This window comes from Rhizomicrobium sp. (assembly GCA_037200045.1).
GTDB lineage: Bacteria > Pseudomonadota > Alphaproteobacteria > Micropepsales > Micropepsaceae > Rhizomicrobium.
This window is the reverse complement of sequence record JBBCHM010000002.1, coordinates 398,003-455,673: the sequence shown is the minus strand read 5'-3', so window position 1 is coordinate 455,673 and position 57,671 is coordinate 398,003. Positions and strand designations below refer to the sequence as shown.

At 65.0% G+C, this 57,671-nt stretch carries 49 protein-coding genes, 1 tRNA gene and 1 pseudogene (1 of these 51 cut by a window edge); 31 read left to right on the top strand and 20 right to left on the bottom strand.

The features are described from left to right. From WDM86_17295 to WDM86_17275, 5 genes are all read left to right on the top strand, one after another. Window positions 1-596, top strand: partial view of a 2-hydroxychromene-2-carboxylate isomerase gene (locus WDM86_17295; GenBank protein MEI9991781.1) — the 3' portion only. Its footprint begins 7 nt before the window's first position; the window shows 596 of its 603 coding nt (coding positions 8-603); its start codon lies off the left edge, out of view; it ends in the stop codon at window positions 594-596. Window positions 597-610: 14 nt separating this feature from the next. Beyond that, window positions 611-1,342 carry a rhomboid family intramembrane serine protease gene (locus WDM86_17290; GenBank protein MEI9991780.1) on the top strand — a complete coding sequence of 244 codons (732 nt, stop codon included), beginning with the start codon at window positions 611-613 and terminating at the stop codon, window positions 1,340-1,342. 79 nt (window positions 1,343-1,421) lie between these two features. Then, the gene (locus tag WDM86_17285; protein MEI9991779.1) at window positions 1,422-1,736 is read left to right on the top strand and encodes a DUF4389 domain-containing protein; all 315 of its coding nucleotides are present in this window, start codon (window positions 1,422-1,424) and stop codon (window positions 1,734-1,736) included. A 295-nt stretch (window positions 1,737-2,031) separates the two neighbouring features. After that, on the top strand, window positions 2,032-5,100 hold the full coding sequence (locus WDM86_17280) for a TonB-dependent receptor (protein MEI9991778.1): 3,069 nt from the start codon (window positions 2,032-2,034) through the stop codon (window positions 5,098-5,100). Window positions 5,101-5,234: 134 nt separating this feature from the next. Further along, on the top strand, window positions 5,235-6,176 hold the full coding sequence (locus tag WDM86_17275; GenBank protein MEI9991777.1) for an aldo/keto reductase: 942 nt from the start codon (window positions 5,235-5,237) through the stop codon (window positions 6,174-6,176). 3 nt (window positions 6,177-6,179) lie between these two features. On the opposite strand, the gene WDM86_17270 is transcribed toward WDM86_17275, so the two are convergent. After that, a complete protein-coding gene (locus WDM86_17270) occupies window positions 6,180-9,335 on the bottom strand; it encodes an efflux RND transporter permease subunit (GenBank protein MEI9991776.1) in 3,156 nt (1,051 codons plus the stop codon). 7 nt (window positions 9,336-9,342) lie between these two features. Next, window positions 9,343-10,551, bottom strand: coding sequence for an efflux RND transporter periplasmic adaptor subunit (locus WDM86_17265; GenBank protein ID MEI9991775.1), 1,209 nt, complete (start codon window positions 10,549-10,551; stop codon window positions 9,343-9,345). A 301-nt stretch (window positions 10,552-10,852) separates the two neighbouring features. Between WDM86_17265 and typA the strand changes: the two genes are divergently transcribed. After that, entirely contained in the window at window positions 10,853-12,679 is a 1,827-nt protein-coding gene (gene typA, locus WDM86_17260; GenBank protein ID MEI9991774.1) for a translational GTPase TypA, read from the top strand. Here typA and WDM86_17255 read toward each other — a convergent pair. The 3 genes from WDM86_17255 to WDM86_17245 are packed head-to-tail and all read right to left on the bottom strand — an operon-like array spanning window position 12,676 to window position 14,139. Then, window positions 12,676-12,993 carry a BrnA antitoxin family protein gene (locus WDM86_17255; protein MEI9991773.1) on the bottom strand — a complete coding sequence of 106 codons (318 nt, stop codon included), beginning with the start codon at window positions 12,991-12,993 and terminating at the stop codon, window positions 12,676-12,678. The two genes, typA and WDM86_17255, sit on opposite strands and share 4 nt — an antisense overlap. Further along, the gene (locus WDM86_17250) at window positions 12,962-13,246 is read right to left on the bottom strand and encodes a BrnT family toxin (protein ID MEI9991772.1); all 285 of its coding nucleotides are present in this window, start codon (window positions 13,244-13,246) and stop codon (window positions 12,962-12,964) included. Before WDM86_17250 ends, WDM86_17255 begins: the two co-directional genes overlap by 32 nt. Window positions 13,247-13,287: 41 nt before the next feature. Next, the gene (locus WDM86_17245; GenBank protein ID MEI9991771.1) at window positions 13,288-14,139 is read right to left on the bottom strand and encodes an SDR family oxidoreductase; all 852 of its coding nucleotides are present in this window, start codon (window positions 14,137-14,139) and stop codon (window positions 13,288-13,290) included. Between the two features lie 54 nt (window positions 14,140-14,193). Between WDM86_17245 and hisN the strand changes: the two genes are divergently transcribed. Next, on the top strand, window positions 14,194-14,994 hold the full coding sequence (hisN, locus tag WDM86_17240; GenBank protein ID MEI9991770.1) for a histidinol-phosphatase: 801 nt from the start codon (window positions 14,194-14,196) through the stop codon (window positions 14,992-14,994). A 182-nt stretch (window positions 14,995-15,176) separates the two neighbouring features. On the opposite strand, the gene WDM86_17235 is transcribed toward hisN, so the two are convergent. Beyond that, window positions 15,177-16,100, bottom strand: a complete 924-nt coding sequence (locus WDM86_17235; protein MEI9991769.1) for an alpha/beta hydrolase — start codon at window positions 16,098-16,100, stop codon at window positions 15,177-15,179. A gap of 41 nt (window positions 16,101-16,141) precedes the next feature. Continuing rightward, window positions 16,142-16,465, bottom strand: coding sequence for an SCP2 sterol-binding domain-containing protein (locus WDM86_17230; protein ID MEI9991768.1), 324 nt, complete (start codon window positions 16,463-16,465; stop codon window positions 16,142-16,144). 247 nt (window positions 16,466-16,712) lie between these two features. Between WDM86_17230 and WDM86_17225 the strand changes: the two genes are divergently transcribed. The 5 genes and pseudogenes from WDM86_17225 to WDM86_17205 all read left to right on the top strand — a co-directional run bounded on the left by WDM86_17225 (window position 16,713) and on the right by WDM86_17205 (window position 20,779). Beyond that, entirely contained in the window at window positions 16,713-17,141 is a 429-nt protein-coding gene (locus tag WDM86_17225) for a hypothetical protein (GenBank protein ID MEI9991767.1), read from the top strand. A 71-nt stretch (window positions 17,142-17,212) separates the two neighbouring features. Further along, the gene (locus WDM86_17220; GenBank protein ID MEI9991766.1) at window positions 17,213-17,785 is read left to right on the top strand and encodes a hypothetical protein; all 573 of its coding nucleotides are present in this window, start codon (window positions 17,213-17,215) and stop codon (window positions 17,783-17,785) included. A 125-nt stretch (window positions 17,786-17,910) separates the two neighbouring features. After that, window positions 17,911-18,354, top strand: coding sequence for an Hsp20 family protein (locus WDM86_17215; GenBank protein MEI9991765.1), 444 nt, complete (start codon window positions 17,911-17,913; stop codon window positions 18,352-18,354). A gap of 151 nt (window positions 18,355-18,505) precedes the next feature. Continuing rightward, complete coding sequence (locus WDM86_17210) at window positions 18,506-19,465, top strand: hypothetical protein (protein MEI9991764.1); 960 nt, start codon at window positions 18,506-18,508, stop codon at window positions 19,463-19,465. Window positions 19,466-20,320: 855 nt separating this feature from the next. Then, window positions 20,321-20,779 (top strand): annotated as a pseudogene (locus WDM86_17205) (alpha/beta hydrolase fold domain-containing protein). Between the two features lie 55 nt (window positions 20,780-20,834). Here WDM86_17205 and WDM86_17200 read toward each other — a convergent pair. After that, window positions 20,835-22,121, bottom strand: a complete 1,287-nt coding sequence (locus WDM86_17200) for a pentapeptide repeat-containing protein (GenBank protein MEI9991763.1) — start codon at window positions 22,119-22,121, stop codon at window positions 20,835-20,837. Between the two features lie 262 nt (window positions 22,122-22,383). Here WDM86_17200 and WDM86_17195 point away from each other — a divergent pair, with 262 nt between their 5' ends. Beyond that, window positions 22,384-25,887 (top strand): autotransporter domain-containing protein, encoded by a 3,504-nt coding sequence (locus WDM86_17195; GenBank protein MEI9991762.1) that lies wholly within the window; start codon window positions 22,384-22,386, stop codon window positions 25,885-25,887. A 156-nt stretch (window positions 25,888-26,043) separates the two neighbouring features. Here the strand turns inward: WDM86_17195 and WDM86_17190 are convergent, their stop codons facing one another. Further along, complete coding sequence (locus WDM86_17190) at window positions 26,044-27,072, bottom strand: low specificity L-threonine aldolase (protein ID MEI9991761.1); 1,029 nt, start codon at window positions 27,070-27,072, stop codon at window positions 26,044-26,046. 4 nt (window positions 27,073-27,076) lie between these two features. After that, complete coding sequence (locus WDM86_17185) at window positions 27,077-27,517, bottom strand: VOC family protein (protein ID MEI9991760.1); 441 nt, start codon at window positions 27,515-27,517, stop codon at window positions 27,077-27,079. Window positions 27,518-28,101: 584 nt separating this feature from the next. Between WDM86_17185 and WDM86_17180 the strand changes: the two genes are divergently transcribed. From WDM86_17180 to WDM86_17160, 5 genes are all read left to right on the top strand, one after another. Then, window positions 28,102-28,749, top strand: a complete 648-nt coding sequence (locus WDM86_17180; GenBank protein ID MEI9991759.1) for a TonB family protein — start codon at window positions 28,102-28,104, stop codon at window positions 28,747-28,749. 43 nt (window positions 28,750-28,792) lie between these two features. Next, window positions 28,793-29,623 (top strand): MotA/TolQ/ExbB proton channel family protein, encoded by an 831-nt coding sequence (locus tag WDM86_17175; protein ID MEI9991758.1) that lies wholly within the window; start codon window positions 28,793-28,795, stop codon window positions 29,621-29,623. 36 nt (window positions 29,624-29,659) lie between these two features. Then, window positions 29,660-30,109: a biopolymer transporter ExbD gene (locus tag WDM86_17170; protein ID MEI9991757.1), complete on the top strand. Its 450-nt coding sequence runs from the start codon at window positions 29,660-29,662 to the stop codon at window positions 30,107-30,109. Between the two features lie 69 nt (window positions 30,110-30,178). After that, on the top strand, window positions 30,179-30,598 hold the full coding sequence (locus tag WDM86_17165) for a biopolymer transporter ExbD (protein ID MEI9991756.1): 420 nt from the start codon (window positions 30,179-30,181) through the stop codon (window positions 30,596-30,598). Window positions 30,599-30,675: 77 nt separating this feature from the next. After that, window positions 30,676-31,776: a hypothetical protein gene (locus WDM86_17160; protein MEI9991755.1), complete on the top strand. Its 1,101-nt coding sequence runs from the start codon at window positions 30,676-30,678 to the stop codon at window positions 31,774-31,776. Between the two features lie 33 nt (window positions 31,777-31,809). Here WDM86_17160 and WDM86_17155 read toward each other — a convergent pair whose 3' ends face one another. Then, window positions 31,810-33,486, bottom strand: coding sequence for a hypothetical protein (locus WDM86_17155; protein ID MEI9991754.1), 1,677 nt, complete (start codon window positions 33,484-33,486; stop codon window positions 31,810-31,812). A 106-nt stretch (window positions 33,487-33,592) separates the two neighbouring features. Here WDM86_17155 and modB point away from each other — a divergent pair, with 106 nt between their 5' ends. Beyond that, the gene (gene modB / locus WDM86_17150) at window positions 33,593-34,285 is read left to right on the top strand and encodes a molybdate ABC transporter permease subunit (GenBank protein MEI9991753.1); all 693 of its coding nucleotides are present in this window, start codon (window positions 33,593-33,595) and stop codon (window positions 34,283-34,285) included. Next, on the top strand, window positions 34,282-35,382 hold the full coding sequence (modC, locus tag WDM86_17145; protein MEI9991752.1) for a molybdenum ABC transporter ATP-binding protein: 1,101 nt from the start codon (window positions 34,282-34,284) through the stop codon (window positions 35,380-35,382). The genes modB and modC overlap by 4 nt, the downstream gene beginning before the upstream one ends. Here the strand turns inward: modC and WDM86_17140 are convergent. The 6 genes from WDM86_17140 to WDM86_17115 form a co-directional block, all read right to left on the bottom strand. Continuing rightward, complete coding sequence (locus tag WDM86_17140; GenBank protein ID MEI9991751.1) at window positions 35,379-35,810, bottom strand: GtrA family protein; 432 nt, start codon at window positions 35,808-35,810, stop codon at window positions 35,379-35,381. The genes modC and WDM86_17140 overlap by 4 nt on opposite strands. Then, window positions 35,807-36,760, bottom strand: coding sequence for a glycosyltransferase family 2 protein (locus tag WDM86_17135; GenBank protein ID MEI9991750.1), 954 nt, complete (start codon window positions 36,758-36,760; stop codon window positions 35,807-35,809). Before WDM86_17135 ends, WDM86_17140 begins: the two co-directional genes overlap by 4 nt. Beyond that, the gene (locus tag WDM86_17130) at window positions 36,757-38,367 is read right to left on the bottom strand and encodes a hypothetical protein (GenBank protein ID MEI9991749.1); all 1,611 of its coding nucleotides are present in this window, start codon (window positions 38,365-38,367) and stop codon (window positions 36,757-36,759) included. The genes WDM86_17135 and WDM86_17130 overlap by 4 nt, the downstream gene beginning before the upstream one ends. Before the next feature lie 71 nt (window positions 38,368-38,438). After that, window positions 38,439-39,503, bottom strand: coding sequence for a glycosyltransferase family 1 protein (locus WDM86_17125; protein ID MEI9991748.1), 1,065 nt, complete (start codon window positions 39,501-39,503; stop codon window positions 38,439-38,441). Between the two features lie 25 nt (window positions 39,504-39,528). Next, window positions 39,529-40,404 carry a UDP-2,3-diacylglucosamine diphosphatase gene (locus WDM86_17120; GenBank protein ID MEI9991747.1) on the bottom strand — a complete coding sequence of 292 codons (876 nt, stop codon included), beginning with the start codon at window positions 40,402-40,404 and terminating at the stop codon, window positions 39,529-39,531. Window positions 40,405-40,822: 418 nt separating this feature from the next. Then, complete coding sequence (locus WDM86_17115) at window positions 40,823-41,725, bottom strand: N-formylglutamate amidohydrolase (GenBank protein MEI9991746.1); 903 nt, start codon at window positions 41,723-41,725, stop codon at window positions 40,823-40,825. A 137-nt stretch (window positions 41,726-41,862) separates the two neighbouring features. Here WDM86_17115 and WDM86_17110 point away from each other — a divergent pair, with 137 nt between their 5' ends. From WDM86_17110 to WDM86_17100, 3 genes are all read left to right on the top strand, one after another. Beyond that, window positions 41,863-42,222, top strand: a complete 360-nt coding sequence (locus WDM86_17110; GenBank protein ID MEI9991745.1) for a response regulator — start codon at window positions 41,863-41,865, stop codon at window positions 42,220-42,222. Window positions 42,223-42,466: 244 nt separating this feature from the next. Beyond that, complete coding sequence (locus WDM86_17105; protein MEI9991744.1) at window positions 42,467-43,042, top strand: energy transducer TonB; 576 nt, start codon at window positions 42,467-42,469, stop codon at window positions 43,040-43,042. A 304-nt stretch (window positions 43,043-43,346) separates the two neighbouring features. Next, window positions 43,347-43,421 (top strand) — tRNA-Val (locus tag WDM86_17100). 533 nt (window positions 43,422-43,954) lie between these two features. Here WDM86_17100 and WDM86_17095 read toward each other — a convergent pair. Then, a protein-coding gene (locus tag WDM86_17095; protein MEI9991743.1) for an IS5 family transposase occupies window positions 43,955-44,796 on the bottom strand; the annotation gives its coding sequence in 2 pieces (ribosomal slippage) (window positions 43,955-44,409 and window positions 44,409-44,796; 843 coding nt in all). A 210-nt stretch (window positions 44,797-45,006) separates the two neighbouring features. On the opposite strand from WDM86_17095, the gene WDM86_17090 reads away from it, so the two are divergent. From WDM86_17090 to WDM86_17065, 6 genes are all read left to right on the top strand, one after another. Beyond that, complete coding sequence (locus WDM86_17090; protein ID MEI9991742.1) at window positions 45,007-48,651, top strand: hypothetical protein; 3,645 nt, start codon at window positions 45,007-45,009, stop codon at window positions 48,649-48,651. 175 nt (window positions 48,652-48,826) lie between these two features. Further along, the gene (locus WDM86_17085) at window positions 48,827-49,615 is read left to right on the top strand and encodes a hypothetical protein (protein ID MEI9991741.1); all 789 of its coding nucleotides are present in this window, start codon (window positions 48,827-48,829) and stop codon (window positions 49,613-49,615) included. A 47-nt stretch (window positions 49,616-49,662) separates the two neighbouring features. Next, window positions 49,663-50,277, top strand: a complete 615-nt coding sequence (locus tag WDM86_17080; GenBank protein ID MEI9991740.1) for a 2OG-Fe(II) oxygenase — start codon at window positions 49,663-49,665, stop codon at window positions 50,275-50,277. Between the two features lie 62 nt (window positions 50,278-50,339). Beyond that, complete coding sequence (locus WDM86_17075) at window positions 50,340-50,645, top strand: PqqD family protein (GenBank protein MEI9991739.1); 306 nt, start codon at window positions 50,340-50,342, stop codon at window positions 50,643-50,645. A gap of 4 nt (window positions 50,646-50,649) precedes the next feature. Further along, entirely contained in the window at window positions 50,650-51,570 is a 921-nt protein-coding gene (locus WDM86_17070) for a hypothetical protein (GenBank protein MEI9991738.1), read from the top strand. Then, on the top strand, window positions 51,567-52,412 hold the full coding sequence (locus WDM86_17065; GenBank protein MEI9991737.1) for a sulfotransferase domain-containing protein: 846 nt from the start codon (window positions 51,567-51,569) through the stop codon (window positions 52,410-52,412). Before WDM86_17070 ends, WDM86_17065 begins: the two co-directional genes overlap by 4 nt. 11 nt (window positions 52,413-52,423) lie before the next feature. On the opposite strand, the gene WDM86_17060 is transcribed toward WDM86_17065, so the two are convergent. Then, window positions 52,424-54,202 (bottom strand): asparagine synthase-related protein, encoded by a 1,779-nt coding sequence (locus WDM86_17060; protein ID MEI9991736.1) that lies wholly within the window; start codon window positions 54,200-54,202, stop codon window positions 52,424-52,426. 495 nt (window positions 54,203-54,697) lie between these two features. Here WDM86_17060 and WDM86_17055 point away from each other — a divergent pair, with 495 nt between their 5' ends. Further along, window positions 54,698-55,894 (top strand): putative 2OG-Fe(II) oxygenase, encoded by a 1,197-nt coding sequence (locus WDM86_17055; GenBank protein MEI9991735.1) that lies wholly within the window; start codon window positions 54,698-54,700, stop codon window positions 55,892-55,894. 53 nt (window positions 55,895-55,947) lie between these two features. On the opposite strand, the gene WDM86_17050 is transcribed toward WDM86_17055, so the two are convergent. After that, window positions 55,948-57,057: a TetR family transcriptional regulator gene (locus WDM86_17050; protein ID MEI9991734.1), complete on the bottom strand. Its 1,110-nt coding sequence runs from the start codon at window positions 57,055-57,057 to the stop codon at window positions 55,948-55,950. Here WDM86_17050 and WDM86_17045 point away from each other — a divergent pair. Then, the gene (locus WDM86_17045) at window positions 57,047-57,466 is read left to right on the top strand and encodes a hypothetical protein (protein ID MEI9991733.1); all 420 of its coding nucleotides are present in this window, start codon (window positions 57,047-57,049) and stop codon (window positions 57,464-57,466) included. The genes WDM86_17050 and WDM86_17045 overlap by 11 nt on opposite strands. Window positions 57,467-57,671 lie beyond the last annotated feature (205 nt).

Here is a 57,671-nt window from a genome sequence, read left to right as displayed (position 1 = left end):
CGCTGGAATTCTTCTTCGACTGCTCCTCGCCCTGGAGCTATCTGGCCTTCACGCGCGTTCAGCCCATCGCGGCGCGCACCGGCGCCGACATCGTCTGGAAGCCGGTCCTGGTGGGCGGGGTGTTCAACGCGGTTAACCGCGAGGTCTATGAGCGCCGGGCCCATCCCGATCCGCGCAAGGCGGCGTACGAGGCCAAGGACCTGCAGGACTGGGCGCGGCTCCTGGGCCTTACCATCGTCATGCCGCCGCCGGTCTTTCCGGTGAAGGCGACGGCCGCGATGCGTTGCGCCCTGGTGGCGCAGGACGAGGGCAAGCTGGTTCCCTTCGCCCGCTGCTGCTTCGAGGCCTATTGGTCGGAGGGCCAGGACATCAGCCTGCCGCATGTCCTGCTCAAGGTCTGCGCGGCGGCGGACCTGGACGGCGAGCACGTGCTGGCGCGCAGCCAGGAGGCCGACATCAAGGATCGCCTCCGGACCAACACCGACGAGCTCATCGCCCGCGGCGGTTTCGGCGCGCCGACCCTATATGTCGGGGGGGCGGACATGTATTTCGGCAACGACCGGATGGAACTGGTGGAAGCGGCGCTGCGCCGCTGAAGGAATAGAGCATCATGGCGTTTTTCCAGGAAACCCGCCCCACGCGCGAGCCCTTTCTGCGCGTGCCGGCCTCCGTCTTGGTCCTGATCGGCGTGCTCGTCCTCGCCCATGTGGCGCGGGTGCTGGCGCCCGCCGCGGTGTCGGATGCCGTCCTGAACCTGTTCGCGCTCGATCCGGTGATCTATTCGGCCAGCGCCTTGAAAGCGCTCGGCGCGCAGATGCCGAGCCTGATCGAGCTTCTGGTCCCGCCCCTCGGCCACGTGTTCCTGCATGCGAACTTCACCCACCTCGCTTTCAACTGCGTGTGGCTGCTGGTGTTCGGGCCGGTGGTGGCGCGGCGCTACGGCCTCGTGATGTTCTACGTCTTCTTCTTCCTGTGCGGCCTGGCCGGTGCCGCCGCCTTTGTCGGCATCGAATGGGGCCAGAATGTCGGCGCCATCGGCGCCTCGGGCGCGATCTCCGGGCTGATGGGCGCCAGCATCCGCATGCTGCGGGTGCGCGAGCCCTGGCTGTTGGGCGCCACCTTGCCGCTGATGCCGCTGCGCTCGAGCCAGGTTCTGGTGTTCAGCGCGGTCTGGCTCGTGGTCAATCTCGTCACCGGGATCATCGGCATCGGCCCGACCGGCACGCTCCAGGCGATCGCCTGGCAGGACCATCTCGGCGGCTACCTCGCCGGACTGCTGCTGGCCGGGCCGTTCGACGTTTATTTCGGCCCTTTGCGGCGTCTTCGCGGCCGCGGTGCTTGAAGCCGGCGCGCGCCATCCTACGTAAAGAGTAGGGTCTTGGCCGTGCCGGTCGGCGCGGCGGCCTCCAGGAGGTTTTGCGATGTCCGATGCGCCCAACAGCACTGGCAATCCGTCGCCCGGCCCGGCGCCGCTGGCACCGGCCCACCCGCCGTTTCCCATCGTCCGGCTGCTCTACGCGTTCGGATATGGGCTGATCGCGTGGTTCGTGCTGCACGTCATCTTCGTTCTCGCCGCCGTGCAGTTCGTGATGATCGCGATCAACGGACGCGCGCATGACGAGATTAAATCCTTCTGCGCATCGCTCCTTCAATATGAGTGGGAGCTGCTCGCCTTCATCACCTTCGTGCGCGACGAACAGCCCTTTCCGATCGGCCCGTTCCCGAAGCATGCGTAAGGAAAACTATTTTCGCATCGCAGCATTTCACTCATCGATGAATGAGTGAATATGTGCTTATGCGAACGCGCTTAGCGCGCGCATAGCGCTCCGTTCGTGTGACATTATCAGCACGAGGCACGCGCGATTTCGTGCGCGCATTATTGCCACGTCGATAATGTTCTTGCTCGCCCGTTGAGCTTGCTCATATCGTTCCAAAGCCGAATTGCGTCGGTCTGGGTCCACTTGGAGAGCGAGTGGGGCGCAATGGGCAATAAGGCGACGAGCTATGCGTCGCCACAACGGGGAGCTCACTATGCCTGCAATGCGTTCGGTCGCGACCGTGCGGCCCGTCACCTTCATCGGTGCTTTGTTGCTGTCGACGGCGTTCACGGCGCCGGCCTTCGCGCAGATCGAAACCGTGGTCGTCACCGCCGAGCGCAAGGCGGAAGACATCCAGTCCGTTCCCATCGCCGTCACCGCCTTCGGCGCGGCGGACCTCGCGTCGCACCAGATCCTCCAGCCGAAGGACCTGCAATTCGCCACGCCGAGCGTGACCTACACCAAGACGAACTTCACCGGCACGAACTTCCAGATCCGCGGCATCGGCACGCAAGTCATCTCCGGCGACGCCGAAGGCGGCATCGCGTTCAACGTCAACGACGTCTATTACGAGGCGGCCGGCGTCGACTCCGGCCTGTACTACGACCTGGAGCGGGTCGAGGTGCTGCGCGGCCCGCAGAGCACGCTGTACGGCCGCGGCGCGACCGGCGGCGCGGTGAACGTGTTCACCGCCAAACCGCATCTCGACGAGTTCTCCGCCTCGGTCGAGGGCAATTACGGCAACTATGACGGTTCGGAGATCAAGGGCATGGTCAACGTGCCCATCATCAACGACGAGCTCGGCGTCCGCCTGGCGGCCGACTGGGTCCGCCATGACGGCTTCTCGACCAACGTCAATCCCGGCGTCACGGACCATCATCCCGATTCGCGCGACGAATGGTCGGGCCGCGCCAGCGTGCGCTGGCAGCCCTGGGACGGCACGACGATCGACATCGTCGCCGACCATGGCGACGAGAACGACACGCGCATGCGCGGCGAGAAGCAGCTTTGCCATTTCGACCCGACCGGCGTGCTGGGCTGCCTGCCCGACGCCGTCGCCTCGCAGCCGGTGAACCTGAACGCGACGTTCTTCAACATTCCCGTCAGCCGGCAGGCGACGGTCGGCGCGTTCGGCGCCGCGCCGCCGGCCGGCATCGGCCCGGCCTTCGCGGCCGCGCTGGGCCTGTTCGACCTGTCGCAGCCCTATGTGGCGCCGGCCGGCGCGGTGCCCTCCGACCCGCGCACGATCAATTCCGACTTCACGCCCTTCACCAAGGGCCGCAGCAACTCGATCAGCGCCGAGTGGAAGCAGACGATCACCGACTGGCTGGATGCCACGCTGGTCGGCGGCTATGCCGACGGCCACCTGGTCAACCAGGAAAGCTACATCAACCAGCCGGGCGCGAACTTCGATCCGGTCACGCTGGCGACCAGCAAGGCCGTCTTCGACGGCGTGCTGGCCCAGCTCGGCACCACGTTCGGGCAGCCCAATTACGCCAATCCCGCGACCGGCCCCTACGCCTTCGTCTTCGCCCATCCCGGCCAGCTGCCGACCTCGAATTTCAACAATCTCGGCATCATCGGCGGCTCGATCAACCGCTACACGTCGAACGAATTCGCCTACGACCAGTCGAACGGCAACAACGTCCAGAAGTCGCTCGAACTGCGCCTGGAGACCAAGCTCGACGGTCCGCTGAACTTCGCGGCGGGCGTCTACTATCTCAACGAGAACGCGCATGGCGACTACTATGTCGGGTCCAACACGCTCGACTACGGCCAGACGCTGTTCGGCGGCATCGGCGGGGCGCAATTGTTCGGCACGCCGCTGCAGAACCTCTGCATCAGCCCGGCCAACGGCAATGGCTGCATCTACGGCACGCCGTGGTACGACAACGACACCGAGCGATCCTTCGTGGAATCCAAGTCGGTTTACGGCGAAGGCTACTGGGACATCGTGCCCGACGAGCTGAAGCTGACGGTCGGCGCCCGCTACACCGAGGACCGCAAGCAGTATGTCGGCCGCATCACGATCTTCAACGGCTTCGTCCCGAACGGCACGACCGACCGCGAGGCCGCGATGGCGCAGCTCGTTTCGTTCGGTCTGGTCGACTTCGACGCCGCGCGTCCGGGCAACCAGAACTTCGAGGAGACCACGAGCAAGTTCGACAAGCTGACCGGCCGCGTCGTCCTGAACTGGACCCCGAAGCTGGACTGGTCCGATCAGACCACGGTCTATGCGTCCTATTCGAAGGGCTACAAGGCCGGCGGCGCCAATCCCGGCATCCAGCCGAACAACCTGACCGGCATTCCGGCCTTCTACGCGCCGGAGTCGATCGACGCCTACGAAATCGGCACCAAGAACACCTTCTTCGACAGCACGCTGCAGGCGAACCTGACCGCCTGGTACTACAACTACGCCAAGTACCAGATCTCCGAGATCCTCGCGAACACCTCGGTCAACGCCAACACGAACGCCTTCCTGAACGGCGTCGAAGGCGAGTTCGTGTGGGCGCCTCCCCAGGTGCCCGGCCTTCAGTTCAACCTGAACACGAGCTGGACGGAGACCAAGCTCGGCCAGGGCGGCCAGATCGATCCGCGCAACCCGACCGGCGGCCTGCCGAACGCGCTGCTGATCAAGGACGGCACGCTGAGCTCGACCAACGCGCAGAACTGCGTTCTCTACTACAGCGGTTCGAACTTCGCGTCCGACTTCGCGACCCTGAGCGCCCTTTCCGGCGGCATCTTCTTCGCCCCGCCGGGCGGCACGAGCGCGCTGGCGGGCGCCGGCGTTCAGCACGCGGCCTTCGGCATCTGCACGCCGTCGGTCCTCAACGGCGCCCTGGCGCCGGCCCTGGCGTTCACGAACTTCTCGACGCAGGGCACGACGGCCAGCCAGCAGCTCGCCGGCGCGGCGGTCAATCTGCAGGGAAATCAGCTCGCCAACACCCCGCCCTGGTCGCTGAGCTTCGGCATGCAATACGGCACCGATGTCGGCGCCGGATATACCTTCGTCGGCCGGTTCGACTACTACTGGCAGGCCGCGATGTGGGGCCGCATCTTCAACGATCCGGCGGACCGCATCCGCAATTTCGGCACCGCGAACCTGCAGTTCACGCTGAACTCGCCGGACGACACCTGGTACGCCCAGATCTACGGCCGCAACATCTTCAACTCCACGAACCAGACCGGCGAATATCTGACGAGTTCTTCGTCGGGTCTTTACACCGGCGCGTTCTACGGCGACCCGCGCATCATCGGCGGCGCCATCGGCGTCCACTTCTGATCGCCGGCCTTCGGCCAACGGAAAGGGCGCCGGTTTCCGGCGCCCTTTTTGTTTGGCCCGGCCGCGACAGGGGAGCCATTTTCTCGGACGCGGCGATGGCCTAGCGTTCGCGCTCCCACGTCCAGGAGGATCCGATGGAAACCCGCAAGCTTGGCAAATCCGGCATCGCCGTCTCGGTCATCGGCCTCGGCTGCAACAATTTCGGCGCCCTGCCGGTCGAGGCGTCGCGCCGCGTCGTCGACCGCGCCCTGGAACTGGGCATCACCCTCTTCGACACCGCCGATGTCTACGGCAATCGCGGCGGCTCGGAGGAGCAGCTCGGCGAGATCCTCGGCGCGCGGCGCAAGGACATCGTGCTGGCGACCAAGTTCGGCATGCCGATGGACGATGCGGGCGCCAAGTCCGGCTCGTCCGCCGCCTATATCCGCGCCGCCTGCGAGGCCAGCCTCAAGCGGCTGAAGACCGACTGGATCGATCTCTATCAGCAGCACCGGCCCGATCCCAACACCCCCGTCGAGGAGACGCTGCGGGCGCTCGACGATCTGGTGAAGGCGGGCAAGGTCCGCGCCATCGGCTCCTCCAACATGCCGGCCGACCAGCTCGCCGCCGCGCACGAGACGTCGCGCAAGAACCGCCTCGCCGCCTTCGTCACCGCGCAAGACGAATACAGCCTCGTGCTGCGCGACGTGGAGCGCGCCTTGGTTCCGACGCTGGAGCAGGAGGGCATGGGCCTGTTGCCCTATTTCCCGCTCGCCAGCGGCCTGCTCACCGGCAAATACCGCCAGGGCGCCGAAATCCCCGCCGACACGCGCTATGCCCGCATGGGCCGTTTCGGCGAGCGCTACATGACGGAGGAGAACTGGCGCATCGTCGGCGGCCTCACGGCCTTTGCCGAGACCCGCGGCCGCACGATCCTGGACCTCGCCTTCGCCTGGCTGCTCGCCCATCCCTGGCTCTCCAGCGTGATCGCCGGCGCCACGCGCCCCGAACAGGTCGAGCAGAACGTCAAGGCGGCGGCGTGGAAACTTACCGCCGACGAACTGGCCGAAGTGAACCGGATTTCCGCGAAGGCCTGAGCGCTATTCCGCCGGCTGCGCGCTGCGGCGGTCGCCGCCGCCGAACACGTCGCGCCAGCGGAAATGGCCGACCTGGTCGCCCAGCCGGTCGAGATAGGTGTAGATCACCGGCGTGATGTAGAGCGTCAATAGCTGCGACACGAGCAGCCCGCCGACCACCGCGAGGCCGAGCGGCCGGCGCGCTTCCGATCCGGCGCCGAAGCCGATCGCCACCGGCAGCGTGCCCATCAGCGCCGCCATGGTCGTCATCATGATCGGGCGGAAACGCACGATCGCCGCCTCCACGATCGCCTTTTCCGGCGGGACGTGCTCGCTGCGCTGCCGGTGCAGCGCGAAGTCGATCATCATGATGGCGTTCTTCTTGACGATGCCGATCAGCATGATCATGCCGACAAAGGCATAGATCGACAGCGGCGAATCCGATCCGGTGATCCCCATCGTGAAGAGTTGGTGGAACAGCCACAGCGTGAGCAGCGCGCCCACCGCGGCAGAGGGCAGGCCGGACAGGATGGTCAAGGGATGGATGAAGCTCTCATAGAGGATGCCGAGGATGATGTAGACGGTGATGAGCGCGATCGCGAGCAAAAGGCCCATATTGCTCAGCGAGCTCTGGAACGCCTGCGCCGTGCCCTGGGCCGAGCCGAGGATCGTGTCGGGGATGTCCAGCTTGGCCTGGACGCGGTTGATGGCGGTCAGCGCGTCGCCCAGCGAATAGCCCTTGTCCAGGTTGAACGAGATCGTCACCGCCGGAAGCTGGCCCTGGTGGTTCACGGTCAGCGGCATCGTGCCCGGCGTCAGCTTCACCACCGAGCTCAGCGGCACCAGCGTCGTGCCGTCCGCCCCGGTCAGATAGAGGCGCCGCAGATCGGCCAGCGCGTACTGGTATTGCGGCAGCAATTCCATGATCACGTAATACTGGTCGGCCGAGCCGTAGATCGTCGACACCTGTTCGGTGCCGAAGGCGGCGCCGAGCGCGGTCTCGATCTTGGCGGGCGTGACGCCCAGCGACGCCGCCTTGTCGCGGTCGATCGCGACATTGACCGACGGCGCCGAGAGGTCGAGGTCGGTCGTCACGTCGAGGAAGCCCGGCGTCGCGGCCAGCGCGTTCATCAGCTTCAGCGAGGATTGCTGCAGAAGGTCCTGGTCGAGGCCCTGCAGCGTGTACTGGTAGAGCGATTTGGATTGCCGCCCGCCGATCTGGATCGCCGGCGGGTTCTGCATATAGGTGTTGATGCCCGGCACGGAGCCGAGCTTGGGGCGCAGTTCGCGGATGATCTCGTCCGCCGACGGCCGGTCGCCCTGGTTCAGCGTCAGGAGCAGCGTTCCGGTGTTGGTGCCCGAGCGCGAGCCGCCGCCGCCGACGAAGGACATCACCGATTTCACGCCCTTCTGCCTGGCCGCGATCGCCGCGACCTTCTGCTGATAGGTCGACATCGCGGCGAAGGAGGTGCGGTCGGAGCCTTCGGTCTGCGCCCGGATCATCCCCTGGTCCTCGGTCGGGATGAAATCGAGCGGCACCGCGTAGAACAGGCCGACGGTGGCGAACAGGCTCGCGAAGAACAGGATCAGGATGAAGCCGCGATGCGCCATGCTCCAGCCCAGGCTGCGCTCATAGCCGCCCTGGACGTTGTTGAAGATCCGCTCGCTGCGCTCGTAGAAGCCGCCCGGCTTGTGCGCCTTGGCCGGCTTGAGGAAGCGGCTGGACAGCATCGGCGTCAGCGTCACCGACACGATGCCCGACACCACGATGGCAAGCACGATGGTCACCGCGAATTCGTGCAGCAGCCGGCCGACGATGCCGCCCATGAAGACGAGCGGGATGAACACCGCCGCCAGCGACACCGTCATCGAAAGGATGGTGAAGCCGATTTCCCGCGAGCCCTTGAGCGCGGCTTCGAGCGGCTTCTCGCCCTCCTCGATGTGGCGCACGATGTTCTCGAGCATCACGATGGCGTCGTCGACCACGAATCCCACCGACAGCGTCAGCGCCATCAGCGACAGATTGTCGAGGTTGTAGCCGAACAGCGCCATGCCGGCGAAGGTGCCGATCACCGCGATCGGCAGCGCCAGCGACGGGATCACGGTCGCCGACAGGTTGCGCAGGAAGATGAAGATCACCAGCACCACCAGCACCGCGGCGATCAAAAGCGTGCTCTGCACGTCGGCGACGGAGGAGCGGATGAGCTGGCTGCGGTCGTAGATGATGTCGAGCGCGAGCGAGGCCGGAAGCTGCTTGGAGAAGGCCGGCAGGATCGCCTTGATCTCGTCCACCACCTCGATGGTGTTGGAGCCCGGCTGGCGCTGCACCGCCAGCACGACGGCGGGCTGGCCGTTGAACCAGCTATAGGCGAGGTTGTTCTGCACGCTGTCGATGGCGCGCCCGACGTCCTTGACCCGCACCGGCGCGCCGTTCTGATAGGCGATCGCCTGGTTGTTGAAGGCCGCGCCCGTCATCAACTGGCCGTTGGTATGGATCAGTGTCGCCTGGGTCGGGCCGTTGAGCTGGCCGGTCGCCTGGTTGACGTTGGCGTTGGCCAGGGCGCCCGCCACCGCGTCGATGCCGATGCCGCGCGCCGCGAGCTGCGCCGGATCGATCTGCACCCGCACCGCGAATTTCTGCGAGCCGTAGACGTTGACCTGGGCCACGCCGTTCAGCGTCGAAATCTGCCGCGCCAGCAGCGTCTCGGCGTATTTGTCGACCTCCGACATCGCCAGCGCCGGCGAATGCAGCGCGATGAAGATCACCGGCTGGTCCGACGGATTGACTTTGCGGATGGTGGGCGGCGTCGGCATGTTGGTCGGCAATTGCCGGCTCGCCGCCGAGATCGCCGACTGCACGTCCTGCGCCGCCGCGTCGATGTTGCGGTCGAGGTCGAATTGCAGCGTGATCGAGGTCGAGCCCGCGGCGCTCGACGAGGTCATCGAGCTGATGCCGGCGATGGTCGAGAACTGGTTCTCCAGCGGCGTGGCGACCGCCGAGGCCATGGTGTCCGGATCGGCGCCGGGCAGGCTCGCCGACACCGTGATGGTGGGGAAATCGACGTTCGGCAGCTCGCTGACCGGCAGGCTGGAATAGCCGAACAGGCCGAAGATCACGAGCGCCGCCATCAGCAGCGTCGTCATCACCGGCTTTTCGATGAACTGCGCCGAGATGTTCATGGCCGGGCTATTTCTGCTGCGTCGGGGCGCGCGAGACCTTCACCGGCTTTCCGGCGACCACCTTGAGCTGGCCGTCCGTGATCACCGCGTCGCCGGCCTTGACCAGGCCCTGGATCGCCGCCGACGTGCCGTCGTCGCTGATGACCTTCACGGTCACCATTTGCGCGACACCGTTCTTCACGACATAGACGAAGCTGGTGTTCGGCCCGAGGTTGACCGCGTCGTGCGGCACCGTCGTGGCGCCCTTGATCGTGTCCAGCACCACGCCGACATCGACGAGCTGGCCGGGCACCAGGGCCTCGTTCTCGTTGGCGAAGGTCGCGCGCAGCTCGATCGTGCCGGTCTGGTCGCTCACCTGGTTGCCGACGAAATCGACCGTCGCGGTCAGCGGCGTCCCGCCGCCCTGCGGCGTCAGCGTCGCCACCATGCCCTGCGTCGCCAGGCGCTTCTGGATGCGCGGCAGGTCGGCCTGCGGCAGGGCGAAGGAGATCTTGATCGGCCGCATCTGGGTGATGACGACCAGCGTCGAGGCCGCCGGGTTGGTGACGCCGACCGAGGTCATGCCGCTGCCGCTGGGCGTGATCTGGTTGCCCGGCTGGATCATGATCGCGCCGGTCTTGCCGTCGATCGGCGACCGGATCTGCGTATAGCCCAGGTTCAGCCGCGCCGCGTCGACATTGGCCTTGGCCACCAGATAGGCAGCCTCGGCGTCGTCGGCGTCCTGCGGCGCCACCGCCTTCTGGGTCAGCAGGCGTCCGTAGCGCGCCGCCTTCTGCTGCGCCGTGCCGAGCGTCGCCTCGGCGTTGTCGAGCGCGGCGCGGAACGGCCCGGGATCGATCTGGAACAACAGGTCGCCGCGGTGCACCGTCTGGCCCTCGACGAAATACGCCTTCAGGAGCTGGCCCTGCACCCGCGCGGTCAGCTGCACCGTGGCCGGCGAGACCACGGTTCCGATCGTGTGCTCGACGACGGAAAGGTCCTTCTTCGCGGCGCGCTGCACCACCACCGGCGGCGCCGGCGTGGCGCGCGGCTTGGCCCCGCCCAACAGCGGCAGCACGACGAAAATCACCAAGGCCGCCAAAAGGACGGCGCCGAGGATGCCCAGGATCAGGCGCAGGCGGGAACTCGCCGCCGCATTGCCGCGGCGGACCCGGTCTGGAATGCCCTGCGCGGCGTCCGGCACCGACTCGAAAGAGCTGGGAATGCGGATATTCATTCGTGTGTCGGTCCGTCGGCCTCAAATCATGGCATGGGCTTGGGCCAAATACCCGCCACCCCGGCAAAAGGTTGCCGGGCCCGCACCCCCACGCTGTCCTTAGCACGGCCTTGGCCAATTTCCAGACCGGCAATGTCTTAAACTGTCGCCCGGCCCCGTTTGCCTGTTAAACCGGTCATATAACTGTCTTTTTTGCAATGTTGGGCGCTCAAAACCGCGTGAGGGCAAAACTGTCTTGCGGCCTCGGTTGCCCCGGCCGGGGCACGCCTATATAAGCCCGCCCTTCTCGAACGAGCGCCCCATGGACATCCGCAACATCGCCATCATCGCCCATGTCGACCATGGCAAGACCACGCTCGTCGACCAGCTCCTCAAGCAATCCGGCTCGGTGCGCGAGAACCAGCACATGGAAGAGCGCGCCATGGACTCCAACGACCTGGAGCGCGAGCGCGGCATCACCATCCTGGCCAAATGCACCTCGGTGGAGTGGCACACCACGCGGATCAACATCGTCGACACCCCCGGCCACGCCGATTTCGGCGGCGAGGTCGAGCGCATCCTCTCCATGGTGGACGGCGTGGTGCTCCTGGTCGACGCGGCCGAGTCCGTCATGCCGCAGACCAAATTCGTGCTCTCCAAGGCCCTGAAACTGGGCCTCAAGCCCATCGTGGTGATCAACAAGATCGACCGATCCGACGCCCAGCCCAAGGAGACGCTGGAATCGATCTTCGACCTGTTCCTCGCTTTGGAAGCCAATGACGACCAGCTCAACTTCCACTATCTCTACGCCTCGGGCCGCAATGGCTGGGCGGTGAACGAGCTCACCGACGAGCACCGCAATCTCGATCCTCTGTTCAAGCGCATCGTCGAAGACGTGCCGCTGCCCAAGCCGCTGGCGCTGGCCGGCGACGATCATCCGTTCAAGATGCTGGTGACGACGCTGGAAGCCGACAATTTCCTCGGCCGCATTCTCACCGGCCGCATCGAATCGGGCGCCATCACCGTCAACCGCCAGATCAAGGCGCTGAACCGCGAGGGCGGCGTGGTCGAGCGCGCCCGCGCCACCAAGCTCCTGGCCTTCCGGGGCCTGGCCCGCGTGCCGGTGGAACGGGCCGAGGCGGGCGATCTCATCGCCATCGCCGGCCTGCAAAACGCGACGGTCGCCGATACGCTTTGCGACATCTCCGTCGAGGAACCCATCCAGGCCCAGCCGATCGACCCGCCCACTTTGGCGATGACGGTCTCGGTGAACGACTCGCCGCTCGCCGGCCGCGAGGGCGACAAGGTGCAGTCCCGCGTCATCCGCGACCGGTTGCTGCGCGAGGCCGAGGGCAATGTCGCAATCAAGGTCAACGAGACCGGCGAAGGTTCCTTCGAGGTCGCCGGCCGCGGCGAGCTCCAGCTCGGCGTCCTGATCGAAACCATGCGCCGCGAGGGCTTCGAGGTCTCGATCAGCCGCCCGCGCGTCTTGTTCCAGGCCGGCGAGAAGGGCGAGCGCCTGGAACCGATCGAGGAAGTCACCGTCGACGTCGACGATCCCTATACCGGCGTGGTGATCGACAAGATCTCCCAGCGCAAGGGCGAGATGCAGGACATGCGCCCGACCGGCGCCGGCAAGACGCGGATCATCTTCAACGCCCCGTCGCGCGGCCTGATCGGCTATCACGGCGAGTTCCTCACCGACACGCGCGGCACCGGCGTGATGAACCGCATGTTCAAGGAATACGCGCCGCACAAGGGAACCGTGCAGGGCCGCATCAACGGCGTCCTGATCTCGACCGGCGACGGCGAGGCAGTGGCCTATGCGCTGTGGTATCTGGAGGAGCGCGGCAAGCTCTTCATCGTGCCGGGCACCAAGGTCTATCAGGGCATGATCATCGGCCAGAACGCCAAGGACAACGACCTGGAAGTGAACCCGCTGAAGGCCAAGCAGCTCACCAACATCCGCACGACCTCCAAGGACGAGGCGGTGCGGCTGACGCCCATCGTGCCGATGACGCTGGAACAGGCGATCGCCTATATCGAGGACGACGAGCTGGTCGAGGTGACGCCGCAGTCGATCCGCATCCGCAAGAAGGCGCTCTCGCCCCACGACCGCAAGCGCGCCTCGCGGACCGAGGCGGTCTAGGGACGGCCGACCTTCACGCCGGTCTTGCGATGGCTGGCGTAATAGAGCCGCAGCACCCAATTCATCTTGGTCTGCCAGCCCTTGCCTTGGGCCTTGAACCATTTCACCACGTCGTCGTCGAGGCGGATGGTGACGCTCTTCTTCGTCGCGAAGCCCGGAAAGAGTCCGATATAGGTCGGTCCTTTGTAGTCGGCCGGCAATTCCGGAATATCGCTCGTGTCGATCTGGTCGTCCGGCATTTCAGCCAAGGCCTTGAGCCGTTCACGCTGCTCTTCGGTCAGCTTAGGGAGCTTCTTCGTAAACTTTACTCTCACGAGGTGTTGCTCTCCGCGCCGTGATGATGCGGTAGATTTCGGTTTCGCCTTCTTCGCGGATGGTGTGTGAGACGACGTGGAGAACTCCATCGATCGCCCCTGTCGTGCGCCAGCGGATTTCTCCATGTTCGTCACCTTCGATATCAAGCCGCCTCAGCGGATCATGGAAAAGCCGAATGGCATCTTCGAATGTCAAACCGTGCTTCCGCCGATTCGACTCCGACTTCCTCGGATTCCACTCGAATTCGAGCACTACGATATCTCCCCGCCGCCGTAGTTACAAGTGTACGTACATTACGCCTCCCGTTTCAGCCCCAGCCGTCCCGCCACCAGATTGTCCACCATCCGCTTGGGCAGCGCGCCCACCAGGAAGTTCTGGAACGGGTTGGGCGTCACCGTGTAGCGCACCTTCGGCTTGGGCGTGGTCAGCGCGATCCACACCTGCTCGCCCAGGACTTCCGGCTTCAGCCCCTTGCGGCCGAGCTCGAGCATGTACGACTTCACCGCCGTCAGGGACTTCACATAGGGCGTGTTGGCGTAGATGGCGGGATCGACGCTGTCGGCCTTGTCCCAGATCGGCGTCGCCACCGCGCCCGGCGCCACCACGATCACGTCGATGCCGAAGATCATCAGCTCGCGGCGCAGCGCCTCGCTCATCCCTTCGAGCCCGAATTTCGAGGCGCTATAGGGCCCCATGAACGGGTTGGCGTTCTTGCCGCCGACCGAGGAGATCATCACGATCCGCCCCGGCGCGCCCTGGCGCGACCGGTCGGCGCCGAGCAGCGGCGCGAAGGCCTGGGTGACGACGAGTTGCCCCGTCAGGTTGACCGCGATCTGCTGCTTGAAGTCGTCGAGCTTGAGATAGAGCAGGGGCCCCGCCACCGCGATCCCGGCATTGTTCACCAGCCCGGCCAGCGTCTCGCCGCCCAGCGCCGCGGCGACCTGCTCGGCGCCGCGCGCGACCGCCGCCTCGTCGGTGACGTCGAAGATCACCGGCACGAAATTCGCCCCGAACTCCTTTTTCAGCCTTTCGCCGTCGGCCTGCTTGCGCACGCTGCCGAACACGCGGAAGCCCTTGGCGATCAGCACCTGCGCGATGCCCCATCCGATGCCGGTGGATGACCCGGTGACGACGATGCTTTTCATGGCGGTGCCCCTCTGTTGCCTGACGTGCAATATAGTGCGGTTCTGGAGATTCCGATGACCGTTCCCGCCGAGACCGTCGCTTTCGCCCATCGCCTCGCCGACGCGGCGGGCGCGGTGATCCGCCCCTATTTCCGCCAGCGGCTGGACATCGCCGACAAGCGCCCGGTGATCCAGGGCCAGGAGGTTTTCGACCCCGTCACCGAGGCCGACCGGAACGCCGAAAAGGCCATCCGCGCCATCATCGACGCCGAGCGGCCCGACGACGGCATCCTCGGTGAGGAATTCGGCGAGAAGAACGGCGCCAACCGCCTGCGCTGGGTGCTCGATCCGGTGGACGGTACGCGCGCCTTCATCAACGGCCGCCACGAATGGGGCTCGCTGATCGCGCTGGAGGAAGACCGGAAGCCCGTGCTCGGCGTGCTCGACCAGCCCTGGATCGGCGAGCGCTTCGTCGGCGCCAACGGCCGGGCGGAGCTGCATTTCAGGGGCGCGATCACCCCGCTCCAGGTCCGCAAGGGCGTCGAACTCAAGGACGCCATCCTCTGCGCCACCCATCCCGACGCCTTCTACAAGGAGGGCGAATGGGCCGCCTTCCGCCGCGTGCAGAAGACGGCCCGCCTCACCCGCTGGGGCGGCGACTGCTACATCTTCGGCACCATGGCGCTGGGCTTCTGCGACGTGATCGTGGAATCGACCTTCCACCGCTGGGACGTCGCCGCCCTGATCCCGCTGATCGAGGGCGCCGGCGGCATCATCACCGACTGGCAGGGCGGAAGCTGCGCCGAAGGCGGCCAGGTGCTGGCGGCAGGCGATGCGCGGCTGCACGACGAGGTCATGGCGTTGTTGAACGCCTAGCATTTCCTCCCTCGCAATAGCGGAGGAGAAACTAGAGCCGTTTCGTGGATTGAATTATTGAAAAACAATCGTCATCGCCCGCTTCATGCGGGCGATCCAATTTGGCGCCGAGAAAAATTGGATTGCCCGGACAGGCCGGGCAATGACGCTCTCTATTTGGGTAATTTCGAACCGAAAAAGGGCTAGACGTTGTTCGCCGCCGCGAAATCGTCGAACGCCTTCCAGAACCGGGTGCGGATGGAATCGTTCTCCATCAGGATCTCGTGCTCGGAATCCTCGAACTCGACATAGGTCCCGTGCGGCAGGCGGTGCGCGAAATCGCGGATCGCCGGCGTCAGGCAGATGCGGTCCTTGCCCGCGCCGCACACCAGCACCGGCGCCTCGATCGCCTCGGCATAGCCGGGCGCCATCTCCATCGCCATCGAGGCCGCCGCCGCCTTCAGCCAGCCCCAGGTCGGTCCCGCGAGCCGCAGTTCGGGATTCCTGACGATCAAATTCTGCGCCCGCGCCCAGCGCAGGCGGTCCGACGTCACCAGATTGTCCTCGAATGTCAGCTTGAGCGGATCGCGCCCCTCCATGCCGAGCACCCATTCCTGCGAGCGGCCGAGCCCGTTCATCGCCGCCGTCATCAGGTTCGCCGCCCAGGCGGGCGTGCCGCGGGTGGAGATCGCCTGCATCGGCGCGCTGAGCGCGGCGCCCGAGAACACGCGCGGCCGGTCATGCAGCGTGCGCAGCAGGATATGCGCCCCCATCGAATGGGCCAGCGCGAAAGGCGCGCCGCCGCCGAGCGGGCGCACCACCTGGTCGAGGAACGTCGCGAGGTCCTCGTCGAACTCGGCGAAATCGCGCACATGGGCCTTGCGCGTATCGGCCACCGCGCGGCTCGATCCGCCCTGGCCGCGCCAGTCGAAGGTCGCCACGATGAAGCCGCGCGCCTGCAATTCGCCGATCACCTCGCCGTATTTCTCGATGAACTCGGTCTGGCCGTGCAGCAGCACCAGGACGCCGCGCTCGGCCGCGCCCGGCGCCGGCGCGAACAGCGCGGTGCGCAGCCGCGCCGCCGACGGCGTGACGATGAAATGGGGCGAGAAGACCGCTGCGCTCATGATGGACGGCGAACAGCCTTCCCATTCGCCTTTCGCATCGTTCAGCCGCCGGCCTTTTGCAGGATGGGGTCGAGCTTCATGGCAAGGCCCATGTCGCCCGCGACGCGCAGCTTGCCCTGCATGAAGGCCGAGGTCGGGTCGAGCTCGTGGCGGACCATCTTGCCGAAATCGTCGAGCGACAAAGTCAGCGTCGTGTCGGCCGACTTGCCGGCGCCGTCGCTCACCGAATTGGGCGTCGATTTTCCGTCGACCAGCACGCTGCCGTCGGCGCCGAAATCGAATTTCAGCGTGCCGCCGAGCCCGGAATTGGCGCCGATGGCGCCGGCCATCTGCTCGATGATCTGCTGTACCGCTGGCGAGCTCATGACGGTTCCTTCTCGAAAGCGCGTCTGCCGGGGTCGGGCAGGAATGGGCCGGGATTATTAGCATTTGCGCCCTGTGAGACAACTGGCCGCCGCCAGATTGCATTGCCGGCGCAAAGGGCAGAACCTGCAATGCGGAAGGACCGGGACGCGACATGTCCGCGACGGATCACCAGATGCTGGCGGCGTTGTTCACCCAGGAAAGCAGGCCCGACGATCGCGATCGGCCGATGCGGCGCGCGCGCATCGCATGAGCGCCGCGGGCAAGGACGACGAAGAGAACCCGGCCGCCGCCAGCGCGTTGCCGTCGCATGCCGCCGAAGCGCGCGACGGCCTGGGGACTTTTTGCTTCTATCTGCATTTCGCGGTGATGTTCTACATCGTGCTGGGCTGGGCGGCGCCGTTCCGCGATGCGCTCGTGTTCTATCTTTTCTTCCTGCCTTTCGTCGTCCTGCAGTGGCTGTTCAACGAGAACTCCTGCGTGCTGAACAACATCGAATCGCTGATCCGCGTCGGCCGGTGGCGCGATCCGCACAACGAGGAAGAGGGCGCCTGGCTGCGGACGCTGGCGACGAACCTGTTCGGCCATCCATTCAAGGCCTGGCACATCGAGGTCTTCACCTATTTCGTTCTGGCCGTGGTCTGGGCCGCCGGCTTGAGCCATCTCATCTGGTGGTGAATTTCGAACTATTCGTTTCCGCGCGCGCAACGGCTTTGCTAGTCTTCGGCGCCCCGCAGAAGGATGGGACGGTGCGTTTCGACAAGGCCGCGGTCGCACGGGCGCTCGCGGAATATTCATTCTCGCCGGACAATCAGCGGTTCCTTCGCTATTGGCTTTCGCTCTGGACGGATGACGGCGTCGCCCTTGCCGCCGCGCCCGATGCCGCCGAAGCGCGGAGCATATCGCGCAACTGCATCACCTTCGTTCTGGGAGAAGACGGCGGCGTTCGCCTCGGACGTGTCGGCGAGGCGATCGCCATTGCGCTGGGGCACGCCGCCCTGGACGCGGACATTCTTGCCATGGCGCGGCCGGAGCAGCGCGATGTGCGTCTGGATCGGTTCACCCGGACGGCGTCCGGAACGCTCTTCCGCTACCGGCGGCGCGCGGTGCGCCCCGACGGACGGGCCGTGCTGCTGGAGGAAATCGCGGCCCCGCTCGCCGGTCCGTCCGCGGCCGGCGCGCGCCAGACCGTGACCCATATCGACATTTCGGTGCTCCGCCCCGCGGGGCGCGTCCGCGTCACGCCCGAATTGTTCGAGACGGTGGAACTGGCCGATCCGCTGCTCGACCTGGCGGATTTCCGCCTCCCCTCCGCCCCTTGAACCCTTTGGCACTCCTCCCCACCTATTGCTAGCCGGTCGGCCCGTTGGGCGTACGGCGCTTGAAACGGCCTCGGTCCATGGTGGACGGGGCCTTGAAATTGCAACGCTTTCAGGAGGTTGTAACCATGCGTGATTTTACCCCCTATTTCCGTTCGACCGTCGGCTTCGACCATCTGTTCAACATGCTTGACCAGGCCGTCGACGCGGGCAACGGCTATCCGCCCTACAACATCGAGCGCACCGACGAGACGCATTATCGCATCTCGGTCGCCGTCGCCGGCTTCGGCGAAAAGGACCTGGCCGTGGAGGTACGCGATGGCGTGCTGACGCTGACGGGCAAGCGCGAAGAGGGCGCCAAGTCCGCCTATCTGCACCAGGGCATCGCCGGCCGCGCCTTCGAGCGCCGCTTCCAGCTCGCCGAGCATGTGGAAGTCCGCGCCGCGAAGCTCGAGAACGGCCTGCTCCACATCGACCTGGAGCGCGTCGTTCCCGAAGAGAAGAAGCCGCGCAAGATCGCGATCAACGCGCCCGAGCTGAAGGCCATCGAGGGCCAGGCCAAGGCCGCCTAATCGCGACGGTCCATCGCCGAATGGGAAAGGCCGGGCGGCAACGCCCGGCCTTTTCGTCTGGCGCGCCGCCGCCTCTTTACACGGAAAAGTTGAAAGTGCTTCACTCTGATCCGAATCGGGGGGCGGGTTGGATTCGGGGCACCGGCTGAAGTTGACGATTTATGCGGTTGTGGGGCTGTTGGGCTCTGTCGCCACATACTTTGCCAGCTTCGATATCTTTGCCATCATGTTTCGCGGCCAAGGCGTGTTGGCTACGATTTCGTTCGTCTATTTCTTTTTGTTTCTCACGATCATTTTTATCATCTGGGCGTATCGGACCTTCGAGACGATCCGCAAAGAAAAATACGCGAACATCGCGAGCGACGTTCACCAGATCAACCATTTAATTCGCAACTTTATCAGCAAATACTCTGATTCGGATCAAAGTCCGGCGACCGCGCGCGAGTATACGGATCACCTTCGTGCGATGCGCGACGACCTGAAAGACGTATGTGATCGAATTGCAAATTTGTTCTCGATGATAACGAGTACGAGTTGCCGGTGCGCGATAAAATCATTCTACAATATTGGGGATAATCTCTATCTTTACGCACTTTGCCGGGACAGAAAGAGCAACAACGCGGTCTTTGAGCTCGATCTCCGCCGCCGGCGAGAAAATCACGATCCGCTCCTGGCCAATAATGCATTTGCGCGCGTTTCACGTGGAGAAAACGGTCGATGGCACTTCATGTCGGCCAATGTACAAACAGAGAGCAACGCTCATTTCACGAGCATCTCAGCGTACCAAAATTTGGTCGAAAATCGCCGGCCGCAGCGCTTTCTTGAGCGGCTGTTCGAGAACTCCCCAGGATTGCCATACAAGGCGCTAATGGCCTGCGCCGTACGGCAGGGTCCAATAGACGGAATTGGGGACAACCGCTCTGAGCTTCGTGGGATAGTCCTTGTGGACAGCGAATCGCGCGGCGTCTTTGTCGAACGTTGGGACATTCAGCTCCTATTTTCGTTCGCCGACGCGCTCTATCATCCATTGACAATTTATCGGGAGACTGAGGAAACCGCGGCGGCGGCAGGCGCTTCGCTGCAACCTCGAGAAAATGGGCTTCAGGGTTAGGGAAATAAAAAGCCTATGGGGCTTTTACTGACCGGATGTCATCCTATATAGGAGGCGACATGGCTAAGACGCACAGTGCTTCGGTACCGGCTCCCGTCAGTGCTGGGGAGAAGCCGGTTGATCCCTGCGGTATCGTCGTTGTTCGCGACAGCCGGAATACCTTTCGCGTCGAGAGTGCCGGAATGGGCTATTCGACCGCTTCGACGTTGGTCCGCCCCTCGCCTCAGCAGCTGGCTTATCCCGTCAAAAGCTCGCAGTGACGGTCGGGATTCGGCTCTCTGCACGCCGCCTAGGCTGAAGATTCTGCAGGGCCATTCGGCCCTCTAACAAGATGACAGGGCCGGGTATCGGAGCTACTGATACCGGGCCCTTTTGTTTGTGACCGCTTCGCAATGCCCTCCTGGCAGAGTTCCTTTGTCGATCGTTTGCGCCGCATGGGACGCCCCAAGGGCGCCAGCGCCGAAACCGACATCGCCGAGCTCCGCCGCCAATACACCTATATCTCCGACCATTTCGGCGCTCCGCCGCGCGAGGCGGTGTTCGAGCCCGCCCAGGTCGGCCCCCTGAAGGGCGAATGGGTGCGCCTGCCCAATTCCTCGCCGGACCGGTTGATCCTTTATTTCCACGGCGGCGGCTACATCGCCGGATCGCCCGAGACCCACCGCGCGCTGATTGCCCGCCTGGCGCAGGCCGGCGAGGCGACGGCGTTCTCGCTCGCCTATCGCCTGGCGCCGGAATTCGGCTTCCCGGCCGCGGTGCGCGACGGGATCGACGCCTACCGCCATTTGATCGGCAAGAACGTCTCGCCGAGCCAGGTGATCCTGGCCGGCGACGGCTCGGGCGGCGGGCCTCGCCTTCGCGGTGCTGCATGCCGCGCGCAACGCCAATCTGCCGATGCCGGCCGGCTGCGTGGCGATGTCGCCCTGGGCCGACCTGTCGCTCTCCGGCTGGTCGGTGCTGCAGAACGCCAAGTCCGACAACGTACTGAACTGGGAACTGCTGTTCGTCAGCGCGCGGCATTACCTGAAGAAGACCAATCCGTCCGATCCCTACGCCTCGCCGGCCTTCGCCAATTTCAAGGATTTCCCGCCGGTCATGGTCCATGCCGGCAGCCTGGAGATGCTGCGCGACGACGCCTCGCGGATCGGCGACCGCGCCGCCGATGCCGGCGTGCCGGTCAGCGTGGAGATCTATGACGGGATGCAGCACCTCTTCCAGGCGAGCCGCCATGTGCCCGAAGCGAAGGTGAGTCTCGCGCGCCTCGGCCAGTTCATCCGCAGCCGCACGTCCGTGCAGGCGAACGCCGCGCAGTGAGCGCGATAGGGCCGAACAACTTCGTTCGGCCCGTGATTGCGCGACAATAAAAAAGCTATTGCGCCGCCGTCAGCTTGTCGCTTTCCGCGAACACCATCGGCAGCTTGGTGCCCTGCGTGTCGGCGTCGGTCAGGTCGGCGTCGCGCAGATCGGCGTCCGTCATGTTGGCATAGGCGAGGTCGGTCGCCTGGAAGCGCACGCGCCGCAGATCCGCGCCGCGGAAATCGGCGTAGCGCGCCACCGCGCGGTCCATCCGCGCCGGCAGGAGCCGCGCGTCGGAGATCATCAGCGGCCCGATCCGCGCGTCGCGGAAATCGGCATGGGCGAGCCTGGCGCCGACGAAATTCACCCCGCGCAGGTCGGCGCCGCCGAACTTGCAGGAGCGCAGATCGGCGCCGGAGAGATTGCTCCCCTGCAGCGACGCGCCTTCGAGGTTCAGCCCATAGAACAGCGCGCCCGGCGCGATCAGCGCGGTCAGCGGCCGCTGCCCGAGCGAGGTCACCGCGCGCAGATCCATGTTGGAAAGATCGGCCGGCTTGCCCTCGCGGCCGTCGGTGTCGACCCAGCGGCCGTGCTGCTCCAGCAATTCCTCGATCGGCACGGAGAGTTCGTCCGGCAGCTTGCCCACCGCCTGCTCGGTCAGCGTCTCGCTGAAATCGGCGCCCTGCGTCACCGCGAAATCGAGGCGGCAGCCGACCAGGATCGCGCCGTTGAGGTCGGCGCCCGTCAGGTTGCAGCCGGAGAGGTCGGCGTTTTCGAGATTGGCGCCGGTCAGCCGCGCCTGGCGCAGATTGGCGCGCACCAGCCGGCAGCCCTTCATGATCGCGTCGGTGAAATCGGCCTGCACCGCGATGGCGCCCGACATCTTGGCGCGTTCCAGATTGGCCGAATGCATCAGCGCGGTCGGCATCTCCGAAGGCCCGATATCGTGCTGCAGCACGCGCAGGTTTCCGTATTTGTCCTTCTCCGCGATGGTGCCCTCGCGCAGATCGGCCTCGAACAGGTCGGCGCTGATCATGTTGGCGCCGCGCAGGCAGGCGCCGCGCAGATCGGCGCGCCGCACGCTGGCATGGGAAAGATTGGCGCGCCGCAGATCGGCGCCGAAGAAGCTCGATGAATCGAGCCGCGCGCTGGAGAAATTCGTCTCCTCCAGGACCGCGCCGGTGAAATCGGCGTCCGCGAGGTTGCGGCCCGAAAAATCCAGCCCCGACAGATCGGTGAAGGCGAAGACGGCGCGCGCCCCGCCCATCCGTCCCGAATACAGCATCTCGTGGCGCGCCGCGGCCGCCGACGCCTCTTTCTGGCTGAGCTTGGCGAAGCTGGTGCGGCCTTGGGTTGTCATCGGGATCGCAATTCCGCGGACGTTAACTGTGGGACAGGTCCAGTGTGGCGCCATGCGGGCTAATACCTGATTAAGAAGCGGAAATTTGCCTTTGGGCCGGCCAGCGGCTAGGTGACTTTCCGGAAAATCGGTTATGGTGCGCCGGCTGCGGCCCATCCCGGGGGCGATGCCGGTGGCGCTAGACGAGGGCGAGACGAGGGCGCGGGGTCCGGGCTAACCCCCCTTCGGTTTCCAATTTGGCCACGGTTACAAGAGGTTCGACTTGAACAAGCGTGCTCTTATGCTTTCGGCCGCCGCGGCCGCTGTTCTGTCCGCCCCGGCCCTGGCGGCCGGCCCGACGGAACTCAAGACCGTTGTCACCACCGCCCAGACGACCAGCACCACCGGCGATCTCACGATCGATTCGAGCGCCGGGATCAACTTCAAGTCGAGCACGGTGCCGGCCCTGACCATCGATTCGAGCAACATCGTCAACAATGGCGGCGCGATAACGGCGGCCGACCAGGACGGCGCGACCGCGGTCACCATCGACGCGAACGGGCTGACCGGCTCCTTCGACAACAACGGCACGATCGCGCTCGGCGGCAGCGGCACCGCCAAGAAGGCGGTCTATCTCAGCGGCGCCAGTTTCTTCAACGGCAACATCACGCTGGATACCGCGTCCGCGCTGACCGTCGTCGGCGATTCCTCGGTGGCGGTGAGCAGCGACACCGCCACGGTCCTCAACGGCGATTGGAATTTCGGCGGCACGCTGACCATGGCGCCGTCGACCGCGAACGGCAGCGCCGCGTCGGGAACCATCGTCGCCGACCTGCTCGGCACCACCAACGGCAACGTCATCATCGCCAGCGGCGCGTCCTGGAGCGCCACCGGCAACGGCGCGCAGGGCATCATCCTCGGCGGCGCGATCAACGCCTGCGCCACGGCCGTGACGCCGACCTGCACCGAGATCGGCACCTTCGCGAATTCCGGCACGCTTGCCGTCGCCGGCGTCGCCGTGCGCGATCCGAACAAGGCCAATGTCGAGGGCGGCTCGGTCCTCATCATCCAGAACAGCATCGCCGGCGGCATCCTGAACAACGGCCCGGCCAGCAGCTCCGACGGCACCGTGGCCGCCACGATCACGGGCAACGGCACGGTCGCGGCGCCGACCCTGGTGATCACGCCCAACCCGCTCATCACCGCCGGCCAGACGATGACCATCGGCGTGGACTCCGCCGACACCGCGAACCCGACCTACAGCTTTATCAACCGCGGCAGCATCCTCGCCTCGCCCGAGGATGCCAATATCAGCTCCGAGGCCATCCAGATCACCGGCACCGCGTCCGTCCCGGTCGTGTTCGCCGGCGACGGCCTGATCAATTCCGGCACCATCTCGGCCGGCGCGACGAGCGTGACGCCGGGCAACGCGGTCACCGCGACGACGCTGGAGGTCGGAAGCTACGTCACGCTGCCCACGATCCGCGTCTCGTCGCAGACCTCGCCGACCGGCACCGCCGGCGGCTCGATTTCGGCGGTCGTCAGCGGGCCGCAGGGCGGCATCGCGACGGCGATCTCGATCGACGGCGCGCCGGTCACCAACGGCACGACGCAGACGACCGTCACCCATGTGCCGGAGATCGACATTGAGCGCGGCTCCAGCATCGTCGCGAGCGCCACCGCCAGCATTCCGACGGGAACCACGCTGCAAACCCTGTCGGCGATCGGCATCCGCGACGTTTCCAACTCGCTGACCACGATCAACAACGCCGGCACCATCCGGGCCACCGCGACGGTGTCCGACGCGACCACCGGCGCGACATTGACGCTCGCGGGCGGCGTCACGCCCATAACCCACGCGGTCGACGCGTCGCTCAACACGGTCGGCCTGAATTTCAGCAACAGCGGCGTCGTGCAGGGCGACGTGCTGTTCGGTTCGGGCAGCGACACCTATTTCGTCCAGGGCAACGGCCCGTCCGGCGTCGCGACCCACACCGGCGCGATCAATTTCGGCTTTTCGAGTTCGGGCGCGAGCACCAACCCGGCCTTGGGTCCGACCCCGGGCGCGGGCGATTTCCTCCATGTCGGTCAGTTCTCCAACGTCGCCGGCCCGATCACCGCCCAGGGCACGCTCGACGTGCAGGTCGACGGCACCGGCACGCTGTCCATCCAGAACGTCGGCACGACCCTGGCGACGCGCAATTTCAACGTCGCGGGCGGTTCGACCTCGAACGGCATCACCAATGCCGGCACGGTGAACATCACCGTGTCGCAGGACGCCACCGTCGGCCCGGTCATCTCGGCGACTACCGCAGTCTTGAACACGGGCGCCCAGCTTAACGTGACCTATGGCAGCTTCATCACCTCGAGCGGAACCTTCGCGCTCATCCAGACGCCGCTCAATGGCTTGACCGTTTCGCAGTCCGACGTTGCGCGCTATAGCGCCCAGGTGGGTTGCACGCTCGGCTGCACAGAGGGAACGCTACCCTTCCTGTTCAACAGCGCTTCGGTCACGCTGGTGCCCGACGACGGTCAGGGACACGAGATCCTCCAGCTCAACATCTCCGCCAAATCGGTCGATCAGCTCGGCCTGACCGGCTATGCGCGCATCATGCAGCCGCTCGCCAACATCGCCATCGCCAAGGACACCGCGCTCGGCGCCGCGATGATCGCCGGCATCAATTCCAAGTCCGACGCCCAGGCCGCCTACGACGCCTTCGCGCCCGACGTTTCGGGCGGCATCCGCGCCGTCGCGATCTCGCTCACCGACCAGGCGACCGGCCAGGTCGGGGCGCGCCTGCGCGACCTTCGCCTGTTCGCCAAGGAAGAGGGCGATCTCACGCTCTGGGGCAACCAGTTCGGCGAGTACATGGCGACGCATGGCCAGAACGTGGCCGGCGTTCCCGGCGGCAACGAGCCCTCGAGCTGCACCGCGGCCGCCTGCGGCACGGTGAACCTCAACGGCTTCAAGGACCACGGCTTCGGCTTCTCGATGGGCCTGGACGAGGGCTCGCCCGCCACCGGCTGGTACGGCGCCGCCTTCACCTTCTATTCGGGCGACGTTGCCGAAACCGGCGACCGCGTGTCGAAGACCCAGACCCTCTGGTACATGCTGAGCGGCTACAGCACCTGGCGCGGCCGCGGCCTGTTCGTCGACAGCCAAGTCAATGTCGGCTACGGCGATTTCAAGGGCAAGCGCGATCTGGTGCTCGACATCCCGGCCTCGCCCACCGTGCCCACCGACACCACCTTCACCCGCGAAGCCGACAGCAAGCGCGCCGGCCTGCTCGCCTCGATCGGCCTGACCATCGGCGCCCAGATGAAATATGGCTGGCTGGTCAACATCCCGCAGATATCCATCGACGGCATGACGCTGCGCGAGGAAGGCTTCACCGAGCGCAATGGCGGCGTCGGCATGGACCTGACGGTCAAGCCCTATTACGGCAACTCGCTGCGCGCCTTCCTGGGCGACGAGATCCGCACCAACATCGATCTGGGCGACTTCTTCCTGCAGCCCTCGGCCCGCGCCGGCTACCGCTTCGACTTCCTGAACGATCCGGTGAAGCTGAAGGCCCAGTTCGCCGACGATCCGAGCACGCTGGCCAAGGATCCCGGCGCTCTGTTCACGATCCAGGGGCCCGATCCGTCGCGCGGCAACGTCGTCCTCGGCGCGGCGCTCAACGCCACGACCGAGAACTGGACGATCGGCCTGAACTACGACTTCGTGCGCGGCTCCAACAGCGCGACCGAACAGGTCGGCACGCTCTCGCTGCTGGGAAGAATCTGACGTTCCACGTCGGACGTGCGCCGAATTTAAAAAATGCTGTCATGGCCCGCGAATGCGGGCCACCCAGTTGACGCCTGCTCCTACGGTGCAGATTTCACCTGGGTCCGCCGCATTCGCGGCGGATGACACCGAGTGGCGTGAAATTTCAAGCCTAGTTTAGCCCGCCGTCTCGATCAGCTTCGCCACGTCCTCTTCCGGCGTCGCGAAGGAGAGCATCAGGCGCGCCAGCACGAGCCCGTCCTCGGGCACGCCCCAGTCGTAGAACACCGCGCCCGCCGCACGCAGCTTCGCGGCCAGCGCCACCGGCATGCGCGCGAACACCGCATTGGCCTGCACCGGATGGGCCACCGTCACGTCCTTCGCCCGCGCCAGGCCCTGCGCCAGCCGCCGCGCCAGCCCATTGGCGTGCCTGGCATTGGCGAGCCAGTGATCGTCGTCGAGATAGGCGTCGAGCTGCGCCGATACGAACCGCATCTTCGAAAGCAGATGGCCCGATTTCTTGCGCCGGTATTCGAAATCGGCCGCGTCGCGGGGATCGAAGAAGATCACCGCCTCGGCCGCCAGCGCGCCGTTCTTGGTCGCGCCGAAGGACAGCACGTCCACCCCGCTCTTCCACGAAAGCTCCGCCGGCGTGCAGCCGAGCCCGGCCAGCGCGTTGGCGAACCGCGCCCCGTCGACATGCAGCTTCAGGCCTTCCGCGCGCGCCAGCGCCGAGATCGCCTTCAGCTCGTCCGGCGTATAGACCGTGCCGAGCTCGGTCGCCTGTGTCAGGCTGATCGCCGCCGGCTGGGCGTGATGCACGAAGCCCTTCTGGAAATGCTTCAGCGCCTTTTCGATCGCCGCCGGCGTCAGCTTGCCGTCGGCGCCCTCGATCGGCACGAGCTTGGCGCCATGGGTGAAGAATTCCGGCGCGCCGCATTCGTCGACCGCGATATGGGCTTCGGCGTGGCACAAGACCGCGCCATGCGGCGGCACCAGCGTGGCGAGCGCCAGCGCATTGGCGGTGGTGCCGTTGATCACCGGATAGGCCGCGACCGCGCGCTCGAAGATCTCGCTCAGGCGCTCCGTCACGCGCCGGGTGACGGGATCGTTGCCATAGGCCGGGGCCGGCGCCTGTCCGATTCCCGCCACCGCGCCCAGGATTTTCGCCGAGGCGCCGTAATGGTTGTCGCTCGCGAAGTTCATGCGCCTACCAGCTTCCGACATTGGGCATCGAGGACCACGGCTCTTGCGGCGGCAGGGCCGCGCCCTCCTGCAGCAATTCGATCGAGATGCCGTCGGGCGAGCGCACGAAGGCCATGTTGCCGTCGCGCGGCGGGCGGTTGATCGTGACGCCGCCGTCCATCAGCCGTTGGCATACTGCGTAAATGTCGCTGACCCGGTAGGCGAGGTGACCGAAATTCCGCCCGCCGGAATAATCCTTCTCGTCCCAATTGTATGTAAGCTCAACCATTGGGATGCCGTCGCCGCCCCCGGTCGCGGCATCCTCGGGCGTCGCCAGGAAGACCAGCGTGAAGCGGCCCATCTTGTTTTCGATCCGGCGAAGTTCCGTCAGGCCGAGCTTCGCGCAATAAAAATCCAACGCGGCATCGAGATCGCCGACGCGGACCATGGTGTGGAGATAGCGCATTCTTTTTTTCCTTCGCTTGGAACGCCGCCCGCGGGGTTCGACGGCATGTTAGCAACGAATTCGGCGGCGAGGAGTGTTGTCCTCGCGCGCAAGGCCGTCGACTCTCGGCGCGCCCGCCGCTCATGTTGCAGCGCGAGAGGCGTAATTTCGCCACCATGCGATGAGAGATTTTCCGTCTCGGACGTTGTGGTGGAACGATTCGCCGCATCCGGAGCCGCTCTCCTGACGGGCTTGGGAGAAACATTCGACGTGTCACGAACGGCCTGTGAGGCGTTCGCGGAAACAGGCCGGATTTGCGGTGTCATGCGGGTGTCGCGTGAATTGATCATGACGGAAGGCGTGCCTTCCTATCGGGCATCTGCCGCATGGTCATGCAGTCCCGGATTAACTAGCCTGTTCACGAAGTTGCGTTTACCAAATCGAAAGACTAGACCCCCCTTGCGAACCGTGATTACGTTGGCTTTAAGAAAAAGGGAGCATCGGACGAAAACCGGTGCCGGGAGGGGGACGTGTACTTTGGCCCAAATCCGCCAATCCCGGTGCCATCGCGCCGGGATTAGTTTTGTGTAGGCGACGAAAGACCCATGGAACAACCAACACACGATCTAAGAGCCCACATCCCGGACGCCGTTGAGGGGACCAGCACGCGCTCGGTCAGCCTTCTGGTGGTCATCGGGATTCACATCGGTCTTGCCTTCGCGCTGATCGCCGGTCTCAAGGCGGGCCTGATCGACAAGCTGCCCGAGGAATTGAAGGCCGAAGTCGTGCAGCCCAAGGACGAGGTGAAGCCGCCGCCGCCGCCGCCGCCGGATCTGGCGAAGCCGCCGCCGCCCTTCGTGCCGCCGCCGGAAATCAACATCGCCACCGACGCGCCGGTGACCAACGCGATCACCGCCGTGCAGGCCGTCGCGCCGACCGCGCCGGCGCCGGTGCAGGCTGCTCCGGTCGTCACGCCGTCCAAGGCGGTCGGCCGCACGCATGACTGCCAGTCGCTGTATCCGGCCCTGTCGCAGAAGCTGAACGAATCCGGCACCGTCGTGATCCACTACGATGTCGGCACCGACGGCGCGATCTCGAATGTCGGTGTCAGCCGGTCCAGCGGTTCGGACCGCCTGGATCAGGCGGCGGTGAACTGCGTTGCCTCGAAATGGCGTAATACACCCGCCATGCAGGGCGAAACGCCGGTCGCCTCGCCCAATCACCAAGCCGCCATCCAATTCAAGCTTCAGTAACCCAGCAGCTTTGTCTCTTATGGACTCACGGAGTAGTAGGAAAATGACCTTGAAGACCCTGACGATCGCAGCCGCCTTCGTCCTGATTTCGGGCCTCGGCGCAAGCCAGGCTCTCGCCCAGACCACGCCTCCGCCCGAGCCCACCATGGCCGCTCCCGGCGGCACCCCGGCCGCCGCGCCGGCGCCCGCCGCTCCGGCGATCGCCGCACCGGCGCCCACGCCGGCCTCCACCGACAATCCGTACGGCCTGGAAGACATCGTGAAGAAGGGCAATCCGGTCTCGCTGACCGTTCTGGCCCTGCTCGCCGTCATGTCGGCCGGCACCTGGTATATCTTCTTCATGAAGTTCTTCGAGCAGTCGCGGATCCTGACCCAGGCCCGCGTGGTCGAGAAGCGCTTCTGGACCTCCGGCACGCTGGCCGAGGGCGTCGACAAGCTGCCCAAGAACTCGATGTTCCGCAGCGTCGCCGATGCCGGCATCCGCGCCAGCCAGGGCGGCACCAGCCTCGTCGGTCTCAACGACTGGATCGCGATGTCGCTGACCCGCCAGCTCGAGGACGCCAATTCGCGCCTGCAGGGCTCGATCGCGTTCCTCGCCTCGGTCGGCTCGACCGCTCCGTTCGTCGGTCTGTTCGGCACGGTGTGGGGCATTCTGCAGGCCCTCATCGCGATCGGCGTCGCCGGTCAGGCCTCGATCGACAAGGTCGCCGGTCCGGTCGGTGAGGCGCTGATCATGACCGCCATCGGTCTGATGGTCGCGGTGCCCGCGGTGTTGATCTACAACTACCTCGTTCGCCGCAACAAGGTCATCCAGGAAAAGCTGCGCGGCTTCGCGGGCGACCTGCAGACCTACCTGATCACCAAGAGCAAGTAGCCAGGGGACGCGGCAAGCGCGCGGAGTAATCATCCAATGGCTATGAATGTTCAGTCCGCCGATCACGGCGACGATCCGGATCTGAACACGACCATCAACACCACCCCGCTGGTGGACGTGATGCTCGTGCTTCTCATCATCTTCCTGGTCACCATTCCGGTGATCGTGAAGGTGACGCCGGTCCATCTTCCGAATTATCGCAACATCGCGACGCTCACGAAGCCGGAAAATATCGTCATCGCGGTCGATAAGGACGAAAACATCTACTACAACAACGCTCCCATCGACTCGAGTGAACTGAAGGATCGGCTTGAGGATGCGTTGCGCCGCGCGATTGCCGCCGGCAAGCCGCTTCCCGAAGTGCATATCCGCGCCGACCGCAACGTTCGCTTCCAGGCGGTGGGCCGCGTCGTGTTCGCCTGTCAGCTTGCCGGCATCCAGAAGGTCGGCTTCCTGACGGAACCGCACAACGATGAGCCCCAGTGATCGATGGCACAGGTGATCGATGGCATCGGTCGACGCACACATGATCGGACGGAACAAAGGTAACGCCCCATGGCAATGAATATCGGCAACGAGTCCGGCGAAGGCGAGGTGATGGTGGAGATGAACACCACGCCGCTGATCGACGTCATGCTCGTGCTGCTTACGCTTCTCATCATCACGCTGCCGATGCAGACCCATGCGGTGAAGCTCGACATGCCGCGTCCCAACACCAAGCCGCCGCCGACTCCGCCGGTGGTGGTGACGCTGGTGGTGGATTTCGACGGTCAGATCTACTGGAACAACGCGCCGATCAGCCGCGCGACGCTGGACAGCTATCTGTCCTCGGCGGCGAGCGACGATCCGCAGCCCGAAATCCATCTCCAGCCGAACCGGCTGGCGAAGTACGATTCCGTGGCGATGGTGCTGGCCGATGCGCAGCGCATCGGGGTGACTCATATCGGGTTCACCGGCATCGAAACCATGCAGTGAAGTGAGGGGCGACCGCCGAAGACGCCATGCGGTCGCATGCGTCCAAGGCCGCGCCTTGAAGATCAGAGGTCTTAAGAATGCTGTCCAAGTCCCTGCGTACCGCCGTTGCGGCTCTCCTGCTTTCCACCGCGACGGTGGGCGTGACCATGCTCGCGACGACGGTCGCGGCCGAAGCAGCGGCGCGCGCCTCCGTCGCGAAATATCTCAATGAGGCCATCCGCCAGGCCTCGGCCGGCAATCTCGGCGCCGCGCGCGCCACGGTCGGCCAGGCGGAAGGCGTCGGCGGCCTCACCGCCGGCGACCGCGAGGCGATCGACAAGGTCAAGGAATACATTTCGCAGAAGTCCAATGCGACGACCGGCGTCGCCGGCCTGTACACCGCGGGCAAGTACAGCGAAGTCATCGCCGCCGGCCGCGGCAAGAGCGATGCGCAGACGATGCAGCTCGTCGCCCAGTCCTATTACCTCACGCGCCAGTTCGCCGAGTGCACGCGCTACATCCGCAACAGTTTCGGCAACGGCGCCGGCGAGCAGATCCTGACCCTGCAGATGCGCTGCGCCTACGAGACGCAGGACAATGAATCGATGCGCATGGCGCTCGAGCAGCTCGTCCAGCGCACCAACAAGCCGGAATATTGGGCGCAGCTTCTGTCGACCGCCGAAGGCACCAAGGGCCTCTCCGACCATCAGACGCTCGACATCTACCGCCTCAAGCTGCTGACCGGTTCGCTGAAGGGCGCCGACCAGTACATGCTCTTGGCGCAGCTCGCGCTCCAGCTCGGCTTCGCCGCCGAATCGCAGAACGCGATCCAGAAGGGCATCCAGGCCAAGCTGCTCGCCGGCGACCGCGTCAATCGCCTGCTCGCCATGGCCGGCGGCCAGGCCGGCCAGAACGCCGCCAAGGCCGGCGCCATCGCTGCCACCGGCAATGGCGATGCGCTGGTCAAGCTCGGCGAGGATCTGTGGGGCCAGGGCAAGTTCGCCGACGCCCTGAAGTTCATCCAGCAGGGCATCGCCAAGGGCGTATCCGACAAGTCCAACGCCCAGATCCGTCTCGGCTTGGCCTATCTCGGCGCCGGCCAGAAGGGCGCGGCGGTCAGCGCCTTCTCCAGCGCCGACGGCGACGCCAAGGCCAAGATCGACGGCCATCTGTGGGAAATCTACGCCCGCACGCATTGATCAATTCGACCCTCCCTCAAGGGGAGGGTGGATTCATCTTACCCTGGGCTTGCCGCGCGGCATATCGCGCATCAGCCACAGATAGGTCCGCACGTCGATGTCGGGCGGCGCCGCGACGCCGGAGCCCGCGACATGCGATTGCAGGTCGGCAAGCGTGAATCCCATCTGCACGTCATAGGCCCGGTCGATCTGGTTGCGCAGGTTTTGCTCGGCGTCGTACCAGGCCCGCTTCGCCGCCCCGTCGCGGCAGGTGGCGAGCTCGCGCGGATCGCTGGCGCCCCAGCGCCGCTCGACGCAGTGATAGGGATCGAACGACATCGCGAACAGCCGCTTGCGCGCGTCCTCATAGCCGAAGGAGACCGGCGAGCCGTCGCTCCGCGCATAGCTCACCTTGCACGCCGCCGCCTCGCGGTCATAGGCCGTCAGCATGTCGACCGCGAGGTTCTGGCCGGCATATTTCAGCCGCTCGTCGCCCGCCTGGTACATCGCCATGAACCGCGCGGCCTGGTCGCGCAATTCCTTGAACGCGGTCTTCAGCCGCGCGTCGCGCGACGGCGTCGAATAGATCTCCCAGTCGCCCTCGGTGCCGTAGATGTTGGGTGGCAGGCGCGCCGGCTGCGGCTGGCGCATGAGGCCGGCACCGGTCGCCACCGTCACCGCGTCGGCGCGGTAGTGCAGGTCGGCGCAGTTCGAATCCACCATGTCGTGGACTTCCTTGATCGGATCGAACGACAGGCTGCCGCCCGCCAGCCGGGCGCGGACATAGTCGTAATAGTCCATCGGCTGCTGGTTGAGCGTGAAGGCGCCCGCGCGCCAGTCGCGGTCGTCTTCCGGCCGCGGCCCGTTGCCGAAGAACTGCTCGACCGAGAAATCCGCGATGTCCTTGTTGGGCGGCAGCACGACATGGCCGCCGGCATAGGTGCCGTCGGCCCGCTTGACCGCGCCCACCAGCGTCACCGGCCGCCAATTCTTGAACCCCGCGCCCATGCCGGGCGCGGCCCGCACGAAGCGCAGATCGTAGAAGCCGCGCGTCATCGCATTGTCGGGATGGGCGTCGAGATAATGGATGCGCCCGTCGGGATCGACCCGGTAGACCGTCGCCAGGTGCCCGTTCGGATCGTAGATCACCGTGCCCGGCCGGATCGAACCCGGCGCGATCGCCGGCGAATAGAAATCCTGCTCCAGCGGCGCCTCGAGCTCGGGATGGATGCGGAACGTCGCCGAGGAGACGGCGTCGCGCAGCGTCTCGATCACCGCATAGCCGCTCTCGATGCCGCCCGCGACCGTGACGCGCTCGGCCACCGCATTGCCGCGCGCGGTATAGCGGATGTCGCGCGTGTGCCCGCGCGGCTCGATGTCCGACACATAGGCGAAGGGCAGGCCGTGCTTCCAGGCATAGTAGAACCGCAGCACATAGGGCAGGTCGGCGCAGTCGGCGCGGAAATAGATGCCTTCGGGATCGGACGCCCGGAACGGATTGCCCGGCCCGTGCAGGCAGGTATCCACCGTGCGGCAGTCGGAATCGCCGAGCGAGGTCAGGAACTCGCCGAAGCCGCGCTCGTCGGCCGGCATCCAGCGGTCGAAGCGCACGACATAGACGGACCCCGGCGGCGCCACCACGGCCGCGGTGGGCGCCGGCGCGGTCTCGTCGGCCGCCCCCAACAGCAGCAGCGCCGCCAGCGCGGCGATGACTCGGATGGTTGTGGCCACGTCTCCCCCTGAAGGACGACGGTAGCGGACGACCCCCGCCGGTCAAGCTTGGTCAGCCGGGGGCGCTGCCGATATAAAGGTTAAGTAACTTTCCGGTCATAGCCGCATGGATGGGTTCCTGACACCGCCCGAGAGCGAGGCGCTGCTGCTGTCCCTGCGCATCTCCGCGGTCGCGGTCTTTTCGGCATTGCCCTTCGCCTTCGCCGCCGCTCTGCTGCTGGCGCGCACGCGGTTCCCCGGCAAGACGCTGGTCGATGGGCTGATCCACGTCCCCTTGGTCCTGCCGCCCGTGGCGATCGGCTTCCTGCTCCTGATCGCGTTCGGCACGCGCGGTCCGGTCGGCGGCTGGCTGCTGCACACGCTGGGCATCCGCTTCGTGTTCAGCTGGACGGGCGCCGCGCTCGCCTCCGCCATCATCACCTTTCCCTTCCAGGTCCGCGCCATCCGCCTGTCGCTCGAAGCCATCGATCCCGGCCTGACCGCGGCGGCGCAGACCCTGGGCGCGGCGTGGTGGGACCGCCTCGTCAACGTCACGCTGCCGCTGGCGCTGCCCGGTATCGCCGCTGGCATCGTCACCGCCTTCGCCGCCTGCCTTGGCGAATTCGGCGCCATCATCACCTTCGTCTCCAACATCCCGGGCGAGACGCGCACTTTGCCGCTCGCGATCTACACCGCGCTCCAGGAACCGGGCGGCGAGGCGGAGGCGATGCGCCTGTCGCTGCTCTCCATCGCCCTGGCGCTGATCTTCATGACGCTGGCCGAACTCGTCCAGCGCCGCGCCCGCGGGCCGAAGGCATGAGCGTCGAGGTCTCGCTGCGCCACGCCTTTCCCGGTTTCGCGCTCGACGTCGCTTTCGCGCTGCCGCGCTCCGGCGTCACCGCACTGTTCGGCGCGTCCGGCGCGGGCAAGTCGACCATCGTCGCCGCCATCGCCGGCACCTTCCGCCCGCGCGAAGGGCGCATCGTCATCGCGGACCGCGAAGTGCTCGACACCGCGAAGGGCATCTTCGTGCCGCCGCAGCGCCGCCGTGCTGGCATGGTGTTCCAGGACGCGCGGCTTTTTCCCCATATGAGCGTGCGCGACAATCTGCTGTTCGGCTGGCGCCGCGCCGAGGCGAAGGCCGATGCTGGCGAGATCGACCGCGTCATCGCTCTGCTCGGCCTCGAAGCGTTGCTGGATCGCCGTCCCCGCATGCTGTCGGGCGGCGAAAAGAGCCGCGTTGCGCTCGGCCGCGCGCTGCTGTCCTCGCCGCAAATCCTTCTGCTCGACGAACCGCTGGCCGCGCTCGACGCCCAGCGCCGCTCCGAAATCCTTCCCTATCTCGAACGCCTGCGCGACGATGCGAAGCTGCCGATGCTCTATGTCAGCCACTCGCTGGACGAGGTCGCTCGGCTGGCCGACGACATCGTCGTGGTGAAGGACGGCCGCACCGTCCTGCAAGGCTCGGTGTTCGACATCCTGACGGGGCTCGAACTGCCGGCGCTGGCGGGCTCGCCGCCGGTGGGGGCGGTGATCGCGGCCACCGTCAGCGCTCATCGCGACGACGGCCTGACCGCGCTCGCCTTCGACGGCGGCACGCTGTTCGTCTCGCGCCTCTCAGATCCCCTGGGGACGCGCCTGCGTCTGCGCGTCCGCGCCGAGGAGATCATGCTGGCTCTGGAGGAGCCGCGCGGCATCAGCGCCAACAACGTCCTCGCCGCCCAGGTCGCGGCGCTGGCCGAGAACGGCCTTCAGGCCGACATCCAGCTTCTCTGCGGCCCGACCCGCCTGATCGCCCGCATCACCAGCGCCTCGGCCCGCCGCCTGGCGCTGGCGCCGGGAAAACCGGTCTTCGCCATCGTCAAATCGGTGACGGTCGATGCGTCCGGCGCGCACCGCGCACCGCTCCCGCCCTAATCGGCCCGGAACACGAACCGCTTCGACAGCGTGAAATTGAACACCAGCCCGACGCCGACCCCGATGGCGGTCGCCAGCAGCGGGTTGGACAGCGGCGCCGGCGCGAAGCCGACCAGGACCGAATAGGCCGCGTAGTTGACGGCGGCGCCCAGGCCGTTCGCCAGCATGAACTTGAACCATTCGCGCGCCATCTCGCCCACCCCGCCGGTCGCGGCGTGCTCGGCGAAGGTGAGGTTGCGGTTGCCCCACCAGGTGAAGGTCGCGGCGCAGAAGATCGAGATGGCGCGGGCGCTGTAGCGGTCGAGCCCGACCGCGTAGTGCATCAGGGTCAGCACGGCCTCGTCGACCAGGAATCCCGCGCCGCCCACCGCGCCGAAGCGCAGGAAGCGCGAGCGCAGCAGCGCGCGCAGGCGCTGGTCGAACGTCACGAGTTGCGCCGCTCCTGCGGCCCGCGAAACGCCAGATAGGCCATGCGCTTGGCTTCCCAGCGCCCGCGCGTGACCGTGTCCAGGATCAGCCCGCTCATCAGGCACAGGAAGGCGATCACCATCAGTCCGGTCGCCAGCAGCGCGGTCGGCAGGCGCGGCACCTTTGAGGTCTCGATGAATTCGATCAACAGCGACCAGCCGAATATGCCGGCTATCACGGCGAGGATCGCCGCGATGGCGCCGAAGAAGAACAGCGGCCGCTCCTCGCGCACGAGGTGGGCGATGGTGAAGAGGATGCGGAAGCCGTCGCGATAGGTGTTCAGCTTGCTCGCCGATCCGGCCGGCCTCTCCTTGTAGGGCGTGTCGACCTCCGCCATCGGCATCAGGAGCCGCACCGCGTGCACGGTCAGTTCGGTCTCGATGGCGAAGCCGGCGGCGGTGAAGGGGAACGACTTCACAAAACGCCGCGACATGACGCGATAGCCGCTCAGCATGTCCTTGAGCTCGATCCCGAACATCAGCGCGGTCAGCCCGGTCAGCATCCGGTTGCCCCAGACATGTCCGGCGCGATAGGCCGCGGCCTCGGTGTGGACGCGGCGGCCGGTCACCAGGTCGAGTTCCTCGGTGACGAGCTTGGCGATCAGTTCGGGCGCCTGCGCGGCGTCATAGGTGTCGTCGCCGTCGGCCAGCACATAGATGTCGGCCTCCACGTCGGCGAACATCCGGCGCATGACGTTGCCCTTGCCCTGGCGATGCTCGTTGCGCACGATGGCGCCGGCCTCGCGCGCCACCTCCGCGGTGCGGTCCTTCGAATTGTTGTCGTAGACATAGACCTGCGCCAGCGGCAGCGCGGCGCGGAAGGCGCGCACCGTGGCGCCGATCGCCGCCTCCTCGTTGTAGCAGGGCAGGAGGACGGCGATGCGGCCATCGGTCTTTTGCAGGTCGGTCATGGGCGCGGCCATTTGAACAGCGGGCAGAATTCATAGTCGCCGATGATGTTCGTGTCGAACACCGTGCATTTCAGCCAGTCGATGCGCAGATGGTACTCCGCCAGCGCGTCGCGCGCCCGCCCCATGTCGTAGGCGTCGGACAGGACATAGAGGTCGCGCTTCCTGGCGATCCACTCATAGACCCGGCCCTTCATCATCTTGGTCAGCCTGGTGCCGTCCTGCGGCTGCACCATCCAGCCGTCGATGCGCAAGAGGGGTATCTTGCGCGGGAAGGACGGCGCGAGGAAGCCGAGCGGCCCGTTCCCGGTCAACAGCACCATGGCCTTTTCGGGATGCTCGATCTTGGGCAGGTCGGCCTGCACGAAAGGATCGCTCACCGGCGAGCGCTCGATATAGTCGACGCGGGTGGTGGCCGCGACGGCGAGCAGCAGCACGGCCAGCGCGACGAGCTGGATGCGGCGCGGCAGCGGCAGCAGGCCGATCCCGATGGCGATCAGGAGCGGCCCCAGCATCTCCAGCCCGACGATGTAGCGGTAGATCGCGAACATCTTCAGCCAGACGAGATAGGACGCGCCGGCAAAGGCGAGGATCGGCAGCGCGGCCCGCGGCTCGACCAGCGGGTCCTTCGATCGGCGGCCGGCGATCCACGCGACGGCGGCGGCGATGCCGGCGATATAGGCGAGTCCGACGCGGATATCGCGGAACGGGATGTCGTCGGCGACCGACCAGTCGAGCGCGAACAGAATCGGAAACAGCGCCGCCTTCCAGAAATGCGTCGGCAGGAAGCGCATGTCGCGATAGGGCGCCGGCAATGCCAGCGGCGACTTGAACCCATCGTTGAAATAGGGGAACAGCGGATTGCCGGTGGTCGCCAGCATGTGCTCGGTCCAATAGCCCATCATCAGGGCGACGCCGATCAGGCCCGCCGCGCCGCCGGCCGCGAGGCGGACAAGCTGGTGCTTCCAGCTTCCGCCCAGCGCGACCAGCGCGGCGGCCAATCCGATGGCGAAGGGAAATTCGGGAAGCTTCAGCCCGACCGTCAGCCCGACCGTCAATCCCGCTCCGGCCGACAGCGCCGCCGCGAGCCAGAGCGGCCCCTCGCTCAGCCGCTTGCGGTTCACCACCAGGAGCGCGATCGCGCCCAGGATGAGGATGCTCATCGTGTTGTCGTGATAGGTCGTGCCGAACATGTTGAGGCCGAGCCCGCCGGTCTGCCCGAGCAGCGCCAGCGCCGCGGCGCCCAGCTTGTATTCCTCGATGCGCAGCGTCTGGCGGGCGAGGATATAGAGCGGCACGACATTGCCGCCCTGCAGCGCCCCCAGCACGAACAGCGCGAACCAGGCCGGCGTATGGGTCGCCAGCACGTAGAAGGGAATGTCCTGGAACGGATTGTAGTAGGTCGCCTGATGCGCCACGAGCATGTCGATATGCTCGCGCCCGTTCAGGAAGGCATAGGGGATGTACCAATGGTAGTTGCGGAAATCCCAGGACGTGTCCTTGCCCAGCCACAGGACATAGGCGCCCCAGAAGACCATCGTCCCGGCAAGGAACAGCCACTCGCGGGTGGTAAGCCGGAGCGCACGCGATTCGACATTTGCGGAGGACATGGGGCGGACGGAACGCGCGCTCGAGAAACCCGGTTGGTTCTATCAGACCTTGGCGGGCCGCCAACCCTCCCTCAGGGCAGGGTCGCGTCCACCGGCTGCTCGACCTGCAGATTGGCCAGGAATTGGCGCGTCGACGCCCCGGCCGAATGGCTGAGGACAAAGGGCCGCGCCTGGTCGCGGGGCAGGGTCAGGGCCCGGCGGCAGGCCGCGCCCAGATCCTCGTCCAGGGCGGCGGCCGGGCAATTGCCCACCACGTCCAGCATGACCTCGCGCGGGAAGCTGGCCACCGGCGTGCCGCAGGCCAGCGCTTCGAGCATGACAAGGCCGAAGGTGTCGGTCAGGCTGGGAAAGACGTTCACGTCGCTGGCCGCGTAGGCCCGCACCAGGTCCTCGCCGGATTTGGGGCCGAGGAATTTCACCTCCGGGTATTTCTTTGCCAGCGCCTCGCGCGCCGGGCCGGGCCCGACCACGACCTTGGTGCCGGGCAGATCGAGCTTGAGGAAGGCTTCGATGTTCTTCTCGATCGAGACGCGGCCGACATAGAGGAAGATCGGCTTGGGGAAGGGCAGGGTGGCGTCCGGGATCGGGCGGAAGCGCTCGATGTCGACCCCGCCTTCCCACAGCCGCACGTTCTTGAAGCCATGCGCTTCGAGTTCGCGCTTCATCGCCGGGGTGCGCGCCATCGTGGCGACGCCCCTGGCGTGGAACCAGCGCTCCCACCGCCACACCCAGGCTTCGGAAATGAAGGGAAAGCGGGCGTGAACGTATTCGGGATAGCGGGTGTGAAACGCGGTGGTGAACTCGATGCCGTGCTCGATGCAGATGGCGCGCGCGCTCAGCCCCATCGTGCCCTCGGTCGCGATGTGCACCGCGTCGGGCGCGAATTCGCGGATGATCTTCTCCAGCCCCTTGCGCGGAAAGATCGCGAGGCGGATCTCGGGATAGGTCGGGAGCGGTACGCTGAAGCGCCCCTGCGGCGTCGCATAGCGCACTTCGTGACCCATCGACGACAGCTCGCGGCCGAGCATCTCCAGCGTCGTCACCACGCCGTTCACCTGCGGCTTCCACGCATCGGTCACGATGAGAATTTTGAGCTGTTCCTTGCCGGGCACGGGAAAGCGGCCGAGCGGCCTCACGGCGCCCGGCCACGGCCGGCGGACCCTACGCGGGTACAGGCGCGGCTTCGCCGGTTGCCGTGGCGCGAGAGGCCTGGGCTGAAACAGGAGCGGCCCAACGAACGATCTCCAGATGTCCGTTGGCATCTTCGACAAGGGCTGTGCAGCTTTCAACCCAGTCTCCATCGTTGAGGTAGAGGACGTCGCCGATCTGGCGCATGGCGGCCTGGTGGATATGGCCGCAGACCACCCCGTCCAGCCCGCGACTGGCGGCCGCCCGGGCGACCACTTCCTCGAAGCGGCAGACATATTCCACGGCGTCCTTGACGGCGTGCTTCAGCCAGTTCGACAGCGACCAATAGGGCAGGCCGAGGGCGCGGCGGATGCCGTGGAGCACCTCGTTGACCCGAAGCGCCTGGTCATAGGCCCAGGACCCCAGATGGGCGAGCCATTTGGCGAACTCGATGACGCCGTCGAACTGGTCGCCGTGCAGCACCAAGAGGCGCTTGCCGTCGCCGGTCTCGTGGATGGTCTCGCGCACCACCTCGATGCCGGCGTAGTTGCGGCCGCAGAAGCCGCGCAGGAATTCGTCGTGGTTGCCGGGCACGAAGATCACGCGGGTGCCCTCGTCGACCTTGCGCAGGATCTCGTGCACGACCTCGCTATGGCTCTCCGGCCAGAACCAGCGCCGCTTGAGCTGCCAGCCGTCGACGATGTCGCCGATCAGATAGAGCGTCTGGCTGCTGTTCTTCTGCAGGAAGTCCAGCAGCAGCTCCGCCTTGCAGCCGCGCGTGCCCAGATGGACGTCGGAGATGAAGACGGTGCGGTGATGGCGGGCCGGTCGGACGGGACCGGCGGAATTGCGGGAGCGGGGAGGCCTGGGTGCCACTGGCGGCGGGACCAGCCAGGAGATACGGGCCATGCATCGCGCTCCGGTCGATGGGCGCGAATCGGCGCCCTTTCCACAGGGCCCTGCCTATCGGTCGCGCACGAATCTTTTGCGCATGCGCTGCGAATCTTTTGTTGCGATGCAACGACAGGCGTATGACTTGGTAAGGATTTGTTAGGAATCTCCGTACGTCCCAGACTGTGATTTTGCGCCGCACCATAACGTCTTCGCAGGTGCGATTGCCCGGAAATCAGGCTAAATGACCTGGAAATGCTGGTTTTTTTCTGCGAATTGCCAAAACTTTGGACTTGCATCGACCCCGGCTGGAGTCCATATTGTTGCAGCGCGGCATGACTGACCTCCCGTTTGTTATGCCGCCTGCCCTTCCTGGGCGTTTCCTCCCTGAACTTGGCCGCTCCTCTGGAGCGGCCTTTTTTTTGGCTTGGCCGGATTATTCGGCGGCGAGGCGGGGCGCCAGGACGGCGGGTTCGAGCGCCACCAGCCGCGTGAGCACTTCGGTCAGCCGCGCATGGACCAGCTCGAAATGCGGCCCCTTCGCGACGCGCTCCTCGTCGAGATAGAGCGCCCGGTTGATCTCCACCTGCAGCGCGTGCACGTCGCGGTCGCGCCGTCCGTGCAGATGGGTGGTGTAGCCGCCGGCATAGGGTGCGTTGCGGGCATGGCTGAAGCCTTGCGCCTCGAATGCCAGCTCGGCCGCGCGCGTGACCACCGGCGCCGCCGCCATGCCGTAGCGATCGCCCAGCACGACGTCCGGAATGGCCGCGGCCGAGGGCATGGAGTGGCAGTCGATCACCACCGCGACCCCGAACCGGGCGCGGGTCTCCTCGACAAGCTGGGCCAGCGCCGCGTGATAGGGCCGGTAAAGCCGCGCCAGGCGTTCCTCCGCGTCGCGCGGGGCCAGTTTGGTGCGATAAATCTCCGCCCCGTCGCGCACGATGCGCGGGATCACGCCAAGGCCCGCCGCCACCCGTGGGCTCGGCAAATCGACCGCCACCGGCAGGGCACCCTCGAACATCGCGCTGTCGATCTCGGCCGGCGCCCGGTTGGCGTCCAGGAAGGCGCGGGGAAAGCGTGCCGCGATCATCGGCGCCCCCAGCGCCACCGCGCCGCAGAACAATTCGTCGACGAAAGCGTCCTCGGAGCGGCGCAGATTGGTCGGGTTCAGCCGGCTCATGGCGACGAAGCTGGCCGGATAGGTCCGGCCCGAATGGGGCGAGGCGAAGACGAAGGGAACGGTCTGGCGGAACGGCCGGTGCAGGCGGAACGGTTCGGCATAGAGCGCGGCCAGGTCGTCGCCGCCTTCGCCTGTCTTCGCCGTTTGCGGGCCTGTCATCCGATTCGTCATCCCGAGCGCCAGTGGACCATTAACGCGCCGCCCCGATCAAGCGGCCGGTGTCGCAGGTCCCCACCATTAACCGCCGTTTACGGTTTGCATATTATACGCTCTTATAGGGGGGCGAGGGCGGCTCAATGGCGCACATATTGTTGGCGGAAGACGATGAGAGCCTGCGCAAGTTCCTGGCGCAGGCGCTGGTCAAGGCCGGCCATGACGTCACCGATTTCGGCGACGGCAGCGACGCCTTCGAATGCCTCAAGGGCTTCCGCTTCGACCTCCTGGTGACCGACATCGTGATGCCGGGCATGGACGGGATCGAGCTCGCCAAGCGCGCCGCCGAAATGGACCGCGCGCTGAAGATCATGTTCATCACCGGTTTCGCCGCGGTGGCGCTCCACCCGGCGGCGAACGCGCCGAAGCAGGCCAAGGTGCTGTCCAAGCCGTTCCACCTTCGCGAGATCGTCGCCGAAGTCGATCGCATGATCGCCGCCTGACGGCTGCGTTGCCGGAGCCTGTCCGCCGTTCCGTTTTCGCGAAACTTTTTCCGCAATGCGGCAGCATCGCCACATTGACGCCCGGGACCCGCCGGAATTGCACGTTTCCATGCCTGCACCAGCGCCGTTGAGCGCGGGCGCTGCTCGCAAGAGGCGGCGGCGAACATGGGAGGCAACGAACATGCACGCGCCAACACACGACATTGTCAACGGCGGCCCATCGGGTACGTCGTCGCGACGCACCATGATCATCGGCAGCGTCGCCATGCTGCACGTCGTCATCGTCTATGCGCTCGTCAGCGGAATGGCCGGACAGACCGTGAAATACATCTCGCATGAACTCACGACACGAGTCCTCGACGACAAGACCAAGATCGCGGACGCGCCGCCGCCGCCCAAGCCGGCGCTGGTGCGGCCGCATGAGACCGTCGACACGATTCCGCCGCCCGTCATCGCCGTCGCGAACGACCAGCCGCCGCCGATCACCCTGCCGCAGACGCCGGCCAGCAACGTGCCGCCGGCGCAGCCCGACACCGACGCGTCCGGCGTGAGCAGCACGCATTCGACGCCGCCCTATCCGGCGTTGGCGCGGATGGCGGCGCATCAGGGCACGGTGACGCTGCAACTGGTCGTCTCGGCCCAGGGCGACGTCGCCTCGGCGACGGTTCTGCAGTCGAGTGGCTTCCCGGAGCTCGACCAGGCGGCGGTCACCTGGGTGATGGCACACTGGAAGTACAAGCCGGCGATCCAGAACGGCGCGCCGGTTCCCAGCCAGGCCCAGGCGGCCGTCAAGTTCGATCTGAGGCGGGCGAGCCTTTAGGCTTCCCGCCCGAATATGAGCCCCGTCGCGGCCAGGCCGAGGCGGGGCTTTTCGGCTTGGGAGTTGGTGTGGAAGGGCCGAAAACCTTGCTTGCCCCTGACGCCCCCATAAGGCTATAGCTGCCGCCCCGTCGCACGGAGTAGGGCGCGTAGCTCAGCGGGAGAGCACTACCTTGACATCGACTACATCGCGGTAATGATTTCAAGCAATTGAGTGCGGGACCGGTACGCTTGTGTAACGCAGGGGGTTTTTTGAGATTTAGCCTTCTTTGGCTGGTTTATCAGTCCATGGAGGCTCGTTAGTTGGGCGGTTAGTTCAGCGGGAGAATGTCCCCTTGACATGGGGAAGGTCACAGGTTCGATCCCTGTACCGCCCACCATTTCAATCACTTAGCGCGAGAATTCCTCCGTCCACTGTCCTTCAAAATGGATTAGAGACGAACGATACCGCGGGATGCGTGGGCCTTACTCTGCGCAAGCAAGGGTCGCTGTTAGTTGAGCTGACTTCGCACCACTGTGAGCGCGCGCGAAGCCGTCGACGCGGTCTTAGGGGTGCAGTGCGCACCAAAGCATTGCCGACCGATCGCGACGGCCTTCTGCATCGGGATCAAGAAGCCACGGCCATCTAAGACTTCGATCGAGCAGGGCGAAAGAACTCCGCCTGAAAGATGGCGTCATGGAGTGCGTCGTGATCGCCCCGTGCATCACGCCTTACGAACACATCGGCAAGTTCTCGACAGAACCCGAACGATTACACTCGATCTCTTCATCAAATGCCGGGAGTAAATATCTAGGCAGTGTCCAAGAAATTGATGATTCAATCGCCTGACGTCCCAGGTGCCGCGGCCCTTATTCCGGCAGATCTTCTTTCGCCGGAAAATATTTTCTTAGAGCCGATCCGGAAAGAACTGAATCATTTTGAGGGATTTGCGGCAAGTCGCCTGAGCATGATGCGGATCATGGCGAGGCGGATGAAGGCCGCGACGGTTGTGGCGTAGCGCTCGAAGTCGCGCGCCAGGCGTCGGTTGCGGCTGATCCAGGCCAGGGTGCGTTCGACGATCCAGCGTTTTGGCATGACCACGAAGCGGTGGGCATCGCTGCGCTTGACGATCTCGATGACCCAGGTTCCGGTGGCGGCGACGGCATCGGCGGTCTTTTTGGCGTTGTAACCGCCGTCGGCGAAGATACGTTCGATGAAGGGAAACGATCGCCGCGTCCGCTTGTCGAGGACCAGCGCTGCGCCGTCGCGATCCTGGATGTCGGCGCTGTGGACGGCGACGCTCAGCAACAGGCCGAGCGTATCGACGAGGATGTGCCTCTTGCGGCCCTTGACCTTCTTGCCCGCGTCGTAGCCTGAAGGATCGAGCAGAGCCCCCCTTTGAGCGCTCCCTTGGCGCTCTGGCTGTCGATGATGGCGGCGGTGGGGCTGGCCTCGCGGCCTTGGCTCTCGCGCACTGCCACATAGAGCGCGTGATGGATGCGCTCCAACGTCCCGTCCCAGTTCCACAGTTCGAGATAGTCGTGAACCGTGCTCTTGGGCGGAAAATCCTTCGGCAGCGCCTGCCATTGGCAGCCCGTCCAAAGCACATAGAAAATGGCGTTCAAGACTTCACGCACATCCGTCGTGCGCTTGCGCCCGCCGCGCTTGGCCGGGGGTATCAACGGCGCCGCAAGTGACCATTCCTCATCCGTCATGTCGCTGGAATAGCGAAGACCATTGCGTCTCGCCGACAGCCGGTGCTCCGGCTTCCACATCGGGTGCTCCTGTTGCGAATCAGCACCCACAACGGAATCACAACCGATTCACCCGACTCAACTTCTTTCCGGATCGGCTCTTACAGTCAAGAACACAGACCGAATTCTTAGCATAATTCACCATGTGATCGTGAAACATTTACTTGACATTTTAGAAGTAGAAAGCTCCTTTTATTGCATTATCGCCTCTAAAATAATGGGGACGATGGCATGTCCGATATCAAAGTCCTGATTGTCGTCGACGGTATCTTTTCGCTTACGACCACGTATCCCATCGATCCGACCGTGCCGCCCTTTGGGCCCGAAAGCGATACGGATTATGGCCCGGACGCGTGGTTCACGCTGTCCCATTTGATCAACACCTTGCGCAATTGGCCGTCGCCGACCTTCACGGTCGACACCGCCAGCCGCGGATTCAACGCGTCCCAGGACTTCGACACCAAAATCGTCACCAATTCGGTCCCCGATCCGGATGCCACGATCAAGGGGCCGGATTCGAGCAATCCGACACCATTTCATTTTGACGATCCCGGGCTGAATCTCCTGGACTATGACGAGATCTGGTTGTTCGGTTTCGAAGGTTACGACGGCGGCACGCTCACGGTCGGTCCGGTGTCGGGGACTTTGGAACCCGGCCGTCTTTCCGACAGTGAATTGGCGAAGATCACCGAGTTCATGAACATGGGCGGAGGCATGTTCGCCACCGGCGACCATTCCGGCCTGGGCGCGGCATTGGGCGGCTTCATTCCTCGCGTGCGCTACATGCGCAAATGGTTCGAGCAGGGGGATTCGAGCACGGGGCTTCCGCCCAATTGGGTCGCCAATTGGCCGGGTGGCGGCCCGGCACGCGTAGACACCCTGCAAAAAGGCGCGACGGATTCCGGCACGACTTTCTTCTTCGACGATCAGTCCGACGATATTCCGCAGAAGCTGACCGTATTGGTCTCCTCGCATCCGGCGATCCAGGGCGCGACGGGCCCCCTGACGGTCTATCCGGATCACATGCATGAAGGCGAGGTCATGGTGCCCACGGGGGCTCAACTGACGCAGACATTCAATTCAGATGCCACGCTGTCGTTCGCGGGCGCGGGTTTCGTGGAATTCCCCACGGTCGGCGGCTACCAGGAACCCGTGATCATCCTGGCGCAAAGCACCGTGGGCACGCCCGGTCCCGGCGGAACGTTGACCGGCCATGTCACCGAAGTCCCGCAAGGCATGAATCAGGAAGACGTGGTCTGCGAAAACAAGAATTTCAGCGCCGATACATCTCCCTGCAACGTCAGAAGCGGGGCCAACGCCAACAATACGCTCGCGGCCTATGATGGGCACAACGTGAATGTCGGCCGGGTCGTGACGGACTCGTCCTTTCACCACTTCCTCGATCTGAATCTGCTGGGCGACCCGTGCAGCCTCGTCACCACGAAGCAGCAAGGGTTCAATGCCTCGCCGAGCGGCAAGGCCGTGCTCAAGGAGCTCGAGGCGTTCTATGCCAATCTCGCGACGTGGCTCGCCTGGACCGATCGCAGGTTCTATTTCGGCCTCGGAAAGAACAACTACGGGCGCGACGAGGTTTCCGATCAACTTTCTACCCCCATCGGCGATGCGTTCTACCTGTTTCTGGAGGGGTTCACTCCCAACGTGTTGGGAAATATCCTTCCCCAATTGTCGGGCGGCTTCACGACGGACATCCCCGGCCTTCAGATCTCCCATCCTCCTACCATCACCTATGAGCTCGGCAATACCGGCGCGAACGCCCACGTGAAGCAGCGTATCCGCTTTGAATATGCGATCACGTTCGACATGGCGTCCCTCAGCGCCTTCCCGGATCCCGGCGATCCGCCCAATCCTTTTACGCTCGATGCCAGCATCGCTATCGGAGACCATTTCCACCCGATCACGACGGGTGAGTTCTTCCTGCTGGGCGGCGCCGATCCCTATTTCACCAACATCAACGTGGCCGCGGACAATCACTTCTATCTCAGTCAGGATCTTCGGGTTTTCACGGTCACGCCGACGGGCGACAACCAGATGCCGATCGTCGATCCCCTGTCGCCGGTCCCGCCCGTGCCGTTCCAATTCCAGACCGGCGGTCCGACCACGCAGGACACAGGCGCGGCTTACGCCTACATCCAGGGGCTGATCACCTGGCTCAATAAGACCTATGGCTATTTGAATACGGACCCGGGTTACACGCCGCCCGACACCAACATATCCGATCCTCTGGACACCGTGCTGCCGCAACAGGCCGGGGCCCTGCTGGGCGATTCTTCGGTCACCCCGAAGACCGGATCGAACATCAATTACAACTTCGCCGTCGCGCGCGTCCGCTTGCAGGGCTCGTCCAGCCCGGCCGACCCCGCGCCGAACGTCAAAGTGTTCTTCCGGATGTTCACCACGCAGACGTTCGACACGGACTTCATCAACGCCACGGCCGCGGTCTCGAGCGCGGACCCCAATGTCACCTATCCTCCCGGCGGATCGAATCCCTCGAGCCCGCTGCCCGGGACCGACGGCAATGGCGCGATCAACGGCTGTTCGCTGCCCTTTTTCGCCACCGCCAATTTCAGCGACTCTCCCACCGACTATGCTGCGACGGGCGCGAACAATCAGACGATCACGATTCCCAACGGCCAAAATGCGTGGGCCTTCTACGGCTGCTTCCTCAACGTCAATGATGCGACGAATCAATATGGCGACGCGGCGAGTCCGTACGGCCGCCACCCCGTCCAATATTGGCTCGCGGGCAGCGCGCACAACTGCCTCGTCGCGCAGATCGCATATGAATTCGCGCCGATCGAAAACGCCAACGGCGTGATCGAATATCCGGGTAACTCCGACAAGTTGGCGCAGCGCAATCTCCAGGTCACGACATCCGGCAACCCCGGCTTCCCCGCGACTCATCGCGTTCCTCAGACAATCGATGTCCGTCCGAGCCCGCCGCCGCAGTCCACCGACAGGCGCAGCATTCTGAGCTACCCCGACGAGATCATGATCGATTGGGGCACCACGCCGCGCGGCAGCGTGGCGAAGATCTATTGGCCGGAGTTGAGCGCCGAGCGGGTCCTGGATCTCGCAAAGCGGCTGTATTCCAGCAACACCCTCTCAGCCGCCGATGCCAACACGATTCAGTGCGAGGTGGTGGGTCCGGTCACCTACATACCGATTCCGTTTGGCGCCGGAGGCAGCCTCGCGGGGTTGATGACGATCGACCTTCCGGCCTCGGTCCGGGAGGGCAATGAATTCAACGTGCTCGTGCGCCGCATCTCCACCAAGCAGATCCGGACGACCGAAAAACGCGCCAACGATCGGCTGTTCCTGGCGGCGTCCAGCATCGACACGGCCGAGCGCGGACCTATGGTTTGGCGTTACGTGTCGGGCTCTTTCCTTGCAAAGATTTCCGTGGAGCGCGAAAGCAGGATTGTTCCAGCGGACGAAAACCTGCTTGCGATACTGAAATGGCGGCTCGGCCTGATCGGGCCCGGCAACCGCTGGTACAAGGTGCTGTTGCGTTACATCAGCTACCTCTCGGGCCGGATCAACGGAATGGGCGGCAACGCGTCCAAGATTCCACCGTCCCCCGACGGCTATCAGCCTCCTTCCTTCCATCCTGGCAAGCCGACGGGCGAGCACCGTTACACGGGAAAGATCATCGGCATTCGCTATGATCGTTTTGGAGACTTCGAAGGCTTCACGTTGCTGTCTGAGACCGGACGGGAGCACCGCTTCCGGGGCCGTGAGCCCGCGGTGGAGGAACTCGTACGCCGCGCCTGGATCGAAAGAAGCCTGATCAGCGTCATCGTCGAGCCGCCTGATCTGGATTGGCCGGCATCAATCGTTCTCGATCGGTGGAAATGAAATACGGATGGAGGTCGCCGGCTTCGTAGCTTGCGACGGGCGGCGAGGATCGGTATCACCCCGATGCTTGTGTTTACCCGGTATGGATATCGCCCCTCGCCGTCTGTGCATCCCCGGCATCCAATGCTAGCGTCAAGGGGTATGGCTGGAAGGCAAAAAAGGAAAGGTATCGGGAATGGCGAGGGCGATCGAAACATTGCCTTCTATGGTACTGGCCAATGGCAGGTCCGTCGCCGAAAACCTGGAACAGGCGGCGGAGAGCGGCGCGCTTGTGCGGAGAGAAGACGGCCGGTTCGAGCTGGCGGACTTCGTCAGTCATCCCGGTAAGCCATCCAGGCTGGATCCCTTCATCAAAGATGGCCCGCAAGGCGCCTTCCCCCCATGTGCCTTCCTCAATCACTTCCTGTTTCGCCAGGCGTATGGGGAGAGCGCTGTGCCGTTCGGGTGTCGCGACTGCTACAAGGTCAAGGTGGTGTCACGATCCATGCGGCAGTTGATGGCGGTCCGCGACATCGTCAAATCATTGCCCTGCGCGTCTAAGAGCGGTCCGGAAGTGGACAACCCGCAAAATTCCAGTCCCTATGGAACCTACCTGTATCTCACCGGGCTGGGTGTCGCGCAGGCCTATTACCGCAAGGTGCGCGAGAAAATCGATCAGCACTCATCTCTAGGCCCCGATACCAAGATGCTCGTCAAGCGCGGTTGCAGCAACTACGAGCATAGATGTGGTCCGTCGGACAAATATACCTTTGATCCGCGGCTTGAGCCGCTCGAAGCGGCGCTCGCCACTTGGTTCGTGGCGCCCGTCCTGCGGTTCACAAGAGAAATCCGCAACGCACTTGCGTTGACGCAGATGGTGAGGACGGCCTATCGCATCGGTGACGAGACGTACAAGGATTTCAATGGCGGCCGCGATCTTGTGCAGCCCACAGTGAATTACGCGCCCGGCCCCGAGGTTGAATGATTGTGGCGTGAAATCGTGACAGGAGCGTCGAGACCGTCGTGGAGCCGATGAGCGCAACTGCCGGCGATCGTGGCCGCGGCGGCTTTCTGCCGACGCTCGCCAAGCCGGACTGGCTGCGCCCCGAAGCGGCGGACGCGCTGTTGCGCTACGCAATTGAACAGGAGAAGTGCTACGTGCCCGCCGCCGTCCTTCACGAGGGCGCGGTCCGCGTCGATGCCAATCTTCGTAGCGCGCTAAAATTGCCGGGCCTCGGCCCTTTCGAGGCATTGCTGAAATCCCGCGCTCTGGATATCAAGAGCGAACTCCAGCAGGCGTTCGGGATGAACCCATTCGAGGCCACGCAGGTGGAGATTGAAATGGTGTCGCATGGGGACGGCGCGCATTTCCGTCGGCATGTCGATACCTTCCTCGGCACTGTTCGACAGCGAAGGCCGCGCATACTGACCCTGGTTCTCTATCTGAACCGTCGGCCGGCCGGCTTTACGGGCGGGGCCCTGCGGATGTACGCGGTGGGCACTCCTCAAACCAGGGACATCCTTCCCGACCACAACCTCATGGTCGCCTTCCCTTCGATTGCACCGCATTCGGTCGAGCCCATTCTTTGCCGTGATGGGGCTTTCGCGGACCGCCGCTTCGCGGTCAATATGTGGATCCATGGCTGACGTGACTTCAAACTGACAAGACCGGGCCGAGCGGACGCGGCAAAGACGTTACGGAGATTGAGATGCACAGAACGGGTCAGATCGGTCCAGGCACGCGCGTGAAGTGGCATGCCGATCAGATAACCGCAGAGATCGACGGACAGATGGTGGTGATGGGGTTGCTTCAGGGCAAATATGTAGGATTTGACGGCATGGCGTCCGAGATCTGGCGCCGCCTGGAGCACAGCCAGACCGTGTCGGAATTGTGCGACGGACTCGTGCGGGACTTCGAGGGCGATGGTGCCGTGATCGCGCAGGACACTACAGACCTGATCTCGCGGCTCTGCGAGTATGGCCTTGTCGATATCGAAGCGGGCGGCGCCGAATAGCGCGATGGTCCCTGACACGGCGGAAGATAGATATTTCTACGGCTATCGGCTCCGTACCGAATTGCCAATCTCTAGCTTTCCGTCGCTGCAGCGCGCAGGCGCCGCAGACATTGCGTTGCGGCTCGGGGACGTACCGCAAAGCCTCGACGCCCCTGTCTGGAAGAGCCCTTTCATCGAGGTCGATGAGGATGGCCGCGTTTTGTTGAAGGCTTCCGGGCAACTGCGCTTTTTGATCCGGGATGGCCGCGACGTGATTGCCGATCTCGGCCCCGACTGCCCGATCCAGGACGTCGAGGCTTTTCTGCAGGGCACGGTGGCGGGCGTGCTTCTGCACCAGCGCGGCGATCTCATCCTGCATGCCAGCTGCGTTCACGGCGGGGACGGCGCGGTCGCCATCGCCGGGTTGTCGGGACGTGGGAAATCCACCTTGGCTGCCGGCCTTGTGGCGCACGGACACGAAGCGATGACAGATGACATCTGCCGGATCGTGCTCAAGGATGGTCGGGCACACGCCTTTCCCGGACCGTTGCGGCTACGGTTGTGGCCCGATGCGGCGCGCGCCCTGTCCCATCCGCCGGAATCGCTCTTGGCCGGGCGTCCGGGCCATGCCAAGCGCCTGCTCGTCCTGCCTCCAGGCCGTTGTGAGCCCGCTCCGCTGGGCGCCATCGTTCGTCTCGGCGTCGATCCCCGCCTGAAGGCACCAACCCTGATCCGGCTGTCAGGGCCGGCGTCTGTCATGCCGGCGACCGAGATGCTCTATCGCGCGCGTCTGGGGCGTCATCTTGGCAGGCGTGAAGGACAGTTTCAGGACCTGACGCGCCTGGCGACGCTCGTGCCCATCTTTTCCCTGACCCGAACCGGCAATGTGGCGGATTTGCCGGATCTGGTGCGCCTTGCCGCGTCGGCACTTCAAGCTCGTCCATGACCGCCGCGCGGTTCGGATGGCTGGTCTCATATCCGAAGTCTGGAAACACCTGGCTGCGGATGATGCTCTCCAGCCTCCAGTCCGGCGGAAAGCCCGTCGACATCAACGCGCTCCAGGACGATTCGAGCGTCGCGACTTTCGCCGAGGTAGACGAATTGTTCGGCCTGGAGGCAAGCGAGCTTACCGGTGAGGAGATCGCAGATCTGCGGCCCGCCCTTTGCGCCGCCCTTGCCGCCGATGCCGATGGCGGGTTGCTGCTGCGAAAAGTCCACGACCGGTTTTGGCGCACCGGGGCGGGAGAGGCAGCCTTTCCGCCGCAGATCAGTCAGGGCGCGGTATATCTCGTGCGCGACCCGCGCGACGTGGCGGTCTCTTTTTCCCATCATCGCGGGACAGCGATCGACAGGACCATAGAATTCATGGCGAATGACGGCGCGTTCATGGCCGATGCCGCGAGCGGCGCGAAGATCCAGTTGCCGCAGCCGCTGGGTTCGTGGAGCGGTCACGTCCTGTCCTGGCTGGACCAGACGTCGCTGTCCCCTCTGGTCATCCGATATGAAGACATGCTGCGCGACCCCCATGGCCTCTTGGCGCAGGTGGCATCGCATCTGGGCATCGTCGTTACCGATGCGATGCTGGATTCCGCGGTGGCCGCCACCCGATTCGAGACATTGGCGGGGCAGGAGAGGATTCGCGGATTTCGCGAGCGTCAAAGCGAATCGACGGATGTCTTCTTCCGAATAGGCCACGCCGGCGGCTGGCGCGATCGGCTCTCTTCAGCCCAGGCCCGCGCGATAACCGAGCGTCATGGCGCGGTGATGGACCGTCTGGGTTATCTTTGATGCTGCGGCTCTCAGTTGGTGCCTTCCGCCCAGGCAATGAAAGCGCCCACGCTGAGCGCCGCATTCATGAGGGCGCCATATGCCTTGCGCTGGCGTTCGGCCGCCTGCGCGTTCGCCGGCCATGCATCGATCAGGTGGTCCAGACGATCCAGATCGATCAGGCGGCCCACGGTGGGGGATCGGCGCAGCCGTTCCATCTGGGCTGGAAATGAGGGTGCGGCCTCGGTCATGTGGGCGAACCACTCGGGATGCTGGCGGCCACGCTGGCGGTTTTCCGTGATCGCGCGGGGTACGCCCGCCCTTCGCAGCAGGCGTCTTGCAAGATAGCGATCTGTTCCATTCTTCAGGAATTGCTCTTCGGGGATCGCCAGGCAGAATTCTACCAGGCGGACATCGTTGAGCGGTATCAGAATATCCAGCCCATACAGCCCCCGCAGCATATTCATCACGTCGGACCGCGCGTGGCGGCTTCGGAGCAGAGATTGAATGCGCATCCTGCGGCTGTCGCCTTGCAATACGAACCCCGTGTCGTTTCCACGGGCGCGCATCCTGTCCAGGATATCGAATTCGCGCATCGCTTGCGGACTAAGCGCTGAATAGGATCTCAGTTCTCCCGAAAGTTGTTGTTGCCCCTTCAACGGAAGAACAAGATGTTTCCAGATGGTGCCCGCCAATGTTCTTGGGCTGCCGCGCGATTCCATCGCCAGTTCGCGCGCCAGATGGACAATCTTGCCTTGGCGCAGTGCCGAAAGAAGTCCGCGACGGCCATCCCATGTCAGCGTCATGTTGCCGGCGTTCCCGGTCAGTATTGAGTGCGCGCCCAACGCCTCGGCGCGGCGGTAGACGCCGCCAAACCAGGCGAGATGCGCGGGATTTCGATAGGGCGCCCCGCTATGCGCCGTGGAGAGACGCGAATCCGGGCTCCAATCCGTATTGGGGGATGCCACATGAAATTCGGCATCGAGGCCGGGAAAGGCGCACGCCAGAATCTCCACCAGGGGGCGTTCGTCGGTATAACCGCTGCTTTTCCTGATCCCTATGGCGCCCGGTCCCGCCATCGCCGTCAGCAACTTTGTCGAAGGGGCCTGTGTGTGAACGCTGGCTGCGACGCAGGCGCTGTCGAGGCCGCCGCTGACGGAAATCGGGACCGGCCCCACGGCCCGCAGACGGTCCGCGACCGCCTGGTCGAGCAGGGCGCGTGCGGTCTCGACATAGGCGCCATCGTCCTTCAACCGGATTCGACGTTCGGGATCGAAGCGGTGGGCCTCGACGGCGCGAATCGAGCCTTGGGTGATGACGACACAGGTGCCAGGAACGACTTTGCGGATGTCGCGATAGAAGGTCGTATCGGCGTCGCCGTAATTCATCGCCAGATAGTCGGCGACGTGGCGCTGATCGATCGCACGCGACACCTGCGGCATTGCCAGCAGGCCGTGTAGGGTTGTCGAGAAAATTACGGTGTCGCCCTTGCGCCAGTAATACATGCTGCGCATGCCCTGGGGATCGGCGGCCAGGATCAGCCTGCGCTCGGCGTGATGCCAGGCCGCCAGCGCATAGTCGCCGATCAGGCGTGCCGGCGCATCACAGTCCCAGCGCTCCAGCGCCCGGCAGGCAAGCGCGCCGTCGGCCATTCCGGCGGATCGCATATTCAGGGCGGAGGCCAGATGCGGCAGGTCATCCAGCCGGCCGGCGAAACAAACCCAGCCATCGCCCCAGGCCGGCAAAGGCTGGCGTTCGAGGCGGTCTTCCGGTGTGACCACGCGTAGTCGATGGCGGATGGCCCAGCCCAAGCCCTCGTGTCGCGTACAGGACTCCAGGCCGGGCTCGTCTGGCGGCGAAGAAGGTGGAGCGCTAAGCGATTCGCCGGAGCCCAGTAACACGGTCCCGACAAACGAACTCATACCAACCTGCGCTCTAGTCGCGTTTCGGGGCGATAAGGCTGGTTAGCTGGTGCTGCCCCCGCCGCCATCGCTGGCATTACCCACGGTTGTGAGCGTTCCGCTTTCGACATCAAGAACGGTGACTTCAGGCCGCCGCCACACCGGACGCACGCCCGACGTACCCTCGCTGATACTGTCTGCTGGCTCATTGTCGCGTTCTGTCACAGTGCAGGCCTTTCACAGGTGTTCCTCAGCCATAACATTACAAAATTCATAAGGAAAGCCATGGCAAGAGCCGATAGTTGCCTCTTGGCTTGAAGGGCGTGCTTGCCACGGTTGAATCCGATAGCCGTTTCGACCGCCTTTCCACGGCTTCATGGACAGTTTTGATCGTCCGTTGATACGTTGAAGCGCTACACCACGCAGTGGTTGCTATTTGATATGCAATGGCTACCAGAATTCGGCGGAGCGAAAGCGCGGGTCGCAGCGGCGCTGGCCCGCAAAGCAATCGATAACATGCCGGACGATGAAGGACGCTGGCTGGTTCTCGGCCGCGCGCTTATTCTCCTCGGCGAATTCCGCGACGCGGCCTCCCATCTGCGCGATGCGATTGCGATCTTGCCGCGGTCGGAGGAACTTCGGCTCCTGCTCATCGACGTGCTAGTTGCGCAAGGCCTGCTTGAGGAAGCCCTGCCGCATGCAGAGGCGGCGCTTGCGATTGCGCCGAACAATCCCCGCGCGAAGCGTTTCTGTTTGGAGTTGCTGATATCATTGGAACACTGGGACAGGATTGATGCCAATTCCGAAGCCGTCGCGGCACTTCTGTCGTCGAACCCTCGACTATTGCAGGTCCAGGCAAAAAACTTGGGCCCGATGGGAACTCTTGAGTTGTGCAATTCGATGCTCGCGGAGAATTCCGCGCATACACATGCAAAGTACCTGAAGGCATTCGCGCTTGGCGCGCTCCACCGCATGGACGAAGCAAGGGATTTGATGGCACTCGACAAGCTCGTCGAAATATCCGACTTGCCGGTGCCTTCCGGCTATGCGGACGACCGCTCTTTTCGTGACGCGCTTGCGGCGGAGATTCTCGCCAATCCCATGCTTGCCGACGACCCGCGAGGCAAGTCCACGCGCGATGGTCGGCAGACAAGGCAGCTTCGGCAACCCAACGCCATTGCCGTCGAGGCTCTCATCGTCGGGATCAAAAAAGCCGTGGAGACCCGCGGAGAGCGCCCAAAGGCCGCCCATGACGGGTTTTCCGCCGGACGCCCGCCAATGGCGCGCCTCGATATCTGGGCCGTTATCAACGGTCGCGACGGGCGACAAGCACCTCACGGTCATCCGGGCGGGTGGATCAGCGGCGTTTATTACGTCGATGCGCCTCGGCTTCCCGGTGAAAACGCCTATCGCGGCGCGTTGATCGTCGGCGCCATCGACACCAAGCAACATGGTTTCGAGCCGCCCTGGGGCACGCGTGCGATCGAACCCGTGCCGGGCCGGCTGGTGCTATTTCCCTCCTACGTACCACACGCAACCGAGCCCACCGGCATCGACGGTACGCGCATCAGCGTCGCTTTCGACGTCGTTCCGATTCGATAGTCCGGCGCAGCGAGCCGACCGTAAAAGGGGACGGTGAAATACGCACCTGCAGGTCAGCGGTATCCCAACATCCTGAACAGAAGGGTCCCGCCCACCAGCGATGTGACGGCCTGCGCCAGATTTCGATCCAGCGTGATGCCAAGCTGTCGCGCGCTGGCCCGTAGCAATTCGACTTCGGTATCGTGCGCACGGACGGCGAAGGCGGCGAGGCCGTCATTGCGGCAGGCCGACAGGGCAAGATGAAAATGCGCCAGCGTGCTCCGCAGTCCGTCCGAGGCATAGAAGTCGAGCATCATCGCGATGTGGTGCTGGAATGATCGTTCACCCCCGCCCATCGCAATATCCGAGAGTCGCCTGGACTCCGCCATCGCAACCTCGATGATCCGTTGGTAGGCCGCTTCGAGAATCGCCATCTTCGACGCGAAATGATAGGTGGTGGCGGCAAGCGGCACCTCGGCGCGCTCGGCGATCTTGCGATGGGTGACGCTGGCGGCGTCGCTCTCCGCCAGGACCTCGAGCGCCGCGGAGACGATCGCCGCACGCCGCTCGGTCGGCTCGCTCGGCCCATGGCTTCGATCCCAGACCAGGCCGGCCGGCACGCCCGGTGGGACTTGGCCGCCGTCCACGGCTCCGCCGCTCTCGAGCACGACGAGCAGTCGCGACAGCCAGCGCGCCTGGTCGGTATCTTCCGCTGTCATGAACCAGCCGAGGCGCTTGCGCAGGCCCGCCAGGGCGATCGGGCCGCATCGCTGCGGACAATGGGCGAGCAGCTCGCCGACGACGAACGCCATGAGATGCTTCTCGCGCTCGGGGCGACTGCCGTTTGGAAACACCGTCCCGATCTGCGCGATCAATTGCAGGAAAATCTCGCGGTAATGGGCTTCCGTCAGCGCCAGCGAGGCGAACTCGAGCAAGGCGGTGCCGGACTGCGCCGGACCCGTCACGAGATGTTCGACGATGTAGGCGGATATTTCCACGGGCGCGCGAAGCTCCGCTGCAAGCCCGTCCAGTCTGGCGGAAAGCGATGCGAGATCGTCCTGCACGCCGGCGACGAGCAGCCGCGCGGCGTCTCGAACGAGCTGCTCCCGCGTCGAGAAGTGATGCGACACGAGCGATTTCGCCAGGCCGGCGGCCTCGGCGACGGCGGCGAAAATGCCGGGCACCGATGCGGAAGCCCTGGTGGCTGGCCCCGCCGTCCCGGACGGACAGCTGCCTTTGCCCTGGACGGGTGTGACCACACTGTTCGGCTGGGAGGACTCGCTCCGCTGTGTGCGAGAGGCTAAGGCGGGCGGAGACGGAAGGCCCGACCCAGCGAAACGCCGGCTGAAGCATATCCCCTATATGGATTCGGATTCCTACGGCATCTGCGTCTGCACGGCGACGGCGGCATCGTTCGATGTCGAATTCCTGACCTTCGACGCGAGACAGGAATATGCCGATTACGCGGTTTTTGCCGAACCCATCTACACAGCGAAGCTGAGCGTGCCGTCAGGAGACGCGGGATCGCCGGCGCGGATCGATGGCCCGACGTTCACCGGGAAGGCGCCGTTTCCAGACTCATCTGCCGGCTGATCGCCGGACATAAAAGTTGACGTGCGAATGCAGCAAATTCCGGCCCGTTGTCGGAACGGAGGTGGATCGACGCACCGCGCTCGGCGAAAAGGTCGCCGGTGCTTCGGCGATATCTCTCCGAGCTACTCACCGGTGGCGCGGCGCTCGCTTCGTATCTGCGACGATCTTGCAAGCGCGCGCCGATGGATTCTATACGCCCGCGGCT

Excerpts from the sequence above, each read along its gene's own strand:
- WDM86_17290 (MEI9991780.1), top strand. The coding sequence starts at position 611 with ATGGCGTTTTTCCAGGAAACCCGCCCCACGCGCGAGCCCTTTCTGCGC.
- WDM86_17285 (MEI9991779.1), top strand. The coding sequence starts at position 1,422 with ATGTCCGATGCGCCCAACAGCACTGGCAATCCGTCGCCCGGCCCGGCG.
- WDM86_17280 (MEI9991778.1), top strand. The coding sequence starts at position 2,032 with ATGCCTGCAATGCGTTCGGTCGCGACCGTGCGGCCCGTCACCTTCATC.
- WDM86_17275 (MEI9991777.1), top strand. The coding sequence starts at position 5,235 with ATGGAAACCCGCAAGCTTGGCAAATCCGGCATCGCCGTCTCGGTCATC.
- WDM86_17270 (MEI9991776.1), bottom strand. The coding sequence starts at position 9,335 with ATGAACATCTCGGCGCAGTTCATCGAAAAGCCGGTGATGACGACGCTG.
- WDM86_17265 (MEI9991775.1), bottom strand. The coding sequence starts at position 10,551 with ATGAATATCCGCATTCCCAGCTCTTTCGAGTCGGTGCCGGACGCCGCG.
- typA (MEI9991774.1), top strand. The coding sequence starts at position 10,853 with ATGGACATCCGCAACATCGCCATCATCGCCCATGTCGACCATGGCAAG.
- WDM86_17245 (MEI9991771.1), bottom strand. The coding sequence starts at position 14,139 with ATGAAAAGCATCGTCGTCACCGGGTCATCCACCGGCATCGGATGGGGC.
- hisN (MEI9991770.1), top strand. The coding sequence starts at position 14,194 with ATGACCGTTCCCGCCGAGACCGTCGCTTTCGCCCATCGCCTCGCCGAC.
- WDM86_17235 (MEI9991769.1), bottom strand. The coding sequence starts at position 16,100 with ATGAGCGCAGCGGTCTTCTCGCCCCATTTCATCGTCACGCCGTCGGCG.
- WDM86_17230 (MEI9991768.1), bottom strand. The coding sequence starts at position 16,465 with ATGAGCTCGCCAGCGGTACAGCAGATCATCGAGCAGATGGCCGGCGCC.
- WDM86_17225 (MEI9991767.1), top strand. The coding sequence starts at position 16,713 with ATGAGCGCCGCGGGCAAGGACGACGAAGAGAACCCGGCCGCCGCCAGC.
- WDM86_17215 (MEI9991765.1), top strand. The coding sequence starts at position 17,911 with ATGCGTGATTTTACCCCCTATTTCCGTTCGACCGTCGGCTTCGACCAT.
- WDM86_17200 (MEI9991763.1), bottom strand. The coding sequence starts at position 22,121 with ATGACAACCCAAGGCCGCACCAGCTTCGCCAAGCTCAGCCAGAAAGAG.
- WDM86_17190 (MEI9991761.1), bottom strand. The coding sequence starts at position 27,072 with ATGAACTTCGCGAGCGACAACCATTACGGCGCCTCGGCGAAAATCCTG.
- WDM86_17185 (MEI9991760.1), bottom strand. The coding sequence starts at position 27,517 with ATGCGCTATCTCCACACCATGGTCCGCGTCGGCGATCTCGATGCCGCG.
- WDM86_17180 (MEI9991759.1), top strand. The coding sequence starts at position 28,102 with ATGGAACAACCAACACACGATCTAAGAGCCCACATCCCGGACGCCGTT.
- WDM86_17175 (MEI9991758.1), top strand. The coding sequence starts at position 28,793 with ATGACCTTGAAGACCCTGACGATCGCAGCCGCCTTCGTCCTGATTTCG.
- WDM86_17170 (MEI9991757.1), top strand. The coding sequence starts at position 29,660 with ATGGCTATGAATGTTCAGTCCGCCGATCACGGCGACGATCCGGATCTG.
- WDM86_17165 (MEI9991756.1), top strand. The coding sequence starts at position 30,179 with ATGGCAATGAATATCGGCAACGAGTCCGGCGAAGGCGAGGTGATGGTG.
- WDM86_17160 (MEI9991755.1), top strand. The coding sequence starts at position 30,676 with ATGCTGTCCAAGTCCCTGCGTACCGCCGTTGCGGCTCTCCTGCTTTCC.
- modB (MEI9991753.1), top strand. The coding sequence starts at position 33,593 with ATGGATGGGTTCCTGACACCGCCCGAGAGCGAGGCGCTGCTGCTGTCC.
- modC (MEI9991752.1), top strand. The coding sequence starts at position 34,282 with ATGAGCGTCGAGGTCTCGCTGCGCCACGCCTTTCCCGGTTTCGCGCTC.
- WDM86_17135 (MEI9991750.1), bottom strand. The coding sequence starts at position 36,760 with ATGACCGACCTGCAAAAGACCGATGGCCGCATCGCCGTCCTCCTGCCC.
- WDM86_17130 (MEI9991749.1), bottom strand. The coding sequence starts at position 38,367 with ATGTCCTCCGCAAATGTCGAATCGCGTGCGCTCCGGCTTACCACCCGC.
- WDM86_17120 (MEI9991747.1), bottom strand. The coding sequence starts at position 40,404 with ATGGCCCGTATCTCCTGGCTGGTCCCGCCGCCAGTGGCACCCAGGCCT.
- WDM86_17115 (MEI9991746.1), bottom strand. The coding sequence starts at position 41,725 with ATGACAGGCCCGCAAACGGCGAAGACAGGCGAAGGCGGCGACGACCTG.
- WDM86_17110 (MEI9991745.1), top strand. The coding sequence starts at position 41,863 with ATGGCGCACATATTGTTGGCGGAAGACGATGAGAGCCTGCGCAAGTTC.
- WDM86_17105 (MEI9991744.1), top strand. The coding sequence starts at position 42,467 with ATGATCATCGGCAGCGTCGCCATGCTGCACGTCGTCATCGTCTATGCG.
- WDM86_17090 (MEI9991742.1), top strand. The coding sequence starts at position 45,007 with ATGTCCGATATCAAAGTCCTGATTGTCGTCGACGGTATCTTTTCGCTT.
- WDM86_17085 (MEI9991741.1), top strand. The coding sequence starts at position 48,827 with ATGGCGAGGGCGATCGAAACATTGCCTTCTATGGTACTGGCCAATGGC.
- WDM86_17080 (MEI9991740.1), top strand. The coding sequence starts at position 49,663 with ATGAGCGCAACTGCCGGCGATCGTGGCCGCGGCGGCTTTCTGCCGACG.
- WDM86_17075 (MEI9991739.1), top strand. The coding sequence starts at position 50,340 with ATGCACAGAACGGGTCAGATCGGTCCAGGCACGCGCGTGAAGTGGCAT.
- WDM86_17070 (MEI9991738.1), top strand. The coding sequence starts at position 50,650 with ATGGTCCCTGACACGGCGGAAGATAGATATTTCTACGGCTATCGGCTC.
- WDM86_17065 (MEI9991737.1), top strand. The coding sequence starts at position 51,567 with ATGACCGCCGCGCGGTTCGGATGGCTGGTCTCATATCCGAAGTCTGGA.
- WDM86_17045 (MEI9991733.1), top strand. The coding sequence starts at position 57,047 with ATGCCGGGCACCGATGCGGAAGCCCTGGTGGCTGGCCCCGCCGTCCCG.